Genomic DNA, 52,883 nt, shown 5'->3' with positions numbered 1-52,883 from the left:
GCGTTAGCGAAGACATCCTTGCTGACCTGAGAGCAAACTTCGAAGGTGAATGTTCAGAAGTTGGTATGTACCTTGCAATGGCAAGAGTTGCCCATAGAGAAGGATATCCTGAAATCGGTTTATACTGGGAAAAAGCTGCTTATGAAGAGGCAGAGCACGCAGCTAAATTTGCTGAGTTGCTTGGGGAAGTTGTAACAGACAGCACCAAGAAAAACCTTGAAATGAGAGTAGAAGCTGAAAACGGCGCTACTGCCGGTAAGTTTGACCTGGCTAAGCGTGCAAAAGCCGCTAACCTGGATGCTATTCACGATACCGTTCATGAGATGGCCAGAGATGAGGCACGCCACGGCAAAGCTTTCGAAGGCCTGTTAAAGAGATACTTCGGTTAATTTATTCTTTTGACTAATTTGTCTCACAAATTTTATATTCATACAGTATATGCGGGCAGAGGTTGACGGAATCGAAGCCCGCATATATGATATACATAAAGGTGTAGTCATTAACCAAACCAAAGGAGGATTTTACAATGTCTAAATACGCAGGAACTAAAACAGAGCAGAACTTAATGGACGCTTTTGCAGGTGAATCACAGGCTAGAAATAAATATACATACTACGCTTCCGCTGCAAAGAAAGCCGGTTACGAGCAATTAGCTGCTTTATATCTGGAAACAGCAGATCAGGAAAAGGAGCATGCTAAAATGTGGTTTAAAGAATTCCACGGAATTCTGGATCCGGTGGCTAATCTGGAAGACGCAGCCAGCGGTGAGAACTATGAGTGGACTGACATGTATGCACGCATGGCCAGGGAAGCCAGAGAAGAAGGCTTTGAGGAACTGGCACAGAAATTTGAAGGTGTTGCCAGAGTAGAAGCTGCTCACGAAAAACGCTACTTAAAGTTACTGGAGCATATGAAAGCAGAAGAAACCTTCAAAGGAGACGCTCCTTTGGGATGGAAATGCAGAAACTGCGGTTATGTACACGAAGCTGACGAGGCTCCTGAGGTTTGTCCGGTATGTGCCCATCCGAGAGCTTACTTCGAAAGAAAAGCTGAGAACTATTAAGATACATAAAATCCTATCACTTTACGATGAACGCTGCCCTATAAAACTGGGGCGGCGTTTTTTTCGTCAGCGCACCAAATAATGCTTGTAAGGTATATTGGCACACTTTGTGAAAGACCCAATTGTCAGCAATACAGCACTTTTTATTAAGACACACAGGCTCAAGCTTGTTATAATGATAAAAAGGAGGCAAAACGATGGAACAGCAAAACGAGATTGTAAAAAAGGTCTTGAATTATATTGAGGGTAATATTGAGAAAGAGATTAATGTAGATAAAATTGCCAGAAGCGTTGGATATTCAAAATTTTATCTTAATCGGTTATTTTCACAATGTACTGGAATTACCATTTATAAATACCTTCAAAGCCGCAGGCTTACAATAGCTGCGGAAAAATTGATAAAAACGGACGATCCGATCACAAAAATTGCTTATGAAGCTGGATATGAATCTCAACAGGCATTTTCACTTGCTTTTAAGCAATTATATGTATATCCGCCCAAAACTTACAGGAATATCGGGGTGTTTGTACCAAAGCAGAGCAGAATCTCCCTGAGTAAGAATTTCTATAAAACAAAATACAGTCTATTTATCAGTATGTGCAAGGGGACAGCAGCATGAGTATAATTCCATATGTCATTGAACAAACGAGCCGGGGAGAACGCAGCTATGATATTTTTTCACGTTTGCTGTCAGACAGAGTTATATTTCTGGGAGAAGAAGTAAGTGACACCTCTGCCAGTTTAATTGTAGCGCAATTACTCTTTTTGGAAGCCCAAGACCCAGACAAAGATATTCATTTATATATTAACAGTCCGGGAGGTTCTGTAACTGCCGGATTTGCCATTTATGACACCATGAAGTACATTAAGTGTGATGTAGCCACAATATGTATTGGCATGGCAGCAAGTTTTGGTGCATTTTTGTTAGCCGGAGGAACACATGGCAAGCGTATGGCATTGCCCAACTCCGAAATTATGATACACCAGCCAGCTATGCATGGCAGCGGGATACAAGGGCCAGCCAGCGATATAAAAATAATGTCTGATTATATGCAAAAAAGTAAACATAGATTAAACAAAATTTTATCCGAGAATACAGGGCACACGATCGAAGAAATTGAAAAAGATACGGACAGAGATAACTTTATGAGCGCCGAAGAAGCACTAAAATATGGTCTGATAGATTCTGTTATTTCCAGTAGATAGTAAAACAAGGGGCATCGCATTGTATAAAAATGCAGTGCCCTCTCTTTTCTTACCTTGAAGAACCAGTATGAACTATATATAATACTATGCAAGGGCTTATACACAAGAAAGTCCTTAGTATCTTTCTATAAATGGAGGCACCTATGTTCAGAATCGGAGAATTTTCAAAACTTACACAGGTAACTATCCGCATGCTGAGATATTATGATGAAGCAGGACTGTTAAAACCCGCCAGGATTGATCCCCAGACCGGTTACCGTCTGTATTCCATAGAGCAAATACCCATTCTTAATAAAATTATATACCTGAGAGACAGCGGATTCCAGGTGTCTGAGATAGCAAAGGTGCTTGAAAGCTGTGACTGTACAGCAATGATCGAAGAGCTGGACAGGAAATATTCAGAAATAGAGCAATCTATTCTTCTGGAAAAAGAAAAACTCAAGAAAATTCAACTTGCCAAAAAAGAACTTTTAACCGGAAAAAGTGAGATACATTACCATGTTACCGTTAAATCTATTCCCGCTTATCAGGTTCTCTCCCTGCGAAGGATTATTCCAGATTATTATGCCGAAGGAGAGCTGTGGAGTGAATTATCTGCGTTTGCTTTAGAGCAGAGAGTACCTGTAACAGAAGAAACCTTTTCTATATATTACGACGAGGGGTATAAAGAGCAAAATGTTGATGTGGAACTGTGTGCTTTGGTAAAAACACCCGGTAATAGTTGCGGGGAGTTCGCATACCGCATAACAGAACCTGTACCTTCTATGGCCAGTACCATGGTTTACGGACCATTTTCCAACATAGCCGGAGCATACCTGTCTTTTGCCCGGTGGCTGCAGAAGAACAGCGAATACAGAATGGGGAACCCAACCCGCCAAATCGTCCACCGCGGTCCTTGGAATGAGACCTCTCCCCAGAATTATTTGACAGAAATACAGATACCTTTAGAAAAAAACTAACGCCGCGCCGTGCAATTACATATTGCATGGCGTTTTTCCTTGACTCTCACATGGTGTGAGGGTCTAACTTGAGATCGTAAACAATTATTCAAGAAAAACGGAGGTAATTTATGTCAACCTATCAAGTACATTCTATCGGAACCATCTGCAACAATGAAAACGGTACTTTTGTTCAGCTGAATCCCCGGGTAATCCCTGCACTCCAGGCATTAGACGGATTCAGCCACATTAACGTTATCTGGTGGTTCAGCCACTTTGATGACCACGGGGCCCGATCCGTCCTCACCGCAGAACAGCCCTACAAAAATGCTCCGGAAATCATGGGTATCTTTTCCACAAGATCTCCTGTGCGGCCCAATCCCATCGCCCTGTCCACTGCAGAAATTACGCATATCGATTATGAGAAGGGAATCATTCACCTCCCCTACATCGACGCCGACCACAATACACCAGTCCTGGACATAAAGCCGTACACTCCCAGTCTGGATCGGGTAGAAAACCCCAAGGTGCCGCAATGGTGCAGCCATTGGCCAAAAAGTCTGGAGGAATCCGAACAGTTCCCATGGGAAGAAGAGTTTAATTTTTAAGTAAAAGGGACAGGTCTCATCCAATTTGGGACAGGCCGTTCTTAATTTGGGACGTGTTCTTTTTAGAAAGAACACGTCCCTCTTTCTCCTTTATATACTTTGTCTATCAAATAATTTAAATATACCCTTGATTTTTTAAATACGAGGGTGTAATATACTTATATCAACATGTAGTTTTGATAACTACATGTAATGGTTTTTCTTATTTTACCATATATTATTTGTGCAATTATATAGCAATTAAGCAACAGTATTAAAGGAGGAATTATTATGAATTTTAAACCAAAGGAACCTGGAAGTGCCATTACTCATTTTATCGGATGCCTCATGGCTGCTCTTGCCGCCCTGCCTCTGCTTCTGAAAGCAGCCCGTGAACCTGGAAATATACACATGATAGCTATGAGTATTTTTATCTTAAGCATGGTTTTACTGTATGCTGCAAGCACAATCTACCACACAGTGGATGCCTCTGATACTATTAACAGACGGCTCCGGAAAATGGACCATATGATGATCTTTATCCTGATCGCCGGCAGTTATACTCCCATTTGTCTAATTGTTCTGCACGGCAGGACTGGTGCAATGCTCTGTGCAGTAGTATGGGCTGTGGCCATTGCCGGTATTCTGATTAAGGCTTGCTGGATCACCTGTCCCAAATGGTTTTCTTCCGTACTGTACATTGCTATGGGGTGGCTTTGCGTTCTGGCATTCCGCCCAATTATGAACACACTTTCTCCCGCTGCATTTGGCTGGCTTTTGGCTGGCGGGATTATCTATACCGTAGGAGGGATCATCTATGCCCTGAAGCTGCCGATTTTCAATTCTAAACATAAAAATTTTGGGTCACATGAGATTTTCCATCTCTTTGTTATGGGCGGTAGCATATGTCACTTTATTGTTATGTATTTCTTTGTTGTTGGTATGCCTGTATAATAAACTGCGGCGTGTTCTATTTCAGGAACACGCCGTTTTTTTTACTGCTCAGTTTATTGTTCAAGATATCGCACTCCCCTAAGAAGGCACACAAAATTTTACACTCCAATCCCCATTTCCTATATTTACTATCCGCCTTGTACACAAAAAGAGAGGTAAAATCCCTCCGCAAATGATACAATAGTAAATCATATAAAGAATGAGGATCGCAAATGGATTGGAACGACAAGCTTCAAAGGATTATTGATTATACAGAGGATCATCTGCAGCGGAAAGAGGAGCCTGTAGACATGGATGAAATCACGAGAATATCCGGCTGTTCTTACCATTTTTTTCTGAAGGTCTTCTCTTATATGAACGGGATAAGTTATGCCGAATACGTGCGTCACCGCAAACTAACACTGGCCGGATATGATCTGAAAAGCAGCCCTATTAAGGTAGTGGATTTGAGTTATAAATACGGGTATGACTCACCAACATCCTTTACAAAGGCATTTCAGCAGTTTCATGGAATTTCACCCAAAGAGGCAAGAGGCGCATCTGCCAGGCTGCAGGTACTGCCACGAATGCAGGTATATACAAGGAATAAATACTCCTGGAGGATTGAGCATAAGCCATCTTTCCGGCTTATTGGGAAACGGGCCAGTATTTCATGCATAGCAGGATCTCCCCAGACAGAAATACCTGGTTTCTGGAATGAATGCCAGAAAAACGGCATTTATTCCCAGATAATTTCTTTAGATACTGGTAAACCCAAGGGATTATTCGGCATATCAGAAAAGTATGACGAGGCATCAGACCAGCTTTCATACGCAATCATGGCAATTTCGGATTATATCCTGCCGGAAGGATTTTGTGAAATGCAGATACCGGAAACGTCCTGGGCAGTCTTTGACTGCAGGGGGCCGGTCCCCCAGGCAATTCAGGAGGGATGGGATTATTTGCGGAAAGAGTGGCTGGTGAAATATCCCTTTCAGCACGCCTCATGTCCGGAACTGGAGTGGTACAGTGACGGAAATTCTTACAGCAGTGAATATCTCAGTCAAATATGGATACCTATTATAATTAAGGAGGATTAAAAATGGTACATTTAGTATATTGCGATAATACAGGGAAAAAGGGAGAGAAGGTACTGGATAAAATTATAAACGGAACAAAAACCATGGTGGTCAGAGGTGCCGCTGGCAGAAAAATACCCCACAGCAGGGTATTCCCAGGAGAAACTCTCTACTTTATGGAAAAGGGAAGCCTTTTAATCTCAGCCAAAGCAGTTGTCTGTAATGTGGAGAATTATGTAAAGCTCCCAGAAGATGAAATTACTGCTATATTAGAAAAAAACCAGAGTAAGTTAAACCTATCGGAAAAGCAGAAAACCCGCTGGCATAAAAAATGCCTTTGCCTGGTAGAATTTGAATCAGTCCAAAAGATACCGCCTCTTACCTTTGAGCATCAGGGGAATATGGATGATTGGCTGATTCTTGAAAAAATTGACGATGTGGTAGTTGGGACCAGCATCCCATATGATTACAGTAAATCTAAATTTTAATTACAATAATATATTTCTAGCCATTATTGAAAAAGGTACATTTCATATTAAAACAGAATTAGGACGGGCGAGATCTTCTTTGTATAGTACAATAACAAAAAATCCAATCTTTTTAAACTAATAGGTTTTTCACTTAATAAATTGCAAATAATTTTTGTTGTATAAAAGATACGCCGTCCTTGTCTGTGACCCTAAGTATATCTCAGTTGTAAAATAGGCAACTCCATTTCCGCAGTAAACCAAACATGCCCCTTGATTCCGCCATGCTATTTCAATGGCTTCGTCTATTGCAGCCTCTGCCCCACCATCCTCAATATCAATTCCCAGCAAATAACAACTTTTTTCTGCTCCGTATTTAACCAATAAGTCTTTATGATCCGATAGTGGAATCTTCCTTAATGATATTCCTAAGTCCATGTCAAGGTATTTATTATAGTAACAAAGTTCTAGACGGTCCAGGCAACTTCTCCGCTTATCTTCTCGTTTTAATTCATATTTAATTCTCTTTCTAAAGTTTTTTTTAAAAAATAAATTAACTATTAAATCCTCTGTATCCAGTTTCATACTGTTCTCCTCTTAATGACTTTTTTCTGTTATAAGCACTCGATACTCCATAAGCTATATCCTTGTAAATATGGATACAAAAGCTTGGATAACCTTCTATATGCCATCCAAGCTTTTATTTATAAAATTTATGGTGAATTTAGATTATCTCTTTAGAAGTTCTTATATGTCGGTATAGCCCGTATTTTCGGGCTTTCCCGGCATTTTAGATATGGGGAGAAGTTCTTATATACCCTCATAACCTCTTAGGTTTTCCCTCTCAATGGTAGTAAAAGAAGTAGTAAATCCGTCTGCGGCTATGCAATCAGCCGTTCCATTTCAGCCTTTGCGGAAGCGAATGTAGCGTGTGCGTAGTAGTTCAGCGTCATGGTGATGTTAGAGTGTCCCATGATGTACTGTAACGCTTTCGGGTTCATTCCGGCATTAGCTAAGTTGGTACAAAATGTATGGCGTAGGGTGTGGGGTGTCATTACTTTGGGTAAGGCTTCCTCATGGGTCTTGTTGTACTTCTTTGCAAGCCCCCGAAACATGGTAGCATAATTCACATTCGTTTTCGGGCAACCGTCCCGGTTGAGGAAAAGGAAATTGCTGTAACCGTCAATGGTGATCTGCTTCGTTCCTTTGCGGTTCTCCAACACGCGCCCCAACGCTTCATACACTTTTTCACTCATTGGAATTTGCCTGATACCGCTCTGCGTTTTGGGCTTCTCTATGTAGTAGCCTGTTTCTGCGCTCCGTAAAAGCTGGTGGTCTACATTGATTATCCTGTTTTCAAAATCAAGGTCGGTTTCAGTCAATCCGCAGAGTTCGGAAATCCTAAGCCCTGTCCCCAGCAGTATGATAACCTCGTCACGGTATTTCTGATAGACGCTATCACTTTGCATAAAGGATAAAAGGCTTTCTTCCTGTTCTGCTGTGAGGGGTACTTTCGGCTCTGTGTCGTCCTCAATCACTGTGTTTAGCTGGAAGTCAAAGGGGTTCTTCCTTATACAATCGTCCTGTATCGCCGTATAGAACGCGGCTTTTAAGGAACGCTTGTCGTTGCTTATGGTTTTATAGGATATTCCCTTTTCTTTCATGCGCAACGCCCATTCTTTCGCGTCGGACAGCTTCACACTGTCAATGGAGCAGGAACCAAGTTTATCCGCTTCCAGCAGCTTCATCAGCCGTTCGCGCCCCTTTGTGGTGTTATGCCTTACGTTCCCCCGGTGGCGGTTCTGCTTCGCGTAAAGCTCGCAGACGGTCATTTTCTTACCGATTGTGTCTATCCCGTCGTCAAGGTCTTTCTGTATCTCTTTTTCCTTTTCTCTAAGGGATATGTCGTCACGTTTCCCGGCAGGGGTCTTGTCCGTAGGTACTAACTTCCAAGCATAGACAAATTGCACTTTACCAAAAGTATCGGTATATTTGTAAGCATATCTCCCGTCTTTTCTCTGGCTCTCTCCCGAACGCAAAATGCGGTTTTTATTATCACGTCTTTTTTCCGACATTGTTTTTGCTCCTTTCCGTGTCGGAAAGAGCCTTGATATGCCTACATTTATTATAGCATATTCAAGGCTCTTTTTCACTATCTTTTTCGCTAAATCGCGTCCAGTGTGTCAATGATTTTTTCAAACTGTTTCCTCTTGATCTGAATACGGTTGCCGTTCAAGATCACCCAGCCCGCCGTGGGGTTTTCCTCTGCAAGTTTCCGCAGCTTGTTTTCCCCAATGCGGAAATATTTTGACGCTTCCTCAATGGTAAGCGTGTACTTTTCCCAAATAGGCACATCAGCATTGTTCATTCTATAAATCCCCCTTTCAAAAATGGGTAAATGGTTAATGGTGAAAAAGGGGCTGTGATCGGACGGTTAATAGCGTAACCTCACGGGAGTTTCACCCCTGCATGGTTCTCATGCAGCCCTACCCATTGCCTGCGACGCTTTTAACGCTCGGACTGTGGCGGTAAGGGAGTATCATTATATATTCTGCGCTGTCGTCGCCCGCAAGCTGCTAAACTTGCTCCCCGGCGCGGTGCTGGTCGCTCGGCTATCCCGGCGGGGAAAAGAAAACCCCGCCGGGATAGCGTCATGGCGCACCCGTCGTATGGCTCGGCGCAAAAGGGACGTATCCGATCTGCCCTATGCTGCGTCGCCGTTATCTTGCGCCGCTTTCTTTTTCAAGGTTCAAAAAAGTCTGATGTGCCGCACCTACGGAAAGGGGAACATAGGCAGCGGCTTTACATCAAAACTGGAAGTCCAAGACAGCCCGCATCAGCCTTGACCGCAGACGGTCGCGTATGTCCTCGTCAATTCCGAAATATGTATTTCCGCGTTCATCACGGTATTTTCGGACAGACAAAGCGGCAATCTGTGCGTCGTAGTTCTGTAACACAATTTTCATTGCGTCCGGGTCGCCTTTGGTTGCGGCAACAATTACCGGGTAAGGTAACAAGCCGCGCTCGTCAAAATCGCTGTCAAATTTCTTCGTCGTCATAAGCGCGTTCCTCCAAATAGCGTTTTAGCAGTTCAAAAGAGCTTGTCCTGCGATACTGTACTGTGCTTCTTGAAATATTGAGGAGCTTTGCAATATCGTTATCAGTCATACCCTCAAAATAGTACAGCAGGACGGCGTTACGTTTTTCTTCCGGCAAAGTGCGGAGTGCTTCGGCTAACAGCTTCGGCGTAATTCTTTTACCCGCCACGCAGATAGAATTGTCAGTGTATTCCTTGACAAAATAGCGGTCAACGGTATAAAGCTGGCTTTCTTCCTGCGGGGAAAGGCTGGATAACGTAACTTCACGCAGTTGGTGTCGTCTTACGTCGCGGTGGGCGTTGCTGGCTTCACACTTAATGGCTTTCTTGCAAAAGCTATTAAAAGCGCAGCGGATTTCCCATTCGGTACGATTAGGCTCATTCATGTTCTCACCTCCTTTCGCAGCCGCGAAAGCGGGTGATTTTTTATGACTTCCCCTTTCAGTACCCACACCACCGCTTTTTGAGAGTTGCCAAATGAAAACGGCAAACTTTTTTGTCGAAATTTTCAAAAAGTGCGTCTTAAAAAGCGCAAAAAAAACCGACTGCATAATGCAATCGGGTAAAGAGGAATTATTAACGCTTATATTGTGATGTGTGAAGGTAAAACCGTAGGCAAAAATGTTTTCTACGCTGGAGAAGATTTTTTTAATTGTTCACCATAAGGCGATAGCCATAAAAGCATAAAAAAGAACATGGCGATATTTCTCCAATACCGCCATATCCTCAAAAAAGGTAACTTTAATAAGCTCCATTACTTGAAAAGAAAACAGCGGCATAATTTTCTTATGAAATGGTTGTTTTCCTTTTCAGTTGAAGCATAGAAAAAAGCATTGCTGCGATAGCTGCGCAAATATGACTAATCAATACAGCTATCCATATCCCGTTAAGCCTAAGTCCTAAATATGAAAAAAGATAAGCTAAAGGCATACGGACAATAATGTAATAAAAAATCATTAGGAGCATACTTTTAGAGGGCTGCCCCAAACCGTTTAGCATACCGAGGAAGCAATTTGTTATGGTGTTCAATATGTAACCTATCCCCACGATCAGAAAATAACCGCTTACGATTGACGCTACATCAGAACTTCTTACAAATAGCATGGAAAGGTATTTTGAGCTGGAAACGATAATTGCAGAGAGCAGAAACAGAAATAGACTGCCATATTTCAAAGCACATTTCAGATAGTCTTTTACCCTGTCCGTCCTCTTTCCACCTACACATTGCCCGATAATTGTTGTTAGAACCATATTTAATGCCATTGCCGGATAAAATAATATGGTTTCCAGTTTTCCAGTAATTCCATAAGCCGCTATTGCTGTGATACTGTAAGAGCTGATAAGGGCAGTTAAAAAAGTAGTGCTGATTGCGGGTATGCTTTGCTGGACTATTGCCGGGACAGCCTTTTGTATAAGCGGTAAAATGAAAGCCTTGTCAAACAGGTTAAGCCGCATATTAAACAGTCTTTTTTTCTTGAGATAGCAAATCATAAATGCCAAGCAAATACTTTGTGAAATTAAGGTCGCTATTGCAGCACCATGAAAACCAAAAAAATGAATAAAAATAGGGTCAAGAACCGCATTGAGTATCGTTGATACCAGCATGGAAATCATTTGAAACATTGCATTTCCAAAACTTCTCAGGACAGCAGTAAAATATAAGAATAAGTAAACAGCTAAATATCCCAAAAGATAAATTGATAAATAGTTATATGCCATTTCATAGGTTTCAGTAGGGGTATTCATAATTTGCAAAATAGCTGGCAGGGATAATTCAAAAATAGCTGTCAAAATCAAAGAAAAAATAATTGCAACAGCAAACGAGGTAGCAATCAGACTTTCAATCTTTTTATTATCTTTGGAGCCGATTGCTTGTGATAGCAGTATAGAAATACCGTTTGTTGCCCCCATAGCAACAGAGGTTAAAAGCAGGATTAGCGGAGTTGAATTTGTGAGTGCCGCATAAGCTGTTTCCCCTAAAAGGTTTCCAATCCATAAACTGTCTACAAGGTTATAAGCCATATTAAGAAACATAGCCGCAATCATTGGCAAAACCATTGCCATTAAACACTTTTTTGTATTTCCATTGATAAAATCAATTTTTCTTGTCATTGTTAAGTCCTTTCTAATGAATGAATATCATTCATTTATATACTATTTTTTTGGCTGCCGATAAGGGCAGCCATAGATTTACAGCAGTTACCAAATAAAAGGAATTAGTCGCCATGTATGCGCACAATAATTATCAAAGTCGTTTCCGAAGCGTAGCCGCAAGGCTCTTTCCTCAATTTGTATTCTTATTCCGTAACATACAAAGCAAATAATCAAAACTAATACTGGGGCTATTGCAGAACGAAAACAAAACGCTGTTCCTAACAGGCAAAGGATAGTTCCGACATAAGCCGGGTTGCGGATATAACGGTAAATTCCTGTTGTTACCAAGCCCTGTGTTGAATTTGTTTTCACTGATAATGTAAAAGAGTGTTTTAATGTCCAAACTGCCCATGATCGCAATGTAGTTCCAAGTACCAGCAAAAACAAACCTAAATAGAAAAAGCAATGTGGGATAAGTATTTCTCCTATCAGTTCTGTTATATAGCCACATCTAAAAAATGTGCTTATTGAAAAGCTGCTCCAACAAGCAAAAATTACAAGAAGTAAAGTTCCGCAATCCTTGTTGGATATTTGAGGTTTCTTTATCCAGCCTTTGAAGTTATATAACCATATAACTATTTCTGCTATCATCATATAGGATATAGCATATATAAAATGATAATACTCTTGCATATTTACAAAACAGGTAGGGTCATTCATAAAATCTCCTTTCTTGAATGAGCTTCATTCATTTAGATGTTTTTGAAATTCCCCTACTAAATAGCAGGGGATAATTTCAAAGTCTTAGAGCATAAATGAGAAAAGTGCGAATATTCTTCGCTTTTTCTTCTGTACTGGATTTCGTGTCTAATAAAATCCCAAGTTGCCCGTACACGCAGAATTTAGCAGCGGCTTGAATATTATCAAGTTGAATTTCGCCGTTTTCCTGTGCCTTTTCCAGTAAATAGGTGACAGGTTTTAGGAGCTTTTCGCAGACTTTCAATGCAAGCTGATCGTGAAACTTTTTGTTCTCTACAACATGAAGCACGTTGTAATAGTCTGTCCCCTCCGTTTCTACCATAATAGGCATAGTTTCAATAATTTCTTTTAAGGTCAGTTTTTCATTGCCTTTTGAAATAGTAAATTTACTTACTATCTCGTCTGCGTACTGTTCTATTGCACAGTCAAAAAGGGCTTCCTTTGAGGGAAAATAACGATAACATAGCCCTTGCGCTACGCCAATCTCTTTTGCAATATCGGCAATGGACGTTTTTTCATATCCCTTTTCATAAAATAGTCGCATAGCAGTATCTAATATTTCCTGCTTCCGTTCCTCTGGCTCTTTCGTAATACGCATGACACACCTCCTTTCCCTATCATAGCATAGCAATGTAAAAAATCAATGAGTGAATACCAGTCAATATTACGGTATTATTTTGTTCCGCAAGCCATACAAGCCGTATTTCCTACACGCTCCCATGTAACATTTGAAAAGTGCCTTGAAAGCAATTTGCAAATTTCACTTTCAGAGTAAATCTTTACGTCCCCCTCTTTACTATACTTCATATAGAAATTCATAATAGCTCGCCCGATTGTGGGTTGCCAACAATCGCACAAAATAAAAGTTCCATTAGGCTTTAACACTCTATCAATTTCTGATAAGACTCTTTCCGGCGCAGGATAATGGTGAAAAGAGTCATTGCAATACACAACATCAAAGAAACAGTCGGAAAAAGGGAGTTGTTCGCTATCACCTAAAATGAGCGTTGCCCTGTTTTCTAATTTCTTCTGTGCAATTTCTAACATCTTTTCAGATAAATCAAGCCCATACAGTATTTTGCTATTGTCTTGCTGCAATATGAGCTTCATTACTTCCCCGGTTCCGCACCCTAAATCTAATGCCGTTTGATAAGATATGCTTTTCAGCCTATTGATGATAACAGGATATAATGTGCGGGCGTGCTGCCCTTTTATATCGCAGTCATAGGTTGGAGCTTGTTGGTTAAAGGCTATTTTTGATTTTTGCTTTGCGCTATTCATATATACAGCCTCCTTTCAGAGAAAATTATAGCACCGCCTTTCCGAAAAGTCAATGAATGATATTCACTCATTGATATAGTGCTATATTTAGGTAAATTCTTTGCTATGTACACTCATTTCAATACAAGAATAGGAGTTGTAAACTCATATAGGGTGATGTCTGAATGAAAAGAGAAGTCGAATTTGTGTACGATTTCAAGGCTTTCGGGCAAGCCATAAAGAAAGCACGCAGAGCAGCGGGATATTCCCGTAAGAAATTGGGGCATGAGCTGAATTTAGCTCCCCGTTACCTTGTTTCCATAGAAAATGAGGGGCAACACCCAAGTCTGCAAGTGCTGTATGAGCTTTGCACCTTTTTTGACATTTCGGTAGATCAGTTCTTTTTCCCGGATAAGGTCGCAAGTAAGTCCACGCAGCGCAGACAGCTTGAAACGCTGCTTGACGGTATAAGTGATACGGGATTGCAGATTATTACCGCAACGGCAAAAGAGATTAAGAAAGTCGAAACAGGGGACGAATAAACGTCCAGCGCACAACTGAATACGGTTTGAGAAGCGTTGTAGTCTTTTGAAGATTGCAGCGTTTTTCTTTTGTAGAAGTTTGGCAAAACCGTTTTTTGGGTGTTGTAGGTAGTAGGAGAAACTTTCGTAGCAAGCATAGGAAAAGAGTACCCTTTTCCGTATTTCTGCCCGCCCTGTCGGTCAGAAATTGCTTGTTGGGAAGTGTCCCAAACCCTCTATGAGAACGGAAAGGAGCGAAAACCCATGAACGGACGGAAAAGGACGGTACAAGTCAAATTCTATGTGACAGAGGAAGAACGGAAATTGATTGAGGAAAAAATGAAGCTCGTCCCTACAAACAACATGGCGGCATATCTGCGCAAGATCGCCATTGATGGGTACATTATCCAAGTAGACCACACGGACATAAAGGCAATGACAGCGGAGATACAGAAAATCGGGGTGAATGTCAATCAGATTGCACGTCGCGTAAACGCGACGGGAAACGCCTACAAAGAGGATATAGAGGAAATTAAGGGGGTGCTTGCGGAAATATGGCGGTTACAAAGATTAAGCTTGTTAAAAGCACTCTAAGCAAAGCCCTTGACTATATCGAAAACCCGGACAAGACGGACAATCAAATGCTCATATCCTCTTTCGGGTGCAGCTATGAAACGGCAGATATTGAGTTTGGCTATACCCTCTCGCAAGCGCGGGATAAGGGCAACAACTTAGCCTTTCATTTGATACAGTCCTTTGCGCCGGGGGAAGTGGACTATCAGAAAGCCCATGAGATCGGGCGGCAGCTTGCCGACGCGGTAACAAAGGGGCAGCATGAATATGTACTCACGACACACATTGACAAGGAGCATATCCATAATCACATTATTTTCTGTGCGGTCAACTTCGTAGATCATCATAAATACGTTTCCAATAAGCGGACGTATTACGGCATACGGAACATGAGTGACAAGCTGTGCCGGGACAACGGGCTTTCCGTCGTCGTCCCCGGTAAGGGCAGCAAAGGAAAAAGCTATGCGGAGTACCAAGCGGAGAAAACCGGGACAAGCTGGAAAGGCAAGCTAAAGATCGCCGTGGACGCGCTCATTCCCCAAGTGTCCAGTTTTGAGGAATTATTGCAGCGGTTACAGGCGGCGGGCTATGAGATCAAGCCGGGAAAATATGTGTCATGCCGCGCACCGGGGCAGGAACGGTTTACCCGCCTAAAAACCCTCGGCGCAGATTATACAGAGGAAGCCATAAAAGAACGGATAGCGGGCAAGCGCACCCGTGCCGCCAAAGCTCCAAAGGCAGAACGCAAAGGCGTTAATCTTCTCATTGACATTGAAAACAGTATCAAGGCGCAGCAGAGCCGGGGCTATGAACAGTGGGCGAAAATCCACAATCTGAAACAGGCGGCAAAGACTATGAATTTCCTTACGGAAAATAAGATTGAGCAGTACGCCGATCTGCTATCCCGGATAGAGGAAATCACCACGGCAAGCGAACAGGCAGGGGACAGCCTAAAGGAAGTGGAAAAGCGGCTATCAGATATGGCATTGCTCATTAAGAACGTCACTACCTACCAAAAGACAAAGCCCCTCTATGAAGCCTATCGTAAAGCCCGGAACAAGGAGAAGTACCGGGCAGAGCATGAACGGGGGATTATCCTCCATGAAGCGGCGGCAAAGGCATTAAAGGCGGCGCAGATTGGCGGTAAGCTCCCCAGCGTCCCCGCCCTCCAAGCAGAGTATGAAAAGCTACAAGAGCAGAAAGAAAGCCTTTACGCCGACTATGGCAAGCTGAAAAAACAGGTACAGGAGTATGATGTTATCAAGCGAAACATAGACAGCATTTTACAGGTAGAGAAGCAGCCGGAACGGGAAAAGCAGACAGAGCGCGGATAATTCGTATTGGTAGACTTATTCTTCCCAAAATGCTATAATCAATTTTGCGCTAAATATAAAAGTAGCAAATTGAATTATAATATTACTGAATTTGGGGTGAAAATATGACAGAGAAAGAATTTCACGGGCTTCTTGTTGAAATGATAAAGAGGGGGAACAATCCAAACAAAAGGAAAATCCTTGAAATTTTAGAGCGTGCAACCTTATCATGTGATAAAACAAATATATTTACGCAACGCAAATGGAACCATTTTCAAGAGTATATTTATATTACAGTTGCGCCAAGTGATTTAATGGAGTTAATGAACTATAAAAAATACATTGAGCAGATTATTGAACAAATCTACCCGGTTAATGATGATTATGAATATGAGTTGTTCGGAGTAGAAATCAAGCCCGGACGTGTAGTGCCTAACGAACTGGTTAGTCAGGAAATTTATTTTGAAGATATTCAGCAACAGATTATAGATGAATTAGAAAATGCAAAATATCTAATATGGGTTTCTATGGCATGGTTCACCAATAAAAAACTCTTTGATGTATTAGTAGCGAAAAAGAAACAGGGGGTCAATGTACAAGTAGTTATAGACGATAATGATAAAAATAGGAAAGCCCCTTTTTCATTAGAAAGTGAGTTTGAAACATACAGAATAAATATTCAATCATATTACAAAAATATTATGCACGATAAATTTTGTATAATTGATTTAGCAACTACAATTCATGGTACATTTAATTGGACTAATGCTGCTAATTACAATAAAGAAACTATCAGTGTTGATAAAAATACGGCTACTGCAAAAACTTTTGCAAATGAATTTATAAAGCTAAAGACACGGGTTTACGGATAGAATAGTAGGAATTTTTATTCTCTGATCTGTACTCATAAAAGAACCGGGACGCGGCAGCTATCACATAGCCACCGCGCCCCGGTTTTTTATGGGTGCAGAGATTGGATTGTTACGCAATAGGACGGCATTTTTGGGGGTAAAGGTATAAATCCCTTGCTGTTTCATTTTCCCGCCCGGAAAGCCGCATAAATCAAGGCTTATTTCGCCCCTATCGCGTCACATTCGCCCGCATTTTCCTCATGCGCTCGGCGGTCTGTCTGCGGGTGATACGCTTCCGGCAGTCCGGGCAGTAAATCGCCCGGTTGGAGCTGGACGCAAAGGACGCACCGCACACGCTACACCGCCGCATATCCTCCGCATGGTAAAGCTCTGCGTACAATTCCGTATCTGCGGGCAGTACGGCGATACGGAACCATTTACAGAGCAGGGAATAAGAAATAAGCTGCGGGCATACGCAATAGTCCCCGTCGTCAAGCAAGATACAGTTTCCGCTATCATAATTGCAGCACGTCCGGCGTACAAGGGCATTGACTTTCCGGCTTTGGGGCGGCGTGAGCCGCTTGATCTCGTTCATACCTCGTCGGCGGGGTAAACGGCAAGCCCCGCAAACTCCGCTTCTGTCATGCACCCCACTTTGGCAAGGGTGCGGGCGGCAAAGTCCCGCATTTCCCCGTCCATAAAGGGCAGCGCGGCGTTCATAGCCACCACAAGCCCCTCCTTGCTGCCTGTCATGTAGATACTCAAAAGGTTGGTTTCCTCTACTGTGAAATTGTTATATTTGTTCATGCTCATACCTCCAATCCGTGATCTTTCTTTTTTGCCGCCGTTTTCTTCGGGGCGGTTCTCTTTTTATCCTGTGCAAGCTGCGCCCGGACAGAGGGGCGGGGCTTCCTTATCTGCCTGTCCCGGTTCTCGTCCTTTCCGATCAGCGCGTATGTGCCGTGCCTGTCCTTGATCTGCGAAAAGGAAAGTGTCTTATAGGGCAGCATAGAAAAAAGGCGGTCGGTGTCCTTTGTGGTAGCAATCTGCGTAAAGTAGGGGGACAGTTCCACCATGAAATGAGATTTATCCGGGCTGTTCGGGTCGCTTAACTCTTTCATTTTCCCTACAATGCGCCGTGCTTCCGTTTCGATCAGCCCGTCGCGCAATGCTGCGGTATGCGTTTCCAAGTCCCCCGGAACCGCCGATTGCTCCCGGCTGCGCCTTTCCTCCCGTAACAGGGATTGCAGGGCTTCCGGGTCATTGGGGATTGCTTCAAAGCGTTCAAACTTCCCAAGCTGCGGGTTGGGGGAAGCGTCAAAGGGTCGCGCCGCTGGCTGCTCCCGTTCCCCATGCTCATAGATAAGCATATAGTTATCAGCGGGTAATGCCTGTTCGGTGACGTGCTTATAATGCTGCTGGTAGTCCAGCTCATAGAGATTGCCCGTGATCTTCCCGTCCTGTATGCCTGTAAGCTCCACGGCATAGGCAAGTACCCTGTCGCGGGTCTGTTCCCCGTAAAACTTCCATGTGTTGTGTTCCCGCGTGTCTTTCAGAAAAGCGTCGCGCTCCTTAATACAGCACGTCCCGGACGGGCGGGAAAACCACAAAAGCCTTTTATCCCCGGCATTAGGGCTTTCTGCCGCCCGCTTTATAATCTCTTTGTCAATGTCAAAATCACTCTGATAAAAAGCGGTGTTCTGCTTCATGATCGCTTCAAGGGAAGCGGTCACGTCCACGTTTTCAAATTTATTCAGTTTCCCCATAATCAGCTCCTTTCCAAGTCCTGTGACTTATTCCTTGCCTGTTTCTTCTGCGCCGCCCGTTCCTTGTCGGCTTTGAGCTGCGCCCGGATAGAGGGCTTCTTTTCAGCCTTTTTCCCCGGCTTCTTTTCCTTTCCCTGCTCCTTATCCGCTTTCAGTGCTGCGGCATATTCGGCAAGGGAGATCTGTTCGCCGCTTCTCGCCTTTGCTTCCAGCTCGTCAGCGGTAGGCGTGGGGGTGTTGTTGATGATACCGTCAAAATTGTTGTCGTTCTGCTCGATAGCGTCCTCGACGTGCTTTAAGGGGTTCGCCTTTTCCGGCTGCTCTGCGGCGACTGCAAACGCCTGTGTCCCGTTCCCCATAATGAGATACTTCCCGTCCTCCGACGTATGGTGAAGCCCGTACCCGGCTTCTTTCATCTGCTCGGCGGTCATATCGGTTACAGAAAAGCTCCCCCGTGGCGTTCTGATCTGCTCCCCGGTCATGCGGGTGTCGGGGGTAAGCTGCGGTGTCTGCTCCTGCAAAAACTCCGGCACTTCCTTATAGCCGAAACTGTCAACATAATGCGCCGTGTCCTCCCCGTTCTGATGAAGCACCACTATATCCGATACGGAAAGGCTGTGTCCCTTAAAATCTTTGGGATGGTCGATATTAAAGCGGGTATAAATATCTTCAAGGGAAGTCCCCGGCGTAAACTCTGCGGTATAGATCAGATTATAATTCGCCGCTTCCACGGAAAGCCCCGCCGCCTGTAAGCGGTCGTATGGCTCAAAATGGTAGTCCCGCATACCGTCCCCGTCCTTTAGCTGGTAAATGGAAAAGGTGTCTTTGTCCGGCTCTTTTTTGTCGGCGGTCTGCTCCGGCGCGTCCTGCCCCGGCTCGGCGGCGGTCTGCGCTTCCTGTGCCTTTGCATAAAGGTCTTTCACGTCGCCCTGTGTCAGCTCCCCGGTTTCCAGCTTCCCCAAAAGCTCCCGGCACTTCTCCGGGGTTCCCGTGTAAAGAATGTCCCCCAGCTTTGCCATGCCGTTATCCTGTGCCACATATTCCTGCAAGAGATAGCTGTTTTCCGGGCTATCGCTGTATGGGTTCTGCCGCACCTTGTAAAAGGTTTCCGGCGTGGAAGCGTCCCCCGGTTCCGCGCCCTGTGTTTCCTCCTGCGGCTGCTCCGGGGCGGCGGCTTTTTCTGCGGCGGCTTCCTGCCTTGCCCGTTTCTGTAACTCGGTGGGGCGTTCCCCGGTAAGGGGCTGTATGCACTTGATACAATCGGCGGCATAGATCGCATTGTCGTTTAACTGCCGCTGCCATGCTTCCGTGCTGGGCGCATAGCGGAAGCCGTTCCCTTTCAGTTCCTCCCGGATTTCCTTATCCGGCTTTTCATCAAAGAAAATCTGCAAGCGGTTATCCGCTGTATTGGCTTCCACACGTCCCCCGTCAAATTCCCAGCCCACATATCCAAGCTCTTTCCTCCGGGTAAGGGCGGTAATGCGGTTTTTTAATCTGCGGATTTCCGCGTTGTTGTTGGATAGCTGGTAGCTCTCAAAGGGTTTCGGGTTCGCCCGGTAGCTGCCGGACATGGACATTTTCAGCTTTTCGATCTGTTCCGGGGATAAGTGGGGGCAGCCGTCAAGGGTCTTATGCTTGCGGTAATAGGCGTTGACCGCTTTCATGGTTTCCTGTGCCTGTTCCAGCTTTGCAAGTTTGCTTTCCAGCTTAGAAACGGCGTTGGGGTCGTCGGCACTGATACCGCCCATGCCGGTACTGCGGATTTTATCAAGCAAGCCCTGTATCTCCCGGTATTCCTCCATGTTCTTATCTGCGGCGGCGTTCTGCTTCTCCTTTTTGCGTACAGGGAAGTTGCTTCCCCCGGCGATCATGATCGACGGGACGCGGGCGGTGATCTCATAGCCTTTATTCATGTTCGCCGCCAGCTTCCGGGCGTAAGCGTCAAGCAGCCCGTCAATCTTTTCATGGAAAGAGGGGTCAACACGCTTTTTCTGCCTTGCGGCAATCTCGGCGGCTTCGTCTACATAGTGGCGGTATTCTGCCGTTGCGCTTCCGGGCTTGTAATCGGAAAAGCTGATCGCTTCCTTTGCGCGGCGGGCGGCGTTCTCGTTGATCGGGTAGTATGTAACTGTTGTTTCCGTCGGCTCCGGGGTGGAAGTCTGCGCTGCTTTTCCGGCGGGCGGCTCTGCCTGTTCCGGCGTGTCTGCTTTTTCAGAAACAGGGCTTTCCGGCTCCTGCGGCTTTTCCTGTGCTTCGGGTTCTCCCGGCTCCTGCGGTTCGGCGGTCTGTGCGGTTTCCTGCTCCGGCGCGGCGTAAGGCTCGTACCCGTTGGCGGCGTATTCTTCAACCGTCATTCCCGCGTCTGCCGCTTCCTGTGCGATTTCCTCCTTGACGTGTTCCTTGTAGGCTTCCAGCTCCACGTCAAAATCCCTAAGCTGGGGGACGGGCGGCAAGTTATATTCGCCTTGATTGACAAGCCCCCGGCACTCGGCAACATAGGCTTGTATGGCGGTATGGTAGGCGGTTTCCGTAGGTGTCAGATCGTCCCCAGCTTGCAGGGCTTCCCCGGCGATACGTTCCATTTCGGATAAATTACAATGCAGTTTCAGATAGGGGATAAACTCATTCAGCAGCATTGCTCGGTGTTCCTTGTCGGCTTCCAGTGCTTCCCTGCCCTCGTTGCGCAAAAGGTAATTTTCCCATTCTTTATCGTTCAGATAATAGGTATGGTACTGTTCGATATGCTCCACAAGGGAACCGTCCCCGTCGCCCAAGTCCTGTCGCCCCTCGTAGTGGTCGGCTGTCCCGTTCATCACATAATCAATACGGAAAGCGGTCTTGTCGTAACCGGGGCTTGCAAGGTTCGCTTCGTCCAATTCTGCGATAAGGGTATTTGCACGGGACAGGGGGATTGTTTCGCCCTCCCGTAGCTGGCTGCTCTCGCTCCAAAGGATTGTGACGGTCGGCTCTGCGGCAAGGTCGGGTGTCGGCTCTTTTTCCGCTTCCTGTGCTTTTGCGGCTTCCCGTTCTTTTTGCAGCTCCGCAAAGTGTCCGTCAATGCTGTTGATGATCTCGGCGGCGGTGGCGCGGATTGTTTCAAGGGAACTTTTCAGCTCCGCAAGCTCCCGCCCGCTGCTCCACCCGGCGACGTACCCAAAGGAATAGTCGGACGTGTCAAGCCCGTAGTGCTGGCATACCGTATAAGCGACACTTTCCGCCTGAACCTCACGGGTGCGTCGGTCGGGTCTGTCCGGCTGTTCCTCCTGCGGGGCGTTTAAGTCAATGTCGTGCAGCTTCGCATGGGCGATCTCATGGATAGCGGTCTTTAGGTTCTGAAGCTCGCTCATTCCCTCGTCTATGGCAATGCGTTTTTCCTCCAAGTGGTAGTAGCCGTGTGCTGTCCCCTCGATCTTCTCAAAGCCCATAGGCACGGGAGAGGTCTTTTCCAGTGCGGCGAAAAAATCCTCGTATTTTTCCACGTCCCCGGTCAGCTCGTTTGCGGAAAGGCTGGGAAGCTCCCGCCCCTCGGTCTGCGACACGTCAAAAACGGCGACGACTTTATAGGCGGGGATTTGGATTTCCTTTGTTTCCGTGACGGGCTTCCCGTCTTTGCCGATCACCGTCTTTCCCGTCTGCGGGTCTTTCTTCTCTACCTCCTGCCGGATTTTATACGGCGACGGGGCAAGTATGCGTATGCCTTTTTCCCCGCGCATTACGTTCCGTCCAAAGTTATTTTTCCATGCGTTAAATCCGGCGATAAGGGAAGCGTCGGGCTTCTGCATGGCGATCAGCAGCGTATTGTTGAAGCTGTAATTATGGAACTTTGACATGACTTGCAGATATTCCTTGTAGCGTTCGCTGTCAAACAATTCCGTGATACCCTGCTCCAAGCGGTCTGTGATCTCTTTCAGCTTTTCAGCGGGCTTGTCGGCGGTGAGAATGATCGGGTTGACCGGGCGCGGCGGTGGCGGGGAACCTGTCGGCGTTCCCGGCTGGGGTTCCTCCTGCTCCGGCGCGGCTTCGTCCTTTTCCAGCTTATCCGGGGCGGGACGTTCCGGCTCCGGGAAACTCATTACCTTGTATTCCTTTGGTATGTCGCTTTCGCGCCCGTTGTACCACTGTGAAAAAGTGTTGCCGTTGTTGTAGATATAGCCCTGCTCGGTAAACTGTCCCCGGTCTTTCTTTACAGCGTCCCGCCCGTATTCCTCGTACTTGAAATACTTCTTTGCTTCTTCGGGCAGCTCCAATTCGTCCAGCTCGTCAATGAGGTAATAGCCATAGTCGGCTTCGGTTCGGACAGTGGGGTATATCCAGTAACAGTCAAGGTTTTGCGCAAGGTTGATAAGGTCTTTCATGCTCCCGGCGTGTTCCCCCAGCGTTACCGCCGCCGTGAATTTATCCCGGTCGCCGTCGCCCTGCATTTCCAAGAGCTTCCCCAAATAATTCAGCTCGTCAATGGTGCTGCCCTGTACCACGGAAAGCGGCACGTCAAAAGGGTAGGCTTCTGTATTGGAAAAGCCATTGATGAAAAAATCCTGCGGGTTATCCGCTGTAATGCCGACGCTTTTCATAGCCGCGTGAAGCTGTGACCTGGTAGTCGGCATGGAAAGCCATTCGCCGCCCGGCTGCCCGGTTTCAAAGCGGTTGCGGCTGTCAATTAAAACTGAAAATGTTTCGCTCATTCGTTTTCTCCTTTCTTTTACGGCAGCGTTACGGAAGCTGCCCTTTTTATTGTTTCCCGGTATGCTGCGCTGCACCCGCGCTTTCTGCCAAGATTTTTATTTTTTCAAGAGGGTTTGGGACACTTCCCAACAAGCAAAATCCCCGTCCGGCGCGTCAGCGTCGAAAGGGGATTTACGGAAAAGGGTACTCTTTTCCTATGCTTGCTACGGAACTTATTTTTTCTTCGGTAGCTCAATCTTGTAGTTGACATACTTCCCGCCCGTATCAGCTAAAACAACGGTTCCGTCATAGGTTTTGCCTGTTTTCGGGGAATACAAGCCCTTGACATTTGCCTTGCCGGATTTTAAGAGGGCGGCGGCAATCTTCGGGGTAAAGGCAACTTTCCTTTCCTCAAAGAAACGGTCGTTTTTCCACATGGTAAAGGCGCAATCCCGGTTAGAACAGTAGAAATTTTTCTTTCCCTCATGGACGGGGCTACCACAACGGGGGCATTTCCCGACAGAGGGCTTTTCTTCCCCACCCGTGAAAACTGCCTTGCTTTTGTCGGCGGCGGTGTTCTCCTTTACCAGCTCCCGCATCATAGCTTCAATGCGCTGCATGAAGTCCCCAGCGTCGGCGGCTCCCTTTGCGATCTGCGTCAGATTGTTTTCCCATTCGGCGGTAAGCTGCGGGGAAGTCAGCATATCCGGCAGGACAGACACAAGGGCGGCTCCGTTCTGCGTGGGGATAAGCTGCTTTCCCTTTCTTTCTGCAAAGCCGGACTTCACCAGCTTTTCAATGACAGCGGCGCGGGTGGCGGGTGTGCCAAGCCCCCGGCGTTCCGCGTCCGGGTTGGTGTCCCCGTTCCCGGCGCGTTCCATTGCCGAAAGCAAAGTTGCTTCGTTGTGGGGCTTCGGCGGCGTTGTGAAATGCTCTGTCACCTTTGCCGTGGGGCTTTCAAAGGTCTGTCCCTCGGAAAGCTCCGGCAGGGTGTTTTCTTCCTCCATATCCTCCGGATCGGGCTTGCCCTTTAAGGTCGCCCGGTAGCGGCGTTCAAGGTCTTTCCAGCCGCCCGCAAGCACTGTCTTTCCCCGCGCCGTAAACTCCGTACCGGCGCATGAGAAAACCGCCGTGACCGCTTCAAAGATATGCGGCTCGGCGGCAGCAAAAATAAGACGCGCCCCGGCAAGGGTGAGGATATTCCGTTCACTTTCCGGCAGGGCGGCAGGGTCGGTCTTTGCAAGCTCCATAGTGGGGATAATGGCGTGGTGGTCTGAAACCTTGCTGCTGTCAAGCGTCCGGGAAACGTCCGGGGTAAACTCCGCGCCCTCCATAAAGGGGAGTTTCCCGGACAGCATGGTAACAGTCTTTGCCGCCGTGTCCTCCATATCGTCCGTAAGAAATGCGCTGTCTGTCCGGGGATAAGTAAGCAGCCGCTTTTCATACAAGGTCTGTGCAAGGTCAAGTGTCTGCTTCGCCGTGTAGCCGTAGATTTTATTGGCTTCCCGCTGTAAGGAAGTGAGGTCAAATAACCTCGGCGGGGCGGCGGTCTTTTTCTCTTTGGTGAGGGAAATACATACCGCCGTTTCCGCTTCACAAGCAGCTTTCAGCGCGTCGGCTTTCCCCTTGTCTGAAATCCTCTCGTTTACGGCTTCCGCGCCGGAGAAGCCAAGCCGCACATGGTAATATTTTTCTTTCTTGAAATGGGAGATCGCTTCGCCCCGGTCAACCAGCATTTTCAGTGTGGGAGTCTGTACCCGCCCCACGTTCAAGGTCTTGTGATACAGGCAGGAGAAAAGCCGCGTTGCGTTGATACCGATAATCCAGTCGGCTTTTGCGCGGCACAATGCGGAAGCATAGAGCGCGTCATAGTCCCGCCCGTCTTTAAGGTCTGCAAAGCCCGCCTTGATCGTCGCGTCCTCCATTGAGGAAATCCACAAGCGGCGCATAGGCTTGTTACATTTTGCCACGTCGTACACAAAGCGGAAAATCAATTCCCCCTCGCGCCCAGCGTCACAGGCGTTCACCACTTCGGAAACGTCGGCGCGGTGCATAAGCTCTTTTAATATCTTGAACTGCTTCTCTTTGTCGGCGGCAACGGTGTACTGCCATTCCTCCGGCAGAATGGGTAAGCTCTCATAGCTCCATTTTTTATACTGCTCCCCGTAGGCGGCAGCGTCCGCAAGCTCCACCAAATGACCGACACACCAAGAAATGAGGTAGCCCCCGCCCTCGATATATCCGTCTTTTTTTTCTTTTACCCCAAGCGCGGCGGCGATACTTGCCGCGACGCTGGGCTTTTCTGCAATGACTAATCTATGTGAAGTCAATAAAAATTCCTCCTTTCATTTTCCCGTGTTTTTCTTTTCCGTCAGCTTTCTGATACAGTACCCCACGCAGGGCGGCTCCCGGTTGTAGGGACAGCCCTTGCAGCGCGGGGGAATGGAAGCGGGCGGCGGTTTCCCACGCCGCCCGTCGCCCGGTTTCTGTATCATCATTCTTTCTAAGGGGTTGTCGGTGAACAGGGTCATGCTTCCTCGTCCTCCGTTCCCCCGTCGTCGTCGGGTTCCGGCTCGTCCTCGTCGTAATCGTCAAAATCGAAATCGTCAAGGTCAGTGCCGCCCTTTACGTCCTGCTTCGGCTTCATAACCTTAAAGTAGTAGAACGCACCGCCGCCCCCGGCAATGGCGACGATCAGAAAGAGCAGCAGCCCGCCCGTGCCTGTTTTCTTCTCCTTTGGTTCCTCCGGCTCGTCGGGTTCCGGCTCCGCTTCCTTGCCGCTGCAAGCGGTCATGTTGTCCTTGCAGACGGGGCAGCTCACATTTACTTTCCCGGCTTCGCATTTCTCCGTACAGTTGCAGACTGCGGGCGGCTCCGTGGTGGTGTTCCCGTCCTCCATGAGTGCCATGAGGTCGGCTTCGTCCACTTGATTGAGGAAATGCACGGTGTTCTCGCCCTCGTCGTCCCGGTCAATGAGGATATAAAAATAATTGCCGTTTTTGGTCGTCACGGTGATAAGCTGCTTGTTGCCGCCGAAATCGTCAACCAGCGTCGCGTTCCCGTCCGGGGTGAGGGGTTCTTCCTTTTCGGGTTCCTCGTAGACAACGCCGCTGTCGTCGGTCGCATCGTCCTGTCCCTCCGGGGTCTGCGCGTAGGCGGTGACGGAAAAGCCGCCCATGAGGATAAGGGCGGCGCAAAGGGTCAAAAGCATTTTAAGGGTTTTCTTATTCTTCATCTTCGTTTTCCTCCTGTTCGTCGTTGTCTGCGCCGTAAGAAGCGGGCGCGGGGGTCATGCCGGGGATTGCCCCGTTTTGCAGCATGGCGGTAAGCTCCTGCGGGGAAAGCCGCATAGAGCGCACAAGCTGGACGATCTGCAAATTCTCCGCTTCGGTTTTCTGCGCTTCCAGCCCTTTGAGCTTGTTCTGATACTCGGTGATCTTCTCGCGGGTCTTTTCAATCTCCCGGTTGATACGGTCAATCTTGTTTGCTGCCATAGTGTAAAACTCCTTTCATAGTCAAAAATGTGTTCAGTTCCAATTCATCAAGCCGTACCCTTTGATACAGCCATAGTCAAGGGGGTAGCTTTTTATCTTGCAAGCGTCGCCGGAATTGCCCTCGACGGTGTAAACGCGCTGCCCGTCCGTGCCGATTACAAGCCCCACATGGTCTGCGCTCCCGTCCCCGTCCCAGTCAAAAAAGATCGCGTCGCCGGGGGCGATATTCTCATAGCCCCTCGCGCCCCATTGCCCCCGTGACTGGAACCACGGTACGCCCTGTGACTGGCACGCGGCAAAGCGCGGCTCGCTTTTCCCGGCTTGATTGTAGCACCATGAAACGAAACAGGCGCACCATTCCACGCGGCTGTTGAAGCCGTACCAGCTCCAATAGGGCTGTCCCCCTACATTGCCTACCTGTGACTTTGCCCGGTCTACCACGGCGGTATTTCCGGGGCGTGTGCCGTTTACAAGCTGCACCCCGCTTAAATCCTCCGACGGGTTCCCGTCCGGGGAACCGCCGCCGAAAATAAGGGGCTTGTTTCCGCTGGTTTCCAAGTACACCCGGAACATTTCAAGCTGCTCCGGGGTAAGCAGTCCCGGCGCAAGCTCGGATATGAGCTTGTTCTCCAGCTTGATATTGAGGATAAAATACTCATAGGGGACTTCCTCGGTGGTGGTTTCCCCGGTGTCCGGGTCTGTGCTTGTTTCTGTGCGGTAACGTATTTCCACTTCCTCCGTCAGAGTGAGGGTATATTGAAGTTCAAAGATACGCTGTATTTCTGCCTGTGCGGTTGCCGGGGTGTAGGTCTGTAAAAGCGCGGTCAGATAGGACGCTAATTCATGGGGGTTATGCCCGATACTGTCAAGGTCATAGCGGTACTCGTCATAGCCGGGGTTGTCGCGCTCGATATTGTCAATCCTGCGCTGCAAGTCCGTTTCCAGTGCCGCATAGTTGTTTTCCACGGCGACTAAATCCGCGTCCTCCGACGTGTAGGAAGTCCCGACAATGCCGTTAATCATGCCGGAAAACATAGCTCCACAAGAAGATAATGCGGAAGAAATCATAATGAAAAGCAGCAGCGCACCTATGGCGATACATACGCCCGCCGGGTGTCGCCCCACAAATGCGATTGCCTTTTTGGTTCCCTCGGCGGTCTTTTTGGCGGCTTTTCTTGTGTTCTCCGCTGCGTTCTTGACAGACTTTGCGCCCTGTGCCTTGACAGACTTTGCATACTGCTTTTTGATACGCTGCTTCTGCATATACCGGGAGAATGGATTTGACGCGGCGATCTGCGGGTTGTCATGGAGTGCCTTTTGGTAGAGATAGTTGGCGTTTGCTTTCTGCGCCGCCTTTTCAGCCTTTGCCGCCGCCCGGTAGGGTTTGAGCTTGTGGCTGCGGTAGCCCTCCTTGACTTTCCGCGCCCCGTACTTCGCGGCTTTTTCGGCGGTTTCCTCGGATTTGTGCGCACCCTCCACGCCGGAATTGTCCTTTTCCACGGAATGTACCTTGTTATGGACGAAAATACCCGCTTCCTGCGCGGGGCGGGATAACGGGTTTTTATGGTCTTTGCCGCCGTTCATGGGCTTTTCCCGTTCCTCGAAGCGCAGGCGGGTCTTGCCTTTCCCGGTGGCTTCGTCAAAGGTACGCTCCCCCACAAGTTTCTTTTCCTTTGGGATTTTCGCCCTTGCTTCGTCCAGCCTGTCAGCGGCTTTGTCGGATTTCTTGATATACTTTTCCAGCTCCGGCGTTGCCCGTTCTTCCTCGGTGAATTGCAGCCGGGAAGTGCGGGCGCGGCTTTCTGCTTCTGCCTGTGCTTTCCGTGCCGCCTTTTTGCTGGCTCTGCGGGTGTGCGCCCCGTCGATATGCTCTAAGACGCGCTCGGCGGTTCCCGTGTCCTGTGCGGCTTCCGTCCCCGGCGCATGGGGCAGGGGCGGCGCATTGGGGGATATGTCCGGCGCGGGATTGCCCGGTATGGGCTGCGCTGCCTGTGCGTCTTGTGCTGCCTGTTGCTCCGGCGTTTTCAGTAAGGCAGCTTCCCGCGCCCGTTTGCTGATACGCTTTTGTTTCCCTGTCGCCGCGTTTATCTCGATAGCCCCGTCGCGGCTCATTTTCTGCGTGATCTTGTCACGGGCTTTGTACTGCTTCATGGTGGTTCACCTCCAAACTGCGCCCCCCAAGAGGGCGCAAGGCTGATAAAATAATCTGCGGGTTACGCGCCGCCCACTTCCTCCGGCTTTGTCGTCATAACACGGTACAGCTCGGTATCTTTGGGGAAACGGTCTACAAAGGGCAGAATGACGTTGCCATAGAACAAAAGCCCCTCGCCCGCTTCGGAATGGGTGACGTAAGACATTTGCTGCGGGGAGATATTGAGCTGCTTCGCAAGGATAGCCCGGTCGCCCGCCGCCTGATTGAGCATGAGGACAAAATCGCTGTTCTCAAAGATATTCTCTACTTCGCGGGAAGCAAGCAAATCCTTGACGTTCTGTGTGATCGCGGTCGGTATGCCGCCCCATTTTCTGAAACGTTTCCAAATCTCCACGGAATAGGCGGCGGTCTGCTCGTCTTTCAAAAGCAGGTGAAATTCGTCCATAAAATACCGTGTGGATTTTTTCGCCGCCCGGTTCACGGTGACGCGGTTCCACACTTGATCCTGCACAATGAGCATACCTAACTTTTTAAGCTGCTTCCCAAGCTGCTTGATGTCAAAGCATACAAGGCGGTTTTCAAGTTCCACGTTGGTACGGTGGTTAAAGACGTTAAGGCTCCCGGAAACGTAAAGCTCCAATGCCGCCGCGATACGCGCCGCTTCCGGCTCCGGCTGCTTCAATAGCTCGTCGTAAAGGTCGCCCAAGATTGGCATTTTTGCCGGGTCGGGGGCTGCTAAAAACGGGCGGTACACGTTCCTAACAGCGCGGTCAATGACGGTCTTATCCACGGGCTGTAAGCCCTCCTTGCCGCCGACGATCAGCTCACAAAGGGAGAGGATAAAGTCGGATTTCAGCGCAAGCGGGTTGTCGTCCTCGCTGTAATTGAGGTTTATATCCATAGGGTTGACGTAGTGCGGGCTGGTGGGGGAAAGCCTTATCACCTGTCCCTGTAACCGCTGCACAAGGGGGTAATACTCTGCTTCGGGGTCGCAGATGATTATATCGTCGTCCGTAATGAGGAAAGCGTTTGTCATTTCCCGCTTTGCCGCAAAGGATTTCCCGCTTCCCGGCGTTCCCAAGATTAAGCCGTTGGGGTTTTTAAGCTGCTTGCGGTCGCAGAGTATCATGTTGTTTGAAAGGGCATTTAAGCCATAATAAAGGCTTGCGCCCCTCTGAAATAGCTCTTGTGTGATAAAAGGGATAAAGATCGCCGTGCTGCTGGTTGTCAGTCCCCTTTGAATGGGGATAAGGTTTTCACCGATAGGGACGCTTGACATAAGCCCCGCTTCCTGCTGGTAGTCAAGGCGGGTGAGGGCGCAGTTATATTTCTGTGCAATTCCCGCCGCCGCGAAAATGTCATTTTCCAGCTTCCTTTTTGTGTCTGCCATGTTCACCACAAGGAACGTCAAGAGGAACATTCTTTCATTGCGGCTCTGTAAATCCTGCAAGAGATTTTTCGCTTCGCCGCCAAACGTGGCAAGGTCGGACGGGATTATATCCATGTCGTACCCTGCGCGGACGGCTTTCTTCTGTTCCTCGATCTTCATTTTGTCAAGGTCGGTGATTTTCCTCTTGACGGTCTTGATTGCTTCCGTCTGGTCGATACTGTGGATATGCAGGTTGACAATCACACCCGTTTCAAGGTCTAACATATCCGCTAAAATGCGGTCGTTTAACTCCGGCGCAAGTATCTGTAAGAACGACACCGCGCCAATCTTTTTCCCCATGCGGAAATACCGCCCCTCGCCAAAACGGAATGAGGGCGGGGCGATAAAGTCCTTTGTGGTAAGCCCGGACGGGGCAAGCCATGAAAAATCAAATTGAAACGGCTCCCCCTCCGGGTGGAATACCCCGTGCATGGTCTGTAACCGTTCATAGCCTGTCTGCGGTCGGGCAGATACCCCCAGCACCTTGAAATTGTTCAGTATGTCCGTTTCGATACGGGAAAGCCGGGATTTTGCCGCGCTCATGTTGTCCGCTTCAATACTGAACGTGATATATTTGTGCTTCACAAGCCCGTTGTTCCCTTTGGAAAGCTGGCTTTTCAGCATATCCCCGTACTCCGTGCGGATAGAGTTGAAAGCGTCCTCCTGTGCCGGAATGTTGATTGCTTTTTCCGCTTCCTCCCGCTGCGTCCCTTGATTGATGAAAGAGAGCTGCACCGATACGGAAGCGTCAAAATAGTTGAGGAAGTCACACCAGTTTTCAAAAATGGCGGTCTTGTCGTCTGCCTGTGCAAGCTGGTAGTTTATATCCTCGTAGACAATGCTCTTGCTGTATTTCTTTTCCGTTATCCGGCATATCCCGTCCGGGTACAGGTTGATGTAGGGGATTGTCTGCTGGGCGGTGTGCGCCTTTCCGTCCCCCTTTGCCTGTCTGATTGCGGCGGCGATCTGCTTCTTCTCGCTGCGGGTCAGTTTCCGCTTCGCCTTAGTTCCGGGGCTTTTTCCCGGTGCGCCGCCTTTGGTTGGTTCCTTTGACAATCGCTGATACCTCCTTTTCCAGTTTCCGCTGTCTTTCCAAGACAGCGTATAGATTTTGTGTCTGATAGGGTCGCTCCTTTGGTCGGACAAATTTTGTCTGTATGATGTTTTTCACCACGGTTTCAAGGGGCTGTCCGTGCTTCTCGTACATTGCCATGAGGAAGCAGGGGAGCATGACGACGATCATCACAAATGCCGCCGCGCTGGTTCCCGCGCTGTCCTTTAGCAAGAAAAAAAGCGGCAAGCCTGTAATGAGTGCTGCCGCGAAACAAACGATCTGCCGCTTCGTGAGGTTGAAAGCGACTTTTGTTTTTATCTTTGATAAATCCTTTGGTACGGGTACATACGCCATACCGAAAACCTCCTTTCCGTCAAAGCTCTATGCTGTTCTTTGTTTCATTCCCCCATGTGTCCCAGCCCGCTGTTTCCTGCCTTGCGAAAAGCTCTATCCGGGGAATGTCGCCCATAAGGGCAATGATTTTTTCCCGCGTTATGTCCGGCTTTTTGCTGTGCTGCTCTATGGGGGAGATAATGAATTGATGAATACCCGCCGATTTTCTCTTTGGGTGTCCCCGTGTAGCAAACAGGCAGAGTTCCGCGTTTCCCCGCGTCCAAAACCCCAAGCCGTAAAACCATGTATAGGACTTTTTATTGAGTTTCAGCCATACAAAGGCGGCGGTCTTGTAGGAAAAGCCCCAAGCCTTGATAAGCCGCAGGGCTTCGGGGAGCTGTGGGAATGTCGCCCACAAAAAAAGTGCGCTGTCCTCTGCCGCAATATCCACGACTGAAAGCGCACATAATTCCTCTATGCTCATGGTCGGGTAGTGGTGTTCTGCCGCGCCGGAAAGCCGCTTCTGTGCGTACTTCCACGGGGGATCGGCGTAGATTATGCCGTATTTCTTTTCAATGGTTTCTTGTCCCTCCTTTCCGTATGCTTCCTTTTAAGCTCCATAAAGGGTAATCAAGGCAAAGGTCAATCTTTGCCCTTTGCCTGTCCCTATTCTATGGGGTTTTCCCGCGTCAAGGTCGGGTCGTATTTTCTCCGCTTCGCTCTGAAAATCTCCACCCTGCCCTTGACACGCCTTTAGTGCGTCGCGAAAATGGACTTAGCAAGTGCGCCGGATTTGAACAGGGAAAAGCAGAGGATCACCGTATAAGCAGCAAGGGAGAATATCGCGCTGTGTAGGTTGTCCGCCACTGTTATGTTGTTCACCAGCACCGCGTAAATGCCGACGCACACCATAATGAGGAAGCCTTGAAAGCCGATAGCGAACAGGGCTTTTAAGTAGTTGTTGCCGATCTGCCCCCACTCTTTATTTGTCATTGTTGCAAATGGGATAGGCGACACAGAACAGTAAAGGTAAATTTCTATCATTCTGCCGTAGAGGACAACGGTTATCAGTACGGACATGATTTTCATGCAAAGGCTCACAAGGCTTGTTTCCATAACCAGTAATAAAAGTTCGGGGATTTCCATTGCGTCAAGCCCCTCCTGCATGGAAGCAAGGGCGGCGGCAACGTCAATTTCTGTGCTGCCGCTTATCACCCCCGCCGCGCCGGAAACGACGTGCTGCGCAACGTCAAAGACTGCCATAGTAATATCAAAGGTGTGGGTGACAAGGTACACCGCCACCCACGCCTTGAAAAACCACTTGAAAAACATAAATGTGTCAACGTCGTGCATATTGTTCTTTTCCGTTACCATGCTGATTAGCTCCACGCATAGGACGTAAGTAATGACAAGCCCCGCTATGGGGACAATGACATTTTCTGATAATGAGCGTATCATGCTGAAAATGCCCGCGTTCCACCCCTGCGGGGTCTGCCCTACCTCGGCGGCGATTGTGCCGACTTTCTCGTTTACGTCCCCGAACATAGTTGACAGGTTCCCGTTAATGGCTCCTATGAGGATTTCCTTTATCCATTCCGTGATCGCGTCAAGTATGCTCTGCATAGGCTCTTACCTGCGCTTTTTAACCGAACAGCCCGGAAAGCAGGGGTACAAGGGTCATGCCGATCAGGGCAACGCCGCCGCCCGCCATGAGCTGTGTTATCCCCAATTAGTAGGAACAATACAGCTTTCTGGCGGGCGGCGGCACGTCAAGAAATATATATGGAGTTTTTAAAGAACCTCCCCGGAGCGGGGAGCGGTCAGCCTGTGACCTGCTCCACTTCCGGTATGGGTTTGAGATTAAAATGAATTTCGATAGAAATGTGTCTTGTCTTATCGCTGCCTATGGTTTCATGGACAACGATTTCTTTAATCAGGCGGTTTAAGGTGGAAGCGTCCAGTTCGGTGATGTCCCGGTATTCCTGTATGGATTCCACCCACTGCCTTGCGTCCACGGCAAGCCGGATTTCATCGGCAAGGTGCTTCCTGCCTTTCTCGACTTTTGCCTTTAATTCCGCCTGTTCCTTCTGCGTCTTTTCCAGCAGGAGATTGAAGTTTGCGTCTGTGATTCGTCCGGCAACCATGTCCTCATAGAGCCGCAGCACCATCTTTTCCAACACTTCAATCCGTTCCTCGTCTTTGGCAAGGGTGCGCTCCATCGCTTCCCTCTGGCCTTTCTGCTCGGCTTCGCAGGTGTCGGTCAGCCGCCCGGCCACCGCTTCACTGTCGGTCAGGGCAGCGGCGGCGCACTCCCGGATTTTATTCAGCACAAGGGCATAGAGCGTGTCATAATCAATCCGGTGCTGGGTGCAGTGCTGTTTCCCAAAGGCATTGTAAGTCTTGCAGGAATAAATCCTCTGGGGGTGCTTGGCATTGGTGTAGCGGACAGTCAGGGACTTTCCGCACTCACCACATTTGAGAAGTCCGGCAAACAGGCTCGGCTCCCCGGACTGCCCCGGCCGCTGGCGGGATTTCAGCTTCTCCTGCACGATGGCAAAACTCTTTTTGTCCACCAGCGGCTCATGCGTCCCTTCCACCACAATCCAGTCCTCCGGCTTCTTGTCCCGGATAGTGCCGATTTTAAAGCGGTACTCGGTCTTTTGGGAAGCGATTGCGCCGGTGTAGACGGGGTTCATCAGGATTTCCTTAATCACTGTAAAATCCCAGATGTACCGCCCATTCTCCGGGTCTTTCTTCTCCCATTTGGTGCGGATGTTCCTGTGCCCACGCTGCCGGTTCCACCATGTGGGGCAGGGGTGCTTTTCTTCCTCCAGCCTGCGCCGGATGTAGTTGGGGCCGTGCCCGTCCAGCGCATACCCGAAAATCAGCCGGACAACCGGGGCGGTTTCCTCGTCTACCAGCAGGCGGTTCCTGTCCTCCGGGTCTTTTTTGTAGCCGAAGGGGGCAAGGCAGCCGGTGAACTGGCCTTTCTGGGCTTTCAGCACATAGGAAGAATGGACTTTCTTGGAAATATCCTTGCTGTACATCTCATTCAGGATATTTTTGAAGGGCGCAATGTCGTTGTTGTCCCGCATGGTGTCGATACCGTCATTCATGGCGATATAGCGCACGCCGTTCCTTGGGAAGAAGTCCTCGATAAGCTGCCCGGTCTGCAAGTAGTTCCGCCCTAACCTTGATAAATCTTTCGTAATGACAAGGTTTATCTGCTTCCGCTCAATGGCCTTCAACATCCGTTTCAGGTCGGGGCGTTCCATGTTCAGGCCGGTGAAGCCGTCGTCCTGATAGACTGCCGCAACCTCCCATCCCTGCTTTTCACAGAACTTTTCCAGCATATCCCGCTGGTTTGCGATGCTGGCACTCTCGCCCTGAAGGTCATCGTCTTTCGAGAGCCTGCAATAGATAGCTGCCCGGAATCCCCCGGCAAGCGCCGTGCCAATCACGTCATAATCTAATCCGTTCATCATAACCGTTTACCCACACAATCCAGACGGAACACGGTCACTTGGAACCTCATCTTTATTATATCTCATTTCTTGCGTTTTAGCAAGATATTCTTTATCTGTTTTTCTGGTGTGTTTCTGTGCGATAAGGCTCACGAAAACGTCCGTAGCGTCCAGTTCGCCGTCAAATACTGTGGTGACATGAATCTCTGTTTTATTTTTCGCCATAGGCAGTTGTCCTCCATACATGAAATAAGCCAGACAGGGGATAGCGGCAACGAAGTCCGGCAACGGGCTTCAAAAAACCTTGGAGCTAATCCTTGTCTGGCAGTTGGGTTATTTTATACTTTTTCTTTTATTTTTCTGTTGCTTTGGTTGTTAAAGGGGAGAAAAGCCCGCAGTTACGGGATTTTTCCCGGCAACCGGGTCGGCAACGGGATAGCAACGGAGTGTGCAACGGGCTGTCCCTGCCCGGATTTTTTCAGAATGGAAGCTCCATCTGTTCCGGCACCGGCGTAAATCCTTCCGGGATTTTTTCCGTCCCGTTGCCGCTGTCCGTTGCCGGTTCTGTCCGTGCGTTTTCCCGTTCCCATCCTTTCTGCCTGCCGTACCCGGCAAACATCCGGGGGTTGGAGAAATAATTCCAGCCAGTGATGCACTGGTTCATTATCTCGTTGATTTCCCGTATCTCCCATTGTTTCGGCTCGTCAAAGTCATGGTTCAGGGCTTCTTTGTAAAGCTGTTTGGAGCAGACGGTATCGCCGGGGTAGCTGTCAAGGAAAGCCTGTATCATACCGGCCTTGGTGTCCTCCGGCATGAAGTCCCGCTGGTGTTCCTTTAAATGGCGCACCATTTCCGGGCTGAATGTCAGCTTCCACCTGCCGCTCCTGTAAATCTCCATCGCTTCCGCCCATACCTGATTCAGATAGGCTCTGGAAGCGGCTTCGTCCTCTAAAATGTGTGTTTCCGCCTGTTCCGGGCATACCTGTATAGGAATGAAGCGGCGGTTTCCTGAACGGTCAAGGGGCAGGAAGTCAAGGGCGTTGGATGTCCCGCCGAACACGCACTGCCTTGGACGGTCTGCCGGGTGGGTTTCATAGGGTATCTTGTAGACTTCCTTCTGGCGGCTCAAAAATGACTTGATTTCCTCTATGCTCCTGGCGTTTGCGGTGGCAATCATCTCCGACATCTCGATTATCCAGTGGCCTTGGAGTTTGCGGTATACGTTGTCATCGTCCAGCTTCCGCAGGTCATCGGAGAACCACTCGTCTTTGACTGCCAGCAGGCGGAAGAAGGTGGACTTCCCGGCTCCCTGCCCGCCCACCAGACAGAGCATGACTTCAAACTTGCAGCCGGGGGAAAATGCCCGGTGGATGGCTCCCAACAAAAACAGGCGCAGGGATTGGAAAGTATACTCGTCCTCACCGGCTCCCAGAAAGTGACGCAGGCAGGAGCGTATCCGTTCGGTTCCGTCCCATGTCAGGCCGTTTAAATAATCCCGGACAGGGTGGTAGCTGTTCTCATCGGCGGCAAGGGCGGCGGCGTCCTGTATCTTTTTCTCGCTTGTCAGGCCATAGGTCTTTTCCAGATACAGCCGGATATATTTCATGTCCGTGTCGGTCATGGGGCTTCCGGCAGTTCTTTTGTAGCCGATTGGCTTTAAAATATCGGTGCGGTCGGTCAGCAGGTTGTAGGCAACCGCCCCGGAAAGGAGCGGGTCGCACTGGAACACGGTCAGGCAGTTGCTCATGCTGTTACGGAAGCCGCCTTTTTCGGTGGTTTCCAGCATGGCCTTCACTTCCTCAACGCTCCGGGGCGGCTCTGCGCTGTCTGCCATGTTCGCTGTTTCCTGCCGTATCTGGGGCGGTAAATTCTGCCATCCGTCTTTCAAGGTTCCTCACTTCCTTTCCGTGTCCTGTGATAAGGGCTGCCCGCTCCTGAATGTCCCCGGAGAGAAGCACGTCCATCAGGTATTCCACCCGGCTCATGTTCTGCAGGGCTTCCACAAACCGGGGGTTCCACGCTTCATCCGGCTGGCGTGGGGCGTATTCCTCCTTCCAGCGGCGCAGGAGATGGTAATAGTCGGACAGCACCCGGAAGCAGTGCCGCTCCATGTGCCTGAATTTCTGTTCCTCCGTTTCTTTTCGCAAGCGTGGCCTTATGGGCTGCTTTTTGCCGTTCCTCCCATCCTCATAAGGGATAGAGAAGTCCTGTGCCAGCATAAGGGCGGCTTCTTTGCTGCTGATACCATGGAGCCGGGAAACAAAATCTATCACGTCCCCGGTGGCTCCGCAGCCGAAACAGTAAAAGCGGCGGTCAACCTTCATGCTTGGGTTCTTATCGTTGTGGAACGGGCAGACGCACATCCCGTTCCGGTTTACTTTGATTCCATAACGCTCCGCAGCCTGCCTTGTGGTGACGGACTGCTTCACGGCTTCAAATACGTTCAATAGGCGTTCCCTCCTGATAATGAAAAAGGCACCTGCCAGCGATTTCAAATCACAAAACAAGTGCCTGTTTAAAGTTCCATATTCTGTTGTTTCTGTGTCCGGGGCGGCTTCTGTTTCCCTGCCTGCTCCTGCCGGATGCGTTCCTGCCGCCCTTTCAGGCTCTCCTGTACGGATGGTTTCTTCCCCGGCTCGGCGGTCTGGCGGTACTGCTCGGATGGCAAAACCTGATTCAGCCAGTGGCGCACGTCACGCAGCACCTTCACATCTGCCTGAACCGCTTCCAGTTCCTTCTTTTGTCCGGGCAGGGCGGCGGCAAGCTGTTCCCGTTCCGCTTCCAAATCTTTGCGGGAGTAGGAATTGCCTTTCAGGTTGGCTTTCAAATACCGGATGGCGGCATTATAAGCGTCCAGTTCCTCCCGGTGGCTCTCCGCAAACTTCTCCTTTTTCTTCTTCCAGCCGATGGCGGCATACTCCGCATGGACTGGCTTGGCGGCTTCGTATTTGTCAATGTAGGAGAGCATGGTATTGATGGCTTTTATCCGCTTCTCGCTTTTTTTCATGCTCCCCATGACGGAAACAGCGGTCTGGCCGATTTCATCCAGCCGGGTGTCAAGGCTCTCCACGGTGGAGATTCCCTTTTTCCGCAGGAAGTCCATCGCCGCCTGCACTTTATTGTAATCGGCAACGGTTCCTTTCAGCTTCCCTCTGGAAGTCCAGTCGGCACGTTCCCCACTCCGCTGTTCCAGATACCGGAATAACAGTTCCGGGAGTGTCGGCTCCTTCGCCTGCTCCAATGCTTCCAGTAATACAGCCTTTTTCTCTTTTAAGTCAGACAGCCATCCCTTTAGGCTCCGTACCATCTGCCGGATGGACTGCATGAGCCGGTTGGCGGTTTTGATGTCCCGGTTCAGATTGCCGATGTTGGTCTGGATTCCTTTCTTCTCCATCTGGCAGGCGGCCGCTCCCATGTGGACGGTAGGGATTTGGTCAATCCCCTGTCGGGCATAGGAGCGCAGGTCAAGCCGTTCCGGGCGGTCATTGGCTTCCAGATAGCGGTTGGCCGTGTCCGCCCATCCCTGCCGCCAGATTTCGGCGTACTTCCGGTTGTTCCAGTCTACTGTGTTCTCCTTATGGCTTTTCCATCTGCCGGACGCAAGCCGGATGCGCTCCCCGTTCTTGTCAAGGTCGTACACTTTACGGCTCTTGGGGAGCCATTTGCCTTTTTCGTCCATCGCCCGCATGGTGAGCAGGATATGGGCGTGTGGGTTGCCGTCCCCCTTGTCATGGATGGCAAAGTCGGCAATCATGCCTTTGGAAACAAAAAACTCCCGGCAGTAGTCACGGATAAGGTCGGCGTACTGTCCCGGCGGGATTTCCCTTGGGATGGCAAGCACGAATCTCCGGGCAAGCTGGGAGTTCCATTGTTTTTCCTGCGCTTCGGCTGAGTTCCATAAAGTATTGCGGTCTGCAAACTCCGGCGGCACATGGGGCGGGAGCATGATTTCTTTGTGGGTGACTTCGTTCTTGTAGGGATAGTATTTCTGTTCCTGGTCATATTCAGAGAACAGCTTCTCGCCGCTCTGGTAGGCGGCGGCAGAAACAGCGGATTCATTGTTGCTCCGCTTGATGATGGTGATTTTACAATGCGGGCATGGCAAGAGTACGTCCTCCTTTCTCCCGGATTCGGGGCAAAAAAATAGCAGGATACCTTTTCAGATTTCCTGCTTGGGTGTGCCGTTGATGGGCGGCGGGTTATTTAATTTTTTAATAGTTTGTCAATTCGACAAATTGAAATTGAATTTATAATTTCCCTGCAAATATCTCTGCATCAATAGTGATTTCTTTTGTTTTTTTTAAATCTATTCCATCTTTATTTACACAAAACAGTAGTGGAGTCATATCCGCAAAGGTTTTTATTTCCTCGGATGTCATTGTATACGTTGCTGAAACTTTCTTGTGATAAACAACGGAATACTTCTTTTGGAAATAATCTACGACAGCCGCATTAGAATATTGATTGCTTTTCAATTGTTCTTTTGCCGTCTCTCGAAGCTCCTTAAGATGAGCATTTCCCGGAATTACCTTAATTACATAACCGCCTTCTTTCAAAACTCTGTTAAATTCGGAATAGTTAGCAGGAGTAAAAATATCTAATATGCAATCTATCCTTTTGTCTTTTATGGGCATTTCTTCCAAATTTCCCACAAACCATTTGATAGAATTACTGAAATCACTTTTTGCTGCAAGCTGAACAGCATCTTTAGAAATATCAAATGCAATAATTTCTTTATCACCTGATACTTCTTTTATCTGCTTTGAATAATATCCTTCACCGCAGCCAATATCAAGTATTGTATCAATGCTGCTAAAGCTTTTTATAAGCTGCACCACTTCATTCAGGATATGTGAATAATAGCCTTTTTCTAAAACCTCCCGCCTAATTTGAAAAGTCTCTCTGCTATAATGTTTTGAAGATTTTGTTCCTACAGCAAAGTTCACATAACCCGTTTTTGAAATATCGAAACAATGATGATTAGAACAAAATAAACTTTTTTGTTTCAATTTTAAATCTGTTTTACATATAGGACATTGAAAAACTTTTTCACTGTCACTAAATCTAAGTATTTTATTCATTATTCCCTCCGTTATTACATTACTTGCCCAATAAGCGAGCTATGCAATACGGATTCACCGCAACATAACCCGCGGTGTTATCTTAATCTCATATGCGCTGTCATATTCTCACCTCCAAACTCCGATTTGTCACCGGCTCCATTATACGCTATCTCATAAAAAAAGTATAGCCGAATTTCAGCAAACTTGTCAGATGGAAACAACTTGCAACGCAAGATAATTCCGGGCGGCAAGTCCACAAAGGGGTAGCTGGCGTAAGCCAGCGCAGGGGAAGGGTAACTTCCCCTGTGATGATTGGAGCAGATTGAAAATCTACGGAAATCATCTGCTGTCCGCAGGACGCCCCCGGCAGGGCGCAATGCACCACTTCCCGAAGTGGTGTATAATTGCGCCCTCTTTCAGAGGGGGATTTTCCAGCTTGTCACTTCGGAAGCTGTCAACGTGAACGCGCCCAGCTCGTCCACGTTAAAACTTCCCTTCAAAAATCAAGACGCGCCCGGCGCACTTTGATTCTGGAACAGTCTTTTTTATCGTTCCTGCTGTCGGGACTTCTTGTCAGGATAGAGCTTCCCGGCGACAACGGCGGCATGGCTTTTTATCTTGATTTCCCCTTCCTGCTCGCTGCGCTTTGCGTTCCGGTAGCCTTCATCGGAAAGGAAGAAACGGAACCGCTCCCCCTTAAAACCGACAAAGCACTGCTTCTGTACTTCCAGCGTAATCATGTGCCGGGTTTCCGGGTGGAACCGTTCCTTTCCTGACAGGTCATGCCCCTGCAAAATCGGCTCCTGTGCCTTTGCCGCCGCAAGCCGCTGGCGGATGGAATTGTCACGCTCTGCAAGGAACCGGGCTTTTGTGGCGGCAACAAACCGGCTGCACTCCGGCTCCGGTATCTTTTCCAGTTTTCGGATGGCGTTCTCCACGATTGCCTTTGTCAGTAAGTCCTTTATCACCGGCACGATTTCTTTCATGCCCGCAAGGGTTTCCGCCTTGGTCGGTGCGGCATACTGGTAGATAATATCCAGCTCGCTTTTTGAAAATTTCATTCCGTGTCCTCCTTCCGGTTTTCGGTAAGAACCTGTGCCACAAGCCGCTTCGTGTCGCCCCGGTGGAACAGTACCTTCAAGATGGTGCTGACCTGCTCGTCCGTCACGGATTCCGGGTGGGGGAGATGGCTTTCCAGCATTGCCCCTCTGGTGCAGAGCCGGTGCGTCCGTTCCTTCCGGTTCAGTGTCTTTATCTGGTGTTCCAGCATTTTCTCCTTATGCTGCGCCCGCCGCAGCCTTGCTTCGGTCTTTTCAATCTCCTGATTCAGTTTTTCCAGCTTCTCATTCATGGGCAGCATCCTCCCTGGGGAGCAGGATATAGATGTGGCTGACCTCCCCGATTCCCTGACGGACACGCATGATCATCCCGGCCTGTTCCAGCTCGTTCAGGGAACGCTTGCAGGTCTGAGGGCTTCGGGAAAGCGCAGCCGCTATCTCCATGACGGGGAAGCGGATAAACAGAATCCCGTTGCTGTCCTCGGTTCCCCTTGTCAGGATTTCATCCAGCAGGCGGGCGTACATGACTTTTGCTGTATTGCTGACCGGAAGTCGGAGCATTGCCTTTGGGAGCGGCATACAGGGCGGCAGGGGTGTACTGGCTATCATAAATTCACAATTCATTGGGTGGTGTCCTCCTTTTGGCTCGTTTGGATAGGTAACGGGGGCAGTCAATCATGACAGCCCGGAAACTCTGCTTGCACTCATGCTGGCATTTCCGGCAGAGTCCGTTGTAGCTTCTGCGCCCCCGGTCATTCAGGAAGAAAGCAAGCTCTTTCTTCCGTTTTTTTGACATTCTCGGCATAATGCCTCCTTCATAGAAAAACCGCCCGATTCAGCAGTAACAGCCGGAATGGGCGGATAGTGGTTTTTTGTGTATCGTTTCGGGGCGATTTTCAGGGGAAATACAGCCGCAGAGCCGCCCCAAAATCCCCCTTAGTATTACGGGCAGGGCAGACTATGCCCCGTGAAATTGTTGTGTTTCGGTATCGTTTCGGTGTTCATTTTGCCGGTTCCCTCTGCTGTCGTTCCTGCCCCCGTCTTTGGCGGCGTTTCGCTCTCCTTGGTACGCTCGTTGCGGTCAGGGTTCCTCCGTTTCCCTGCCGGAAGTCGTTGCGCTACATCGCCGGGGAGCATATCCCATACAGGCCGGTCATTCGATTGGAATAATCCATCGATGAACTACCTGTATCATAGAACATTTTTGAGCCTTGTGCCGTATGTCCACAAAAAAGGAATTAAGGGCAAATATCGGAAATTTCCACGATTGTGGAAAGTATGGTATAATCCAGTCAGGCGGCAGGGAAGCAGCCGCTGGAAAGGAGCGTGCGCACATGAAAGGAGCGACTACCATACAGGAACGCCTTTGGGATTTACGCAAGGAAAAAGGATTAAATCTGGAAGAACTGGCACAACTGACAAAGATTTCAAAATCTGCCCTTGCCAGCTATGAATCTAAGGACAATAAAGAAATCAATCATGGCAACCTTATCACGCTGGCGGATTTCTATGGAGTGTCCATTGATTATCTGTTATGCCGGACAGAAAACAGGGAGCAGGTCAACACGCCTTTAACAGAATTGCATTTGAATGACGAAATGGTTGCGCTTCTGAAAAGTGGCCGGATTAACAACCGTCTGCTGTGCGAACTTGCCACCCACAAGGACTTTATAAAGTTTTTGGCTGATATTGAGGTTTATGTGGATGGGATTGCTTCCATGCAGATTCAGAACCTCAACTCCCTTGTCGATACTGTCCGGCATGAAATTATAGAACGCTACCGCCCCGGAGAAGATGACCCGTACCTGCGGATTTTACAGGCCGCACACATTGAGGATGACGAATATTTCAGCCACATGATACAGGATGATATAAGCGTAATCGTCCATGATATTCGTGCTGCACACAAGTCTGACAGTGAGAGTGCGCCACCGACTACCATTGCCGAAGAATTGAAACAGGACTTAGAGGATGTTGCAAATTTCAAGGGAAGCCCTCTTGAAAAACAGGCTGCGCTTTACTGCAAGCGGCTGGGTATCAATTATAACAAGCTGTCTGATGTGGAGTTCCGGCAACTTGTACATATCCTTGAAAAATCGAAATTCTTCAAAAGCTATGTCGGCCAGAGAAAAAAACGGAAATAAAAAACCGCTGTTGCATGATTGTGTATGTTTCCATGTGGCAGCGGTTTTGTGCTGGTGGTATTTAGTTGAGAACGTGGCTTGATAAACTGGAAGTTGTTTATTAAACCTTTTTAACCTTAACCAACAACATCATAGGTCTACGCATTTCATCACACATTCCCGGCATATCCATCATATCTGCCGGAGGCATTGCTTCCTCAATAGCCTCAATTTGAAAACCACATTTTATAAGTGGATTCAATATCTGCGTTAATGTGTGGTGCTGTTTAATTACTCGTTGACCAAGAAAATTGGTTTCTCTTTCGCCTGTGTAATAGTAATTGTCGATTGGCCAATATTTAGGTTTCCCATTTTCATCATAAATCCAATCCTCATTAACACCTGCGGTGAAAGTCGGATGTTCAATATTGAATAGGAAATACCCACCTACTTTTAATGTGCAATACACCTTTTGATAAACATTAGCTAAATTTTCGATATAGTGCAGTACCAGGTTAGAAACAACTAGGTCATAAGTATTTTCAGGATAAATGTATTCTTCAACACCGCAAACTTTATACTTGATTTTGTCATCAGAGTTATCAGCTACTGCTTTTGCAATCATTTTTTGACTACTATCAATACCAAGAATTTCAGTAGCTCCCATTTGTGCGGCATATTTGCAATGCCAACCGTAACCACATCCTAAATCCAAAACTTTTTTTCCCTGTAATTTAGGGAATAACGGTTGCAACTGATGCCACTCTCCAGCAGCTTTCAGACCGTCTTTGCTTCTTCCCATTTCCGCATATGCGGCAAAAAATTCACTATTATCGTAAACATTTCTCATTGATAATTACCTCCACAACTCCCGATTTTTCTGGCTTTATTATATTACAATGTCCTTCCAGATGGAATAGGCTTCCTCAAAAATTCATTCAAAACCTCTATGTTTGTCAACTTTCCGCTTCGGTATCTGATTCCGGCTCATTCTTCGTGATAACAAGCCGCCCTTGCTGGCATTTCACGGTAATTTTATCCCCAGCGGAAAAACCGGCCTGTTCCAGCCAGTTTCCCTGTAAAAGAATCTGCGGCGGCGATTTTTTGAAAGCACCTCGCCCATTATAAACGGTCAGTTTGCGGTCGTCCATCCGTCCTCCTTCCCCGCCGCCTGCCGGCATACGATTTCAAATACATCCCCATCCTCTGTCCTGACAGTGAGCAGGCTGTTCTGCTCGTCTGCGTTCAGGTCGGCAATCCCCATCCCTTCGCTGTCGTTCAGTAAATCAAAAAGTTTGTCCCTAAAATAATTCAGTTTCATTCTGTTGTTCCCCTTTCATAGCTTATAGTCTATTGGCTAATATTATATAGTCTTTTAGAAGCTATTGCAATCCCTATGTGTGATGTAGTCTAAAAGTGAACAAAATAAATGCTAATAGCTTATGAAATGGGTGGGCATTATGGAAACAAAAGGATTGGGCAAACGTATCAACATGGTGAGGAAAGACCGGGGATTCACGGCTGACAGGCTTTCAGAATTATGCAGTATAAACGCAACCTATCTCCGGCAGATTGAAGGCGGGACAAAGGTTCCCAGCCTGCCTGTATTTATCAATATCTGCAACGCACTGAAAATTTCCCCGGATTATCTGCTGCGGGATGCGCTGGGAGATAATGAGGTCAGTGATATACGGGAACTGGCAGAGTTGTGGGAAAGCACTTCGCCCAGCCAGCAGGAAATCGCCGCTGCCATGATTCGGGCGGTATTGGAGCGCAGGGAAGATTAGAAAGACCAGCCGGTAATCGGCTGGCCTTTGCATATCCAATCAAATATAAATCAATTCGCTTTTTATGATTTCCTCTGCCCGGTTTCGGATATTGTTCATCCGCCCTACCCATTCAAGCTGGTTCCGGGCTTTCAGTTCCTCGGTCACTCCCTCGGTGGCTTTCATCTGCTCTATGATTAAGTCAAGCCGTTCCTCCGCCTGCTCGTTCAGGTCGGCAAGGTACGTCCATAATTTCCCTGTTAGGATAAGGGAACTGTACCATGCCGGATGTTCCTGTTTCAGATATTCCCGGTGCAGCCGCCCATAATGTCCGATAGGGCGGTTTTCCTCCGGCAGCTTCAAGTCCGGGATATAATAATCGCCTACCAGAATATAATCAATGCCGTTCTCTGTGATTCTTTCTTTCAGTTTTTCCATTATCGTTCCCTCTTGTGGCGGAAGGCTCGTCACTGGCCAGTTCAATCACGTCCATAATGCCACAATCCAGCGTTTCGCAGATTCGTGCCAGCGTGTCCATGCTGATGTGTTTTCCTTCTTTGCCCATATTGGCAATCATATTTGTGGTTAGGCCAGCGGCAAGCCTTAAATCTTCTTTCCTCATGTTTCGCTCTATCAGCGTGTGCCAGAGCGGTTTGTAGCTGATGTGCATTTTTCTCCCTGCCTTTCTGCCCCGGATGGGCGCTTGCCCCCATTATATCAGGTTTCTTGCTAATCCACAAATATTTCTTGACGATATCGCCGGTTCCGTCTGGATTGTGCTTTTCCTTTCCTCTTTTGATTACCTCTAATTAGCCATGACCTGCTTCATGCCCTGTGATTTCGCGCCAGGGTTGTCATTGCCGTAGCCCTCCATGAGATTGATCACGCCCCAAATGCCAAGTCCGGCTCCAAGTGCCACAACAAGGGTCTGCAAAACGTCTACTGCTGAATTAAAAAATGCCATGTAAAATCCTTTCTGCCGCGTCTGCGGCTGTCCGGCAAGCGGACAAAAGGCGGTCAGCGTTTGGTCGCCGCCGCATAAAAAAACCGCCCTGTGATAAAGGCGGTGTCCCCGCGCTGCGTAAGTTCTGCGGCGCGGCGGTATTCAGTTGTAAAGGGTTGGGCGGTACGTCCCCCGGTAGGGGCGCGTACCATGTAGCCCGTGTTTACGTTCTTGATTTCCGATCAGCTCCTTAAAAAATCTTTTTATGAATGACAGGTAGGAAAGGGTCTTTTTCCGTAGCAGTCGGCGGTGTGGGAATGTGGATAACTGGCTGCTCTTTTGGGGCTGTGGGAAACGCTGTTTGCAGGACGTGGGAAAGCCGCACTCTGGCTTTTCCATGTGCTGTGAATGGCGTTTTCCATAGCTCCATAGCCTGTTATCCACATTTCCACGGCGCAAATCTTTTACGCCCTGTCACTGTTTCGGGATAAGCCCCATGCGGCGGGCTATTTCCTCCGCGTAAAGCTCCACATAACGGCGTTCCATTTCCTCCCGCCACTGCCAATACTCCTGTATTGCTGTGTCAATGGCGACTGCCATATCCAGCAGCCACTTCATTTCAAGCTGCTTCCGCTGCTTCTCCTGTTTCTTTCTGATACGCTTATTCACTTCTTGCGTCCTCCTGTAAATGCGCCCGGTTCTTCTCGTAAAGCCGTTCGCAATCCTTGATAAATTTCCGCAGGGCGGCTTCCCGCCGCTGTTCCTCCCGGATTTTGGGGTTGACAAGCACCGTAAACCGCCGCCTGTCAGTTCCGGGGTGTTCACTCATGGTCTGTGTCCTCCTGTAAGCCCTCCCCGTCAATCTCGTAGTAGTCAAATTCTTCCTCCGGCTTCACAATGGCGGGGCGGCGTTTGATGTGCTTTTCCATGTCAAAGGCGTTTTTCGGGTCTGCGTCAGAGAGGTACTTGTATTTCGGGTGCTTCGTTATATCGAATTTATCCGAAAAGAACGGACGTACCCCGCGCACCTGTAAAATGCACTTGCCCCCGTCCATAACCGCGATTTCATCTTCCGTCATAAGCTGCTTTCCCAATTTCTGATAGTTCAGCCCGTGGGAAAGCTCCCGCCCCCGTGTTTCGGACGTGTTGAAGCTGTCTATGGTTTCTTTTCCTAAAAGCTCCGACATTTCTTTAAGCGTCGTTTTCTCCTTGCCGCCCAAGAAAAGGGTCGTGTCGCAGTTCCCCGTGATCGTGTCGGCGTTGTCCTTGTAGATTGCTTTTAGCTGGCTCTGTGACTGCAAGATGATGGAAGCGGATATTTCCCGGCTCCTTATGGTGGCGATCAGCTTTTCAAACTTCGGTATCTGCCCGATATTGGCAAATTCATCAAGCAAGCACCTTACATGGACGGGAAGCCGCCCGCCGTATTCATCATCTGCTTTATCGCAAAGCAAGTTGAATAGCTGTGTGTAGAGAATACTCACGACAAAGTTAAAGGTGTCGTCGGTGTCGCTGATAATGACAAACAGGGCGGTCTTTCTGTCCCCCAGCGTGTCAAGCTCCATTTCGTCCGTTTCCATTAGCTCCCGCAGCTCCCGTATGTCAAATGGCGCAAGCCGCGCACCGCAGGAAATGAGGATAGAGCTTCGCGTCTTGCCCGCCGATAACAGGAATTTCTTGTACTGCCGGACAGCGAAATGCTCCGGGTCTTTTTCTTCCAGCCGTTCAAACATGAGGTCAACCGGGCTTTGAAATTCCGGGTCGTCCTCGCGGGCTTCGCTGGCGTTTATCATTTCAAGCAGCGTCGTGAAATTCTTTTCTTCCTCCGGGGCTTCATAGTGGATATAGCCGATAAGGGCGCAGTAAAAAAGCCGTTCCGACTTTACCCAAAAATCCTCCCCGGATTTCTCCCCGTCGCCTTTGGTGTTGGCGATTATGGTATTTACCAGCTTCAAAATGTCTTTCTCGCTCCGCAGATAGGCAAAGGGATTGTAGCGCATGGACTTTTTGAAATTGATTGTGTTCAGCACTTTTATCCGATAGCCGCCCCGCTGTAAGAGCTTCCCGCACTCGATTAAGACAGTGCCTTTCGGGTCTGTGACAACATAGCTGCTGTGCATTTGCATAAGCGACGGTTTGACGAAAAACCTTGTCTTGCCGCTGCCGGAACCGCCGATCACAAGGATATTTTTGTTTCTTGCATATTTCGGCTGCTTCGGGCGGCTGTTCATGGTGAGCCGTTCCGTCTGTGTCAATGGGATATTGTTCTCAAATACCGGGTCTGTGTACGGCTTTATATCGTCGGCGGTTCCCCAACGCGCGGAACCGTACTCAATGCCTTTGCGGTATTTCTTCGCGTTCTTGCCTTTTAGGTAAACGGCAAGCCGGATAATCACCGCCCCGGCAACGCCGATCAGCAGGTCGGCGGGGTGGAAGCTGGGCGCGGCACTGGCAAAGGTGGCTGTGAAGCCCTCCCCAAGATGTAAAATCTTTTGGCTTGCGTCCATGCCGGGGGAAAGCCGGACAGCCGCGCCTACCTTGTCAAACAGGTACACAAAGAGCAGATACGGGAGATTGAGAATAAGCAGCTTTTTGATTTCCGGCTTCATAGCGATACCTCCCTGTCCTTGTGTTTGGTCTGCTGGCGGCTGGCGTTCAGCTTCTTTGCCTTTTCCCGGAAAGCGGCTAATGCCTTTCGGATTGAGGGCTTTTTATCCTGCGTCAGCTTCTTTGCGGAAAACTCCTTGAAAGCGGCGGTCAGCGCGTCCGCGTCCCTGCCCTTGAAGAATACAAGGTAGCGGGGCGGGGTTTCCGTCGCGTCCTTTTTCATCGCAAAGTCGATACCATATTTTTTCGCTGTACTCTCAAAGGCTTTGATGTTGTCCTTTGTGATCTCAATGTTGGAAACGCCTGTATTCTGCTTCATAAGCTGCTTTAGGGTCTGCTTCCCGTGGGGGATTGCCTGTCTGTCAAGCTCTTTCTTTGCCTGTGAGAGCAGCTTTTTGATTGCCTTTTGCAGCACTTCGGCGGTCAGCTTCCCGGTCTTGATATACAGGGCAACGGTTTTTTCGTTGATTTCGTCCTGCATGGGGTCTGTCCCTCCTTTCGGGGTAGTCTATGGGGCGGCGGTCAGATACGCACCCGCAGCCCGTTTAAGTCGTCGGCTCTGATACCCACCAAGTACCATTCCTGCGCCATATTCATTTCAATGCGGGTCGGCTTCCACTTGCCGCGTGTGAACACGTCGAAACAGTCCCCGCAATGCAGCCCGCCGTAATAGCTGGCAAGGTCAAAGCGAATGTCGTAGCGGTCTGTGCGCTCGTCAAATACCAATGCTCCCGTCATTTTCTGTGCCATAATAAAATCCTCCTTTTGTGGTTGTGGGTGGTTACAGGCTTTCGCCCGGTTTGAATGAATAGGGGTCGTGCGGCTCCTGTGGCGCAAGTGCGCCGCTTGCCATATCGTGAGCCACAAGGGACGTGTAATAGTTGCCGATTGTGGACGGGGCATTGAAAAGCACCGCCCGTAAATACTGCTTGATGTTGCGGATTTTGGTTGTGTTCTCTTTCATGCAGTCCAGCACAAAGCGGATATGTTCAGCGTCCAGCTTCATAAACTTTGCTTTTACCAGCTCGGCGGGGTAGTCGTCCCCGGCAATGCGGATCGTCTTTCTCCGGGTACAGACGGTTTCCAGCATGAGGTCTACAATTTCATTCAGCCTGTCCCCGTCAAACTTCATATCCTGTATGAGAATGTCATAGTCGATATTTTCCTTGATGATCTCCCGGTAAATCTCAAAAGCGGTCTGTGCTTCCGCTTCCTTTCGTTTCCGTTCCGGCGGCGTAGCCGCTTCCTGCTCCAAAGGAGAGGGGTTAGGGGAATGGATAGGAATGGAATGGGTACTTTGTAAATCCGTATTTCTTTTTTCTTTTGTTGGTAAGTCAGTTCTTTGTATATCTTTATTTAATTGCATTGGATTTTCCAACGTAGGTTTTTCCAACATTGGTTTTTCCTGCATTGGATTATCCAATGTTGGATTTTCCAATGTAGGTAAATCCGGCGTAGGTTCTGTATGCGGCTGCTCATAGATTACATAATCGGCTCCCCGCAAGCGTCCTTTCTCGTCGCGCTCCCGTGATCGGACGATATACCCGGCGCGTTCCAGCTCCTTTATGGCTTCCCGGATAGCGTCTATCTTTTCCCGGTTGATCTGTGACAGCCCCGCAAGGGTGTAGTCCCAATCTTCGGGAAGGGAAAGCATTTGCGACAAAAGCCCCTTTGCCTTTAAGGTTAGCTCCTTGTTGCGTAAATGGTGGTTGCTCATAACGGTATAGCCCTTGTTGCGTTCCACTCGGAAAACTGCCATAGCTTCATCACTCCTTTGGTTGTGGATTTGTTACGCGATAGAACGCCATTTTGCCGGGGTTAGGTATAAATCCCTGTCCCCGGCAAAAGTGCGCCCGCAAAGCCGCATATAGCAAGGCTCTTTTTGCCCCTACTGCGTAACATGAGGGCATAAAAAAAGCGGCGTTCCTGTTCTCCCGGTTAGGGATAGAGAAACGCCGCGTTTGCGTCGTATTCAGTTTTCATTTATTCTTTCTCAATGCTGTGTGCTGGTGGCTGGGCTGGCAGGGTTCCGGGCGGCATATCAAGGCTCTTTCCCTCAAAAGTAGTAAATTGGTAGTAAATTCAGCTTGAAATCCTGCTTGTATGCCCGTAAATCAAGGCTTTTTTGAGATAATCAACCATTTTTATATAAAACATTATACCATTTTTTGTATACTAAAGCATTTCTATCCAGCGTTTACTGCAGTTTAATTTCAACCGCATCCCCCACCTGCTCATAATCACTGCTCATCTTACCGCTTTCCTTAGGAAAGGCTACTGCATACGGCGTCAGCTGCAGACTGGCGGCGTCCTCCGAAATCTCACCTGTCAAATCGTCTATTTTAAGCTTTCCTTTATTTCCTTCTAATCTGGATAAATAGAAACTTACAGGATTCCCCAGGTTATCCTCTCCTTTCAGCATAATATCGTACTCAATTCTCTTCCGGTCTGAGGAAAAATAAATTTTTTGTCCCAGATCGTTGCTGGTATAAGTGTCCAGGGTAATGGAAGAGCCGTCAGGGAGTTCGAAGGAATCATACAGAGGTATCTCCCGGGTATGTTCGGCCAGTTCTTCTCCGCTGGTGGAAAAGGCAAACTCCCAGGCTGTGTCAAAGTCTCCCTGCCGGTAAAACTTCAGTTCGATATCGTACTTTTCATCCATATTCAGATTTTTTACATCACAGTTTATGACACTTTCGATTGTGTCCTCGCTTATTTTCCTTGCGCCCCCGCTGGCTGAACCAGACGCTTCCCTGCCGTTAATATAAAGAAACGCGTCCAGCGAAGCCTCTGCCTGGCTTTTTTCTGTTGGGTAGCCATCCTCAGAGGTCTGCGTGACCGAAATTACCAGTTCATCCTTATCCAGGATCACCTCGTTTAATGTCACTGTCAAGCCTTCCTTGGTAACAGACTTGCTAACCACTGTTTTGTATGGAGCCAAATCCTTTTTAATTCCTAAAAAAGATGCAATGTCATAGGAAACTGCCTTAATCTGGGCATATACCTGATCGCTGAACATTGTAATGCCCACAGCGCCCAGTACTACTGCTGCACAGGCGGCTGCCGCTGCTGTTTTCCTGACTCTGTGTTTTTTCTTCCTTAACTTGCCGGTATATACTTTCAGCCTTTTCTTCTCAAACTCTGACAAGTCCTCTCTTTTGTAATGATCCATATCGGTTTCTATTTCATTTAGTAAAGTATAAATATTTTTTTCCATGGCTTCTCTCCTCTCCGATCAGGATATACTAAACAGTTTCCGCAGCTTCTTTTTCCCTCTGGATACCCGGTTATAGATGACTTCCTTTTTCATGCCAGTCTCACTGCTTACTGTGTCTATATCCTGTTCCTCCAGAAAAAGGCGTTCAAATAACTCCCGGTCCTTAGGTTTCAGGCAGTTCAGCATGGACTCCGTCTCCTCAGAAAGTTCTTCTTCCAGAAGATCCATCTGCTCCCCTGCTTCCTCTTTCACCAATCCCTCTTCCCAACTCTGATAATTCAGCTCTTTTAAATACCTGCGGAGATAATCTACTGATTTGTACCGGGCGATCCCCGCAATCCAGTTTTGAAAGCTGCTTTTTCCCGGGTCATAATATTGGATATTATCCCATATAGCCATAAGGACATCATTCATGCATTCCTCCTGGCAGGGCTTCATATGGTACAGATGCTTTCGGATCACACTTTTTATAACCCATCCGTATGCATCAATTACATATTCCAGCGCCCTTTCATCTTTGGCTTTCAGCCGGGTAATAAAATTGTCCTCATTTATTTTCATAGTGTCTGCCCCCGTGTTTGGATATTGCCATGGCATTGTCATAGTAAGATAACGTTCTCTTACCTGTTATTTCGTAATCTACTTCTCATTTCTATCACTTTATCATATTTTTGCATAAAAATGTTGCATCCTCGTCTGTGAAAGAAAGGAAACCACCAAAGCCAAAGATAAAGGCAGTGCCGGAGGAGGATTCCCCCGGCACTGCCCTGCATGCTGCCTATTATCTTGTTTTCGTCCAAACTCCGGAACCATTTACATAGTACTTGCCAATCCATGTATTAGAAGCCATAGCTCCATTGCTTCTCAGATAATACCATTTTCCGCCTACCTGAATCCAGCCGGTTGCCATTGCTCCGCTGTCCTTCAGGTAATACCAGGTCTTTCCGTCCAACAGCCAGCCCGTTGCCATCGCTCCGCTGCTCTTCAGGTAGTACCAGGTCTTTCCGTCC

At 48.4% G+C, this 52,883-nt stretch carries 59 protein-coding genes and 4 pseudogenes; 15 read left to right on the top strand and 48 right to left on the bottom strand.

Translation table 11 applies throughout. The features are described 5' to 3' along the window. The 9 genes from BUA56_RS15455 to BUA56_RS15415 all read left to right on the top strand — a co-directional run. A partial coding sequence (locus tag BUA56_RS15455) for a ferritin-like domain-containing protein (RefSeq protein ID WP_072853316.1) occupies window positions 1–389 on the top strand: 389 nt, incomplete at its 5' end. Window positions 390–526: 137 nt separating this feature from the next. Beyond that, window positions 527–1,063, top strand: a complete 537-nt coding sequence (rbr, locus tag BUA56_RS15450) for a rubrerythrin (protein ID WP_072853314.1) — start codon at window positions 527–529, stop codon at window positions 1,061–1,063. Between the two features lie 197 nt (window positions 1,064–1,260). Then, the gene (locus BUA56_RS15445; protein WP_072853312.1) at window positions 1,261–1,683 is read left to right on the top strand and encodes a helix-turn-helix domain-containing protein; all 423 of its coding nucleotides are present in this window, start codon (window positions 1,261–1,263) and stop codon (window positions 1,681–1,683) included. Further along, complete coding sequence (clpP, locus tag BUA56_RS15440; RefSeq protein WP_072853310.1) at window positions 1,680–2,270, top strand: ATP-dependent Clp endopeptidase proteolytic subunit ClpP; 591 nt, start codon at window positions 1,680–1,682, stop codon at window positions 2,268–2,270. Before BUA56_RS15445 ends, clpP begins: the two co-directional genes overlap by 4 nt. A gap of 143 nt (window positions 2,271–2,413) precedes the next feature. After that, window positions 2,414–3,229: a MerR family transcriptional regulator gene (locus BUA56_RS15435; protein WP_072853308.1), complete on the top strand. Its 816-nt coding sequence runs from the start codon at window positions 2,414–2,416 to the stop codon at window positions 3,227–3,229. 110 nt (window positions 3,230–3,339) lie between these two features. After that, window positions 3,340–3,816, top strand: coding sequence for an SAM-dependent methyltransferase (locus BUA56_RS15430; protein WP_072853306.1), 477 nt, complete (start codon window positions 3,340–3,342; stop codon window positions 3,814–3,816). 270 nt (window positions 3,817–4,086) lie between these two features. Beyond that, entirely contained in the window at window positions 4,087–4,749 is a 663-nt protein-coding gene (trhA, locus tag BUA56_RS15425; RefSeq protein WP_072853304.1) for a PAQR family membrane homeostasis protein TrhA, read from the top strand. A gap of 212 nt (window positions 4,750–4,961) precedes the next feature. Next, window positions 4,962–5,828, top strand: coding sequence for an AraC family transcriptional regulator (locus BUA56_RS15420; protein ID WP_072853302.1), 867 nt, complete (start codon window positions 4,962–4,964; stop codon window positions 5,826–5,828). A 2-nt stretch (window positions 5,829–5,830) separates the two neighbouring features. Beyond that, on the top strand, window positions 5,831–6,295 hold the full coding sequence (locus tag BUA56_RS15415) for a hypothetical protein (RefSeq protein ID WP_072853300.1): 465 nt from the start codon (window positions 5,831–5,833) through the stop codon (window positions 6,293–6,295). Between the two features lie 129 nt (window positions 6,296–6,424). Here BUA56_RS15415 and BUA56_RS15410 read toward each other — a convergent pair whose 3' ends face one another. The 9 genes from BUA56_RS15410 to BUA56_RS15370 form a co-directional block, all read right to left on the bottom strand. Then, on the bottom strand, window positions 6,425–6,859 hold the full coding sequence (locus tag BUA56_RS15410; RefSeq protein WP_072853298.1) for a hypothetical protein: 435 nt from the start codon (window positions 6,857–6,859) through the stop codon (window positions 6,425–6,427). A 296-nt stretch (window positions 6,860–7,155) separates the two neighbouring features. Beyond that, window positions 7,156–8,349, bottom strand: coding sequence for a tyrosine-type recombinase/integrase (locus BUA56_RS15405; RefSeq protein WP_072853296.1), 1,194 nt, complete (start codon window positions 8,347–8,349; stop codon window positions 7,156–7,158). A gap of 89 nt (window positions 8,350–8,438) precedes the next feature. After that, window positions 8,439–8,642: an excisionase gene (locus tag BUA56_RS15400; RefSeq protein ID WP_016284327.1), complete on the bottom strand. Its 204-nt coding sequence runs from the start codon at window positions 8,640–8,642 to the stop codon at window positions 8,439–8,441. Window positions 8,643–9,081: 439 nt separating this feature from the next. Next, window positions 9,082–9,333 (bottom strand): helix-turn-helix domain-containing protein, encoded by a 252-nt coding sequence (locus BUA56_RS15395; RefSeq protein ID WP_016222275.1) that lies wholly within the window; start codon window positions 9,331–9,333, stop codon window positions 9,082–9,084. Then, window positions 9,314–9,757 carry a sigma-70 family RNA polymerase sigma factor gene (locus BUA56_RS15390; protein ID WP_044935947.1) on the bottom strand — a complete coding sequence of 148 codons (444 nt, stop codon included), beginning with the start codon at window positions 9,755–9,757 and terminating at the stop codon, window positions 9,314–9,316. Before BUA56_RS15390 ends, BUA56_RS15395 begins: the two co-directional genes overlap by 20 nt. Before the next feature lie 400 nt (window positions 9,758–10,157). After that, entirely contained in the window at window positions 10,158–11,483 is a 1,326-nt protein-coding gene (locus tag BUA56_RS15385; RefSeq protein WP_072853294.1) for an MATE family efflux transporter, read from the bottom strand. A gap of 87 nt (window positions 11,484–11,570) precedes the next feature. Next, a complete protein-coding gene (locus BUA56_RS15380) occupies window positions 11,571–12,185 on the bottom strand; it encodes a methyltransferase family protein (protein ID WP_072853292.1) in 615 nt (204 codons plus the stop codon). 76 nt (window positions 12,186–12,261) lie between these two features. Next, window positions 12,262–12,822 (bottom strand): TetR/AcrR family transcriptional regulator, encoded by a 561-nt coding sequence (locus BUA56_RS15375; protein WP_072853290.1) that lies wholly within the window; start codon window positions 12,820–12,822, stop codon window positions 12,262–12,264. A 74-nt stretch (window positions 12,823–12,896) separates the two neighbouring features. Further along, window positions 12,897–13,505 carry a class I SAM-dependent methyltransferase gene (locus BUA56_RS15370; protein ID WP_016323094.1) on the bottom strand — a complete coding sequence of 203 codons (609 nt, stop codon included), beginning with the start codon at window positions 13,503–13,505 and terminating at the stop codon, window positions 12,897–12,899. Between the two features lie 164 nt (window positions 13,506–13,669). On the opposite strand from BUA56_RS15370, the gene BUA56_RS15365 reads away from it, so the two are divergent. The 4 genes from BUA56_RS15365 to BUA56_RS15350 all read left to right on the top strand — a co-directional run bounded on the left by BUA56_RS15365 (window position 13,670) and on the right by BUA56_RS15350 (window position 16,763). After that, window positions 13,670–14,026, top strand: a complete 357-nt coding sequence (locus tag BUA56_RS15365) for a helix-turn-helix transcriptional regulator (protein WP_016323095.1) — start codon at window positions 13,670–13,672, stop codon at window positions 14,024–14,026. A gap of 243 nt (window positions 14,027–14,269) precedes the next feature. Then, window positions 14,270–14,599 (top strand): plasmid mobilization protein, encoded by a 330-nt coding sequence (locus BUA56_RS15360; protein WP_016220880.1) that lies wholly within the window; start codon window positions 14,270–14,272, stop codon window positions 14,597–14,599. Beyond that, the gene (locus tag BUA56_RS15355) at window positions 14,560–15,912 is read left to right on the top strand and encodes a relaxase/mobilization nuclease domain-containing protein (protein WP_072853288.1); all 1,353 of its coding nucleotides are present in this window, start codon (window positions 14,560–14,562) and stop codon (window positions 15,910–15,912) included. Before BUA56_RS15360 ends, BUA56_RS15355 begins: the two co-directional genes overlap by 40 nt. A gap of 104 nt (window positions 15,913–16,016) precedes the next feature. After that, window positions 16,017–16,763 carry a phospholipase D-like domain-containing protein gene (locus BUA56_RS15350; RefSeq protein WP_072853286.1) on the top strand — a complete coding sequence of 249 codons (747 nt, stop codon included), beginning with the start codon at window positions 16,017–16,019 and terminating at the stop codon, window positions 16,761–16,763. 208 nt (window positions 16,764–16,971) lie between these two features. Here BUA56_RS15350 and BUA56_RS15345 read toward each other — a convergent pair whose 3' ends face one another. From BUA56_RS15345 to BUA56_RS15220, 24 genes and pseudogenes are all read right to left on the bottom strand, one after another. Further along, a complete protein-coding gene (locus BUA56_RS15345) occupies window positions 16,972–17,337 on the bottom strand; it encodes a cysteine-rich VLP domain-containing protein (RefSeq protein ID WP_072853284.1) in 366 nt (121 codons plus the stop codon). After that, window positions 17,334–17,549: a transposon-transfer assisting family protein gene (locus BUA56_RS15340; RefSeq protein WP_084067991.1), complete on the bottom strand. Its 216-nt coding sequence runs from the start codon at window positions 17,547–17,549 to the stop codon at window positions 17,334–17,336. Before BUA56_RS15340 ends, BUA56_RS15345 begins: the two co-directional genes overlap by 4 nt. A gap of 2 nt (window positions 17,550–17,551) precedes the next feature. After that, window positions 17,552–18,508, bottom strand: a complete 957-nt coding sequence (locus tag BUA56_RS15335) for a hypothetical protein (protein WP_072853273.1) — start codon at window positions 18,506–18,508, stop codon at window positions 17,552–17,554. 2 nt (window positions 18,509–18,510) lie between these two features. Next, window positions 18,511–23,190: a YodL domain-containing protein gene (locus BUA56_RS15330; RefSeq protein ID WP_084067989.1), complete on the bottom strand. Its 4,680-nt coding sequence runs from the start codon at window positions 23,188–23,190 to the stop codon at window positions 18,511–18,513. 213 nt (window positions 23,191–23,403) lie between these two features. Next, on the bottom strand, window positions 23,404–25,500 hold the full coding sequence (locus tag BUA56_RS15325; RefSeq protein ID WP_072853271.1) for a DNA topoisomerase 3: 2,097 nt from the start codon (window positions 25,498–25,500) through the stop codon (window positions 23,404–23,406). A gap of 15 nt (window positions 25,501–25,515) precedes the next feature. Continuing rightward, window positions 25,516–25,701: a hypothetical protein gene (locus tag BUA56_RS15320; RefSeq protein ID WP_072853269.1), complete on the bottom strand. Its 186-nt coding sequence runs from the start codon at window positions 25,699–25,701 to the stop codon at window positions 25,516–25,518. After that, window positions 25,698–26,405: a DUF4366 domain-containing protein gene (locus BUA56_RS15315; RefSeq protein ID WP_072853267.1), complete on the bottom strand. Its 708-nt coding sequence runs from the start codon at window positions 26,403–26,405 to the stop codon at window positions 25,698–25,700. The genes BUA56_RS15320 and BUA56_RS15315 overlap by 4 nt, the downstream gene beginning before the upstream one ends. After that, entirely contained in the window at window positions 26,395–26,664 is a 270-nt protein-coding gene (locus BUA56_RS15310; RefSeq protein WP_072853265.1) for a DUF4315 family protein, read from the bottom strand. The genes BUA56_RS15315 and BUA56_RS15310 overlap by 11 nt, the downstream gene beginning before the upstream one ends. A 33-nt stretch (window positions 26,665–26,697) precedes the next feature. Continuing rightward, a complete protein-coding gene (locus BUA56_RS15305) occupies window positions 26,698–28,776 on the bottom strand; it encodes a CD1108 family mobile element protein (RefSeq protein WP_072853320.1) in 2,079 nt (692 codons plus the stop codon). 101 nt (window positions 28,777–28,877) lie between these two features. Then, the gene (locus BUA56_RS15300; RefSeq protein ID WP_423241203.1) at window positions 28,878–31,235 is read right to left on the bottom strand and encodes a VirB4-like conjugal transfer ATPase, CD1110 family; all 2,358 of its coding nucleotides are present in this window, start codon (window positions 31,233–31,235) and stop codon (window positions 28,878–28,880) included. 13 nt (window positions 31,236–31,248) lie between these two features. After that, the gene (locus BUA56_RS15295; protein WP_072853262.1) at window positions 31,249–31,653 is read right to left on the bottom strand and encodes a PrgI family protein; all 405 of its coding nucleotides are present in this window, start codon (window positions 31,651–31,653) and stop codon (window positions 31,249–31,251) included. A 19-nt stretch (window positions 31,654–31,672) separates the two neighbouring features. Continuing rightward, entirely contained in the window at window positions 31,673–32,191 is a 519-nt protein-coding gene (locus tag BUA56_RS15290; protein WP_423241202.1) for an MT-A70 family methyltransferase, read from the bottom strand. Between the two features lie 194 nt (window positions 32,192–32,385). Next, window positions 32,386–33,255 carry a VirB6/TrbL-like conjugal transfer protein, CD1112 family gene (locus BUA56_RS15285; RefSeq protein WP_072853258.1) on the bottom strand — a complete coding sequence of 290 codons (870 nt, stop codon included), beginning with the start codon at window positions 33,253–33,255 and terminating at the stop codon, window positions 32,386–32,388. Window positions 33,256–33,274: 19 nt separating this feature from the next. Beyond that, window positions 33,275–33,358, bottom strand: a pseudogene (locus BUA56_RS15280) (Maff2 family mobile element protein); the annotation flags it as partial. A 94-nt stretch (window positions 33,359–33,452) separates the two neighbouring features. Next, window positions 33,453–35,117: a recombinase family protein gene (locus BUA56_RS15275; RefSeq protein ID WP_044478882.1), complete on the bottom strand. Its 1,665-nt coding sequence runs from the start codon at window positions 35,115–35,117 to the stop codon at window positions 33,453–33,455. A gap of 6 nt (window positions 35,118–35,123) precedes the next feature. Next, complete coding sequence (locus tag BUA56_RS15270; protein WP_072853256.1) at window positions 35,124–35,321, bottom strand: hypothetical protein; 198 nt, start codon at window positions 35,319–35,321, stop codon at window positions 35,124–35,126. Window positions 35,322–35,574: 253 nt separating this feature from the next. Continuing rightward, window positions 35,575–36,930, bottom strand: coding sequence for a virulence-associated E family protein (locus BUA56_RS15260; protein ID WP_072853254.1), 1,356 nt, complete (start codon window positions 36,928–36,930; stop codon window positions 35,575–35,577). Then, window positions 36,896–37,543, bottom strand: coding sequence for a CHC2 zinc finger domain-containing protein (locus tag BUA56_RS15255; RefSeq protein ID WP_044478888.1), 648 nt, complete (start codon window positions 37,541–37,543; stop codon window positions 36,896–36,898). Before BUA56_RS15255 ends, BUA56_RS15260 begins: the two co-directional genes overlap by 35 nt. Before the next feature lie 68 nt (window positions 37,544–37,611). After that, complete coding sequence (gene mobQ, locus BUA56_RS15250; protein ID WP_044478890.1) at window positions 37,612–39,201, bottom strand: MobQ family relaxase; 1,590 nt, start codon at window positions 39,199–39,201, stop codon at window positions 37,612–37,614. A 142-nt stretch (window positions 39,202–39,343) separates the two neighbouring features. Then, on the bottom strand, window positions 39,344–40,177 hold the full coding sequence (locus BUA56_RS15245; protein WP_002592690.1) for a methyltransferase domain-containing protein: 834 nt from the start codon (window positions 40,175–40,177) through the stop codon (window positions 39,344–39,346). Between the two features lie 527 nt (window positions 40,178–40,704). Further along, window positions 40,705–41,220 carry a DUF5720 family protein gene (locus BUA56_RS15235; RefSeq protein WP_072853250.1) on the bottom strand — a complete coding sequence of 172 codons (516 nt, stop codon included), beginning with the start codon at window positions 41,218–41,220 and terminating at the stop codon, window positions 40,705–40,707. Next, on the bottom strand, window positions 41,217–41,516 hold the full coding sequence (locus BUA56_RS15230; protein WP_206538847.1) for a DUF3847 domain-containing protein: 300 nt from the start codon (window positions 41,514–41,516) through the stop codon (window positions 41,217–41,219). Before BUA56_RS15230 ends, BUA56_RS15235 begins: the two co-directional genes overlap by 4 nt. Beyond that, window positions 41,503–41,841: a MarR family transcriptional regulator gene (locus BUA56_RS15225; protein WP_044478897.1), complete on the bottom strand. Its 339-nt coding sequence runs from the start codon at window positions 41,839–41,841 to the stop codon at window positions 41,503–41,505. Before BUA56_RS15225 ends, BUA56_RS15230 begins: the two co-directional genes overlap by 14 nt. Continuing rightward, window positions 41,831–42,022, bottom strand: a complete 192-nt coding sequence (locus BUA56_RS15220; protein ID WP_072853248.1) for a hypothetical protein — start codon at window positions 42,020–42,022, stop codon at window positions 41,831–41,833. Before BUA56_RS15220 ends, BUA56_RS15225 begins: the two co-directional genes overlap by 11 nt. 529 nt (window positions 42,023–42,551) lie before the next feature. Between BUA56_RS15220 and BUA56_RS15210 the strand changes: the two genes are divergently transcribed. Beyond that, on the top strand, window positions 42,552–43,361 hold the full coding sequence (locus BUA56_RS15210) for a helix-turn-helix domain-containing protein (protein WP_022621311.1): 810 nt from the start codon (window positions 42,552–42,554) through the stop codon (window positions 43,359–43,361). A gap of 100 nt (window positions 43,362–43,461) precedes the next feature. On the opposite strand, the gene BUA56_RS15205 is transcribed toward BUA56_RS15210, so the two are convergent. The 3 genes from BUA56_RS15205 to BUA56_RS15195 all read right to left on the bottom strand — a co-directional run bounded on the left by BUA56_RS15205 (window position 43,462) and on the right by BUA56_RS15195 (window position 44,661). Continuing rightward, the gene (locus BUA56_RS15205; RefSeq protein ID WP_022621313.1) at window positions 43,462–44,190 is read right to left on the bottom strand and encodes a class I SAM-dependent methyltransferase; all 729 of its coding nucleotides are present in this window, start codon (window positions 44,188–44,190) and stop codon (window positions 43,462–43,464) included. A 106-nt stretch (window positions 44,191–44,296) separates the two neighbouring features. Continuing rightward, a complete protein-coding gene (locus BUA56_RS15200) occupies window positions 44,297–44,491 on the bottom strand; it encodes a SymE family type I addiction module toxin (RefSeq protein ID WP_046921240.1) in 195 nt (64 codons plus the stop codon). Continuing rightward, window positions 44,473–44,661: a hypothetical protein gene (locus tag BUA56_RS15195; protein ID WP_022621314.1), complete on the bottom strand. Its 189-nt coding sequence runs from the start codon at window positions 44,659–44,661 to the stop codon at window positions 44,473–44,475. The genes BUA56_RS15200 and BUA56_RS15195 overlap by 19 nt, the downstream gene beginning before the upstream one ends. A 139-nt stretch (window positions 44,662–44,800) precedes the next feature. Between BUA56_RS15195 and BUA56_RS15190 the strand changes: the two genes are divergently transcribed. Then, window positions 44,801–45,127 (top strand): helix-turn-helix domain-containing protein, encoded by a 327-nt coding sequence (locus tag BUA56_RS15190; RefSeq protein WP_044478901.1) that lies wholly within the window; start codon window positions 44,801–44,803, stop codon window positions 45,125–45,127. Window positions 45,128–45,166: 39 nt separating this feature from the next. Here BUA56_RS15190 and BUA56_RS15185 read toward each other — a convergent pair whose 3' ends face one another. The 12 genes and pseudogenes from BUA56_RS15185 to BUA56_RS15135 form a co-directional block, all read right to left on the bottom strand. Continuing rightward, a complete protein-coding gene (locus tag BUA56_RS15185; protein WP_072853244.1) occupies window positions 45,167–45,544 on the bottom strand; it encodes a TnpV protein in 378 nt (125 codons plus the stop codon). Next, window positions 45,504–45,776 (bottom strand): annotated as a pseudogene (locus BUA56_RS15180) (helix-turn-helix domain-containing protein); the annotation flags it as partial. The gene BUA56_RS15185 and the pseudogene BUA56_RS15180, both read right to left, overlap by 41 nt. 141 nt (window positions 45,777–45,917) lie before the next feature. After that, window positions 45,918–46,070, bottom strand: a pseudogene (locus tag BUA56_RS15175) (Maff2 family mobile element protein); the annotation flags it as partial. A gap of 453 nt (window positions 46,071–46,523) precedes the next feature. Next, window positions 46,524–46,718, bottom strand: coding sequence for a hypothetical protein (locus tag BUA56_RS15170; RefSeq protein ID WP_044990163.1), 195 nt, complete (start codon window positions 46,716–46,718; stop codon window positions 46,524–46,526). After that, the gene (locus BUA56_RS23210; RefSeq protein ID WP_167594280.1) at window positions 46,711–46,878 is read right to left on the bottom strand and encodes a hypothetical protein; all 168 of its coding nucleotides are present in this window, start codon (window positions 46,876–46,878) and stop codon (window positions 46,711–46,713) included. The genes BUA56_RS15170 and BUA56_RS23210 overlap by 8 nt, the downstream gene beginning before the upstream one ends. Then, a complete protein-coding gene (locus tag BUA56_RS15165) occupies window positions 46,871–48,658 on the bottom strand; it encodes a VirD4-like conjugal transfer protein, CD1115 family (RefSeq protein ID WP_072853242.1) in 1,788 nt (595 codons plus the stop codon). The genes BUA56_RS23210 and BUA56_RS15165 overlap by 8 nt, the downstream gene beginning before the upstream one ends. After that, the gene (locus BUA56_RS15160; protein ID WP_072853240.1) at window positions 48,655–49,137 is read right to left on the bottom strand and encodes a PcfB family protein; all 483 of its coding nucleotides are present in this window, start codon (window positions 49,135–49,137) and stop codon (window positions 48,655–48,657) included. The genes BUA56_RS15165 and BUA56_RS15160 overlap by 4 nt, the downstream gene beginning before the upstream one ends. Window positions 49,138–49,178: 41 nt before the next feature. After that, entirely contained in the window at window positions 49,179–49,406 is a 228-nt protein-coding gene (locus tag BUA56_RS15155; protein ID WP_016284538.1) for a DUF5348 domain-containing protein, read from the bottom strand. A gap of 31 nt (window positions 49,407–49,437) precedes the next feature. After that, window positions 49,438–50,415: a DUF6017 domain-containing protein gene (locus BUA56_RS15150; RefSeq protein ID WP_072853238.1), complete on the bottom strand. Its 978-nt coding sequence runs from the start codon at window positions 50,413–50,415 to the stop codon at window positions 49,438–49,440. A gap of 438 nt (window positions 50,416–50,853) precedes the next feature. Then, entirely contained in the window at window positions 50,854–51,873 is a 1,020-nt protein-coding gene (locus BUA56_RS15145; RefSeq protein WP_072853236.1) for a DUF4179 domain-containing protein, read from the bottom strand. An 18-nt stretch (window positions 51,874–51,891) separates the two neighbouring features. Then, the gene (locus BUA56_RS15140) at window positions 51,892–52,434 is read right to left on the bottom strand and encodes a sigma-70 family RNA polymerase sigma factor (protein WP_072853234.1); all 543 of its coding nucleotides are present in this window, start codon (window positions 52,432–52,434) and stop codon (window positions 51,892–51,894) included. 220 nt (window positions 52,435–52,654) lie between these two features. After that, window positions 52,655–52,883 (bottom strand): annotated as a pseudogene (locus tag BUA56_RS15135) (N-acetylmuramoyl-L-alanine amidase family protein); the annotation flags it as partial.

It is taken from the genome of Lactonifactor longoviformis DSM 17459 (genome assembly GCF_900129135.1).
Lineage (GTDB): Bacteria > Bacillota > Clostridia > Lachnospirales > Lachnospiraceae > Lactonifactor > Lactonifactor longoviformis.
This window is presented reverse-complemented; position numbering and strand designations above follow the sequence as displayed.

What these genes read in the sequence shown, in the direction of transcription:
- BUA56_RS15415 (WP_072853300.1), top strand. Translation starts at nt 5,831, where the DNA reads ATGGTACATTTAGTATATTGCGATAATACAGGGAAAAAGGGAGAGAAG.
- BUA56_RS15445 (WP_072853312.1), top strand. Translation starts at nt 1,261, where the DNA reads ATGGAACAGCAAAACGAGATTGTAAAAAAGGTCTTGAATTATATTGAG.
- clpP (WP_072853310.1), top strand. Translation starts at nt 1,680, where the DNA reads ATGAGTATAATTCCATATGTCATTGAACAAACGAGCCGGGGAGAACGC.
- BUA56_RS15365 (WP_016323095.1), top strand. Translation starts at nt 13,670, where the DNA reads ATGAAAAGAGAAGTCGAATTTGTGTACGATTTCAAGGCTTTCGGGCAA.
- BUA56_RS15245 (WP_002592690.1), bottom strand. Translation starts at nt 40,177, where the DNA reads ATGAATAAAATACTTAGATTTAGTGACAGTGAAAAAGTTTTTCAATGT.
- BUA56_RS15350 (WP_072853286.1), top strand. Translation starts at nt 16,017, where the DNA reads ATGACAGAGAAAGAATTTCACGGGCTTCTTGTTGAAATGATAAAGAGG.
- BUA56_RS15320 (WP_072853269.1), bottom strand. Translation starts at nt 25,701, where the DNA reads ATGACCCTGTTCACCGACAACCCCTTAGAAAGAATGATGATACAGAAA.
- BUA56_RS15160 (WP_072853240.1), bottom strand. Translation starts at nt 49,137, where the DNA reads ATGCAGGACGAAATCAACGAAAAAACCGTTGCCCTGTATATCAAGACC.
- BUA56_RS15310 (WP_072853265.1), bottom strand. Translation starts at nt 26,664, where the DNA reads ATGGCAGCAAACAAGATTGACCGTATCAACCGGGAGATTGAAAAGACC.
- BUA56_RS15165 (WP_072853242.1), bottom strand. Translation starts at nt 48,658, where the DNA reads ATGAAGCCGGAAATCAAAAAGCTGCTTATTCTCAATCTCCCGTATCTG.
- BUA56_RS15185 (WP_072853244.1), bottom strand. Translation starts at nt 45,544, where the DNA reads ATGGAAAAACTGAAAGAAAGAATCACAGAGAACGGCATTGATTATATT.
- BUA56_RS15330 (WP_084067989.1), bottom strand. Translation starts at nt 23,190, where the DNA reads ATGAGCGAAACATTTTCAGTTTTAATTGACAGCCGCAACCGCTTTGAA.
- BUA56_RS15210 (WP_022621311.1), top strand. Translation starts at nt 42,552, where the DNA reads ATGAAAGGAGCGACTACCATACAGGAACGCCTTTGGGATTTACGCAAG.
- BUA56_RS15405 (WP_072853296.1), bottom strand. Translation starts at nt 8,349, where the DNA reads ATGTCGGAAAAAAGACGTGATAATAAAAACCGCATTTTGCGTTCGGGA.
- BUA56_RS23210 (WP_167594280.1), bottom strand. Translation starts at nt 46,878, where the DNA reads ATGAGTGAACACCCCGGAACTGACAGGCGGCGGTTTACGGTGCTTGTC.
- rbr (WP_072853314.1), top strand. Translation starts at nt 527, where the DNA reads ATGTCTAAATACGCAGGAACTAAAACAGAGCAGAACTTAATGGACGCT.
- BUA56_RS15420 (WP_072853302.1), top strand. Translation starts at nt 4,962, where the DNA reads ATGGATTGGAACGACAAGCTTCAAAGGATTATTGATTATACAGAGGAT.
- BUA56_RS15385 (WP_072853294.1), bottom strand. Translation starts at nt 11,483, where the DNA reads ATGACAAGAAAAATTGATTTTATCAATGGAAATACAAAAAAGTGTTTA.
- BUA56_RS15195 (WP_022621314.1), bottom strand. Translation starts at nt 44,661, where the DNA reads ATGAAACTGAATTATTTTAGGGACAAACTTTTTGATTTACTGAACGAC.
- BUA56_RS15145 (WP_072853236.1), bottom strand. Translation starts at nt 51,873, where the DNA reads ATGGAAAAAAATATTTATACTTTACTAAATGAAATAGAAACCGATATG.
- BUA56_RS15150 (WP_072853238.1), bottom strand. Translation starts at nt 50,415, where the DNA reads ATGGCAGTTTTCCGAGTGGAACGCAACAAGGGCTATACCGTTATGAGC.
- BUA56_RS15410 (WP_072853298.1), bottom strand. Translation starts at nt 6,859, where the DNA reads ATGAAACTGGATACAGAGGATTTAATAGTTAATTTATTTTTTAAAAAA.
- BUA56_RS15295 (WP_072853262.1), bottom strand. Translation starts at nt 31,653, where the DNA reads ATGGCGTATGTACCCGTACCAAAGGATTTATCAAAGATAAAAACAAAA.
- BUA56_RS15235 (WP_072853250.1), bottom strand. Translation starts at nt 41,220, where the DNA reads ATGAAATTTTCAAAAAGCGAGCTGGATATTATCTACCAGTATGCCGCA.
- BUA56_RS15375 (WP_072853290.1), bottom strand. Translation starts at nt 12,822, where the DNA reads ATGCGTATTACGAAAGAGCCAGAGGAACGGAAGCAGGAAATATTAGAT.
- BUA56_RS15270 (WP_072853256.1), bottom strand. Translation starts at nt 35,321, where the DNA reads ATGGCGAAAAATAAAACAGAGATTCATGTCACCACAGTATTTGACGGC.
- BUA56_RS15275 (WP_044478882.1), bottom strand. Translation starts at nt 35,117, where the DNA reads ATGATGAACGGATTAGATTATGACGTGATTGGCACGGCGCTTGCCGGG.
- BUA56_RS15205 (WP_022621313.1), bottom strand. Translation starts at nt 44,190, where the DNA reads ATGAGAAATGTTTACGATAATAGTGAATTTTTTGCCGCATATGCGGAA.
- BUA56_RS15200 (WP_046921240.1), bottom strand. Translation starts at nt 44,491, where the DNA reads ATGGACGACCGCAAACTGACCGTTTATAATGGGCGAGGTGCTTTCAAA.
- BUA56_RS15360 (WP_016220880.1), top strand. Translation starts at nt 14,270, where the DNA reads ATGAACGGACGGAAAAGGACGGTACAAGTCAAATTCTATGTGACAGAG.
- BUA56_RS15380 (WP_072853292.1), bottom strand. Translation starts at nt 12,185, where the DNA reads ATGAATGACCCTACCTGTTTTGTAAATATGCAAGAGTATTATCATTTT.
- BUA56_RS15340 (WP_084067991.1), bottom strand. Translation starts at nt 17,549, where the DNA reads ATGAACAAATATAACAATTTCACAGTAGAGGAAACCAACCTTTTGAGT.
- BUA56_RS15335 (WP_072853273.1), bottom strand. Translation starts at nt 18,508, where the DNA reads ATGGGGAAACTGAATAAATTTGAAAACGTGGACGTGACCGCTTCCCTT.
- BUA56_RS15190 (WP_044478901.1), top strand. Translation starts at nt 44,801, where the DNA reads ATGGAAACAAAAGGATTGGGCAAACGTATCAACATGGTGAGGAAAGAC.
- BUA56_RS15370 (WP_016323094.1), bottom strand. Translation starts at nt 13,505, where the DNA reads ATGAATAGCGCAAAGCAAAAATCAAAAATAGCCTTTAACCAACAAGCT.
- BUA56_RS15220 (WP_072853248.1), bottom strand. Translation starts at nt 42,022, where the DNA reads ATGCCGAGAATGTCAAAAAAACGGAAGAAAGAGCTTGCTTTCTTCCTG.
- BUA56_RS15430 (WP_072853306.1), top strand. Translation starts at nt 3,340, where the DNA reads ATGTCAACCTATCAAGTACATTCTATCGGAACCATCTGCAACAATGAA.
- BUA56_RS15395 (WP_016222275.1), bottom strand. Translation starts at nt 9,333, where the DNA reads ATGACGACGAAGAAATTTGACAGCGATTTTGACGAGCGCGGCTTGTTA.
- BUA56_RS15155 (WP_016284538.1), bottom strand. Translation starts at nt 49,406, where the DNA reads ATGGCACAGAAAATGACGGGAGCATTGGTATTTGACGAGCGCACAGAC.
- BUA56_RS15355 (WP_072853288.1), top strand. Translation starts at nt 14,560, where the DNA reads ATGGCGGTTACAAAGATTAAGCTTGTTAAAAGCACTCTAAGCAAAGCC.
- BUA56_RS15315 (WP_072853267.1), bottom strand. Translation starts at nt 26,405, where the DNA reads ATGAAGAATAAGAAAACCCTTAAAATGCTTTTGACCCTTTGCGCCGCC.
- trhA (WP_072853304.1), top strand. Translation starts at nt 4,087, where the DNA reads ATGAATTTTAAACCAAAGGAACCTGGAAGTGCCATTACTCATTTTATC.
- BUA56_RS15260 (WP_072853254.1), bottom strand. Translation starts at nt 36,930, where the DNA reads ATGGCAGACAGCGCAGAGCCGCCCCGGAGCGTTGAGGAAGTGAAGGCC.
- BUA56_RS15345 (WP_072853284.1), bottom strand. Translation starts at nt 17,337, where the DNA reads ATGAACGAGATCAAGCGGCTCACGCCGCCCCAAAGCCGGAAAGTCAAT.
- BUA56_RS15140 (WP_072853234.1), bottom strand. Translation starts at nt 52,434, where the DNA reads ATGAAAATAAATGAGGACAATTTTATTACCCGGCTGAAAGCCAAAGAT.
- BUA56_RS15390 (WP_044935947.1), bottom strand. Translation starts at nt 9,757, where the DNA reads ATGAATGAGCCTAATCGTACCGAATGGGAAATCCGCTGCGCTTTTAAT.
- BUA56_RS15305 (WP_072853320.1), bottom strand. Translation starts at nt 28,776, where the DNA reads ATGAGCCGCGACGGGGCTATCGAGATAAACGCGGCGACAGGGAAACAA.
- BUA56_RS15435 (WP_072853308.1), top strand. Translation starts at nt 2,414, where the DNA reads ATGTTCAGAATCGGAGAATTTTCAAAACTTACACAGGTAACTATCCGC.
- BUA56_RS15285 (WP_072853258.1), bottom strand. Translation starts at nt 33,255, where the DNA reads ATGCAGAGCATACTTGACGCGATCACGGAATGGATAAAGGAAATCCTC.
- BUA56_RS15225 (WP_044478897.1), bottom strand. Translation starts at nt 41,841, where the DNA reads ATGAATTGTGAATTTATGATAGCCAGTACACCCCTGCCGCCCTGTATG.
- BUA56_RS15400 (WP_016284327.1), bottom strand. Translation starts at nt 8,642, where the DNA reads ATGAACAATGCTGATGTGCCTATTTGGGAAAAGTACACGCTTACCATT.